General features: G+C 68.8%; 50 protein-coding genes (2 of these 50 running past the window's edge). 24 read left to right on the forward strand and 26 right to left on the reverse strand.

What is annotated here, in order from left to right:
* Together JNUCC0626_RS40825 and JNUCC0626_RS40830 are read right to left on the reverse strand one after the other, a co-directional pair.
* A protein-coding gene (locus JNUCC0626_RS40825; protein ID WP_394615996.1) for a class I mannose-6-phosphate isomerase crosses the window boundary here: on the reverse strand, positions 1-916 show its 5' portion. The gene continues 83 nt to the left of window position 1, outside the view; 916 of the gene's 999 nt are visible here — the first part of the coding sequence; the start codon lies at positions 914-916; its stop codon lies off the left edge, out of view.
* A gap of 29 nt (positions 917-945) precedes the next feature.
* Entirely contained in the window at positions 946-1929 is a 984-nt protein-coding gene (locus JNUCC0626_RS40830) for a LacI family DNA-binding transcriptional regulator (protein ID WP_394615997.1), read from the reverse strand.
* Between the two features lie 629 nt (positions 1930-2558).
* Here JNUCC0626_RS40830 and JNUCC0626_RS40835 point away from each other — a divergent pair.
* The 4 genes from JNUCC0626_RS40835 (at position 2559) to JNUCC0626_RS40850 (ending at position 8933) form a co-directional block, all read left to right on the forward strand.
* On the forward strand, positions 2559-4766 hold the full coding sequence (locus tag JNUCC0626_RS40835; protein WP_394615998.1) for a GH92 family glycosyl hydrolase: 2208 nt from the start codon (positions 2559-2561) through the stop codon (positions 4764-4766).
* 28 nt (positions 4767-4794) lie between these two features.
* Positions 4795-7041, forward strand: coding sequence for a helix-turn-helix transcriptional regulator (locus JNUCC0626_RS40840; RefSeq protein ID WP_394615999.1), 2247 nt, complete (start codon positions 4795-4797; stop codon positions 7039-7041).
* Between the two features lie 107 nt (positions 7042-7148).
* Positions 7149-7943 (forward strand): hypothetical protein, encoded by a 795-nt coding sequence (locus JNUCC0626_RS40845; protein ID WP_394616000.1) that lies wholly within the window; start codon positions 7149-7151, stop codon positions 7941-7943.
* 78 nt (positions 7944-8021) lie between these two features.
* A complete protein-coding gene (locus JNUCC0626_RS40850; protein ID WP_394616001.1) occupies positions 8022-8933 on the forward strand; it encodes an ABC transporter ATP-binding protein in 912 nt (303 codons plus the stop codon).
* Here JNUCC0626_RS40850 and JNUCC0626_RS40855 read toward each other — a convergent pair.
* Complete coding sequence (locus tag JNUCC0626_RS40855; RefSeq protein ID WP_394616002.1) at positions 8902-10143, reverse strand: RNA-guided endonuclease InsQ/TnpB family protein; 1242 nt, start codon at positions 10141-10143, stop codon at positions 8902-8904. The genes JNUCC0626_RS40850 and JNUCC0626_RS40855 overlap by 32 nt on opposite strands.
* Before the next feature lie 101 nt (positions 10144-10244).
* On the opposite strand from JNUCC0626_RS40855, the gene JNUCC0626_RS40860 reads away from it, so the two are divergent.
* On the forward strand, positions 10245-11288 hold the full coding sequence (locus JNUCC0626_RS40860) for an ABC transporter permease (protein WP_394616003.1): 1044 nt from the start codon (positions 10245-10247) through the stop codon (positions 11286-11288).
* A 60-nt stretch (positions 11289-11348) separates the two neighbouring features.
* Positions 11349-11672: a DUF3817 domain-containing protein gene (locus JNUCC0626_RS40865; RefSeq protein ID WP_382444061.1), complete on the forward strand. Its 324-nt coding sequence runs from the start codon at positions 11349-11351 to the stop codon at positions 11670-11672.
* On the opposite strand, the gene JNUCC0626_RS40870 is transcribed toward JNUCC0626_RS40865, so the two are convergent.
* Genes JNUCC0626_RS40870 through JNUCC0626_RS40885 form a run of 4 tightly spaced genes read right to left on the reverse strand, consistent with a single transcriptional unit; the run spans position 11644 to position 15324 of the window.
* Positions 11644-12687, reverse strand: a complete 1044-nt coding sequence (locus JNUCC0626_RS40870) for a phosphotransferase family protein (RefSeq protein WP_394616004.1) — start codon at positions 12685-12687, stop codon at positions 11644-11646. The genes JNUCC0626_RS40865 and JNUCC0626_RS40870 overlap by 29 nt on opposite strands.
* Complete coding sequence (locus JNUCC0626_RS40875) at positions 12684-13724, reverse strand: phosphotransferase family protein (RefSeq protein ID WP_394616005.1); 1041 nt, start codon at positions 13722-13724, stop codon at positions 12684-12686. Before JNUCC0626_RS40875 ends, JNUCC0626_RS40870 begins: the two co-directional genes overlap by 4 nt.
* Positions 13721-14779 (reverse strand): phosphotransferase, encoded by a 1059-nt coding sequence (locus JNUCC0626_RS40880; protein WP_394616006.1) that lies wholly within the window; start codon positions 14777-14779, stop codon positions 13721-13723. Before JNUCC0626_RS40880 ends, JNUCC0626_RS40875 begins: the two co-directional genes overlap by 4 nt.
* A gap of 41 nt (positions 14780-14820) precedes the next feature.
* Positions 14821-15324: a MarR family winged helix-turn-helix transcriptional regulator gene (locus JNUCC0626_RS40885; protein WP_394616007.1), complete on the reverse strand. Its 504-nt coding sequence runs from the start codon at positions 15322-15324 to the stop codon at positions 14821-14823.
* 44 nt (positions 15325-15368) lie between these two features.
* On the opposite strand from JNUCC0626_RS40885, the gene JNUCC0626_RS40890 reads away from it, so the two are divergent.
* The 4 genes from JNUCC0626_RS40890 (at position 15369) to JNUCC0626_RS40905 (ending at position 18208) form a co-directional block, all read left to right on the forward strand.
* Positions 15369-15674, forward strand: a complete 306-nt coding sequence (locus JNUCC0626_RS40890; RefSeq protein ID WP_394622208.1) for an MTH1187 family thiamine-binding protein — start codon at positions 15369-15371, stop codon at positions 15672-15674.
* Between the two features lie 159 nt (positions 15675-15833).
* Positions 15834-16658, forward strand: a complete 825-nt coding sequence (locus JNUCC0626_RS40895) for an SCO6745 family protein (RefSeq protein ID WP_394616008.1) — start codon at positions 15834-15836, stop codon at positions 16656-16658.
* Complete coding sequence (locus JNUCC0626_RS40900) at positions 16655-17623, forward strand: tetratricopeptide repeat protein (protein WP_394616009.1); 969 nt, start codon at positions 16655-16657, stop codon at positions 17621-17623. The genes JNUCC0626_RS40895 and JNUCC0626_RS40900 overlap by 4 nt, the downstream gene beginning before the upstream one ends.
* Before the next feature lie 6 nt (positions 17624-17629).
* A complete protein-coding gene (locus JNUCC0626_RS40905) occupies positions 17630-18208 on the forward strand; it encodes a hypothetical protein (RefSeq protein ID WP_394616010.1) in 579 nt (192 codons plus the stop codon).
* Here the strand turns inward: JNUCC0626_RS40905 and JNUCC0626_RS40910 are convergent.
* Together JNUCC0626_RS40910 and JNUCC0626_RS40915 are read right to left on the reverse strand one after the other, a co-directional pair.
* Positions 18205-18999, reverse strand: coding sequence for a helix-turn-helix domain-containing GNAT family N-acetyltransferase (locus JNUCC0626_RS40910; protein WP_394616011.1), 795 nt, complete (start codon positions 18997-18999; stop codon positions 18205-18207). The two genes, JNUCC0626_RS40905 and JNUCC0626_RS40910, sit on opposite strands and share 4 nt — an antisense overlap.
* 32 nt (positions 19000-19031) lie before the next feature.
* Positions 19032-20474, reverse strand: coding sequence for a neutral zinc metallopeptidase (locus tag JNUCC0626_RS40915; protein WP_394616012.1), 1443 nt, complete (start codon positions 20472-20474; stop codon positions 19032-19034).
* 182 nt (positions 20475-20656) lie between these two features.
* On the opposite strand from JNUCC0626_RS40915, the gene JNUCC0626_RS40920 reads away from it, so the two are divergent.
* From JNUCC0626_RS40920 to JNUCC0626_RS40930, 3 genes are read left to right on the forward strand one after another with little or no spacing between them, the layout of a single operon-like run.
* The gene (locus JNUCC0626_RS40920) at positions 20657-21247 is read left to right on the forward strand and encodes a DUF6230 family protein (protein ID WP_394616013.1); all 591 of its coding nucleotides are present in this window, start codon (positions 20657-20659) and stop codon (positions 21245-21247) included.
* Positions 21238-21693 (forward strand): DUF6114 domain-containing protein, encoded by a 456-nt coding sequence (locus JNUCC0626_RS40925; RefSeq protein WP_394616014.1) that lies wholly within the window; start codon positions 21238-21240, stop codon positions 21691-21693. The genes JNUCC0626_RS40920 and JNUCC0626_RS40925 overlap by 10 nt, the downstream gene beginning before the upstream one ends.
* On the forward strand, positions 21690-22403 hold the full coding sequence (locus tag JNUCC0626_RS40930) for a hypothetical protein (protein ID WP_394616015.1): 714 nt from the start codon (positions 21690-21692) through the stop codon (positions 22401-22403). Before JNUCC0626_RS40925 ends, JNUCC0626_RS40930 begins: the two co-directional genes overlap by 4 nt.
* Before the next feature lie 242 nt (positions 22404-22645).
* On the opposite strand, the gene JNUCC0626_RS40935 is transcribed toward JNUCC0626_RS40930, so the two are convergent.
* Positions 22646-24016 (reverse strand): neutral zinc metallopeptidase, encoded by a 1371-nt coding sequence (locus JNUCC0626_RS40935; protein WP_394616016.1) that lies wholly within the window; start codon positions 24014-24016, stop codon positions 22646-22648.
* Between the two features lie 133 nt (positions 24017-24149).
* On the opposite strand from JNUCC0626_RS40935, the gene JNUCC0626_RS40940 reads away from it, so the two are divergent.
* Positions 24150-24827, forward strand: coding sequence for a hypothetical protein (locus JNUCC0626_RS40940; RefSeq protein WP_394616017.1), 678 nt, complete (start codon positions 24150-24152; stop codon positions 24825-24827).
* Here the strand turns inward: JNUCC0626_RS40940 and glgB are convergent.
* The 4 genes from glgB to JNUCC0626_RS40960 are packed head-to-tail and all read right to left on the reverse strand — an operon-like array spanning position 24747 to position 32060.
* Entirely contained in the window at positions 24747-26924 is a 2178-nt protein-coding gene (glgB, locus tag JNUCC0626_RS40945; RefSeq protein WP_394616018.1) for a 1,4-alpha-glucan branching protein GlgB, read from the reverse strand. The two genes, JNUCC0626_RS40940 and glgB, sit on opposite strands and share 81 nt — an antisense overlap.
* 3 nt (positions 26925-26927) lie before the next feature.
* Positions 26928-28238, reverse strand: a complete 1311-nt coding sequence (locus JNUCC0626_RS40950; RefSeq protein ID WP_394616019.1) for an aminoglycoside phosphotransferase — start codon at positions 28236-28238, stop codon at positions 26928-26930.
* 4 nt (positions 28239-28242) lie between these two features.
* The gene (gene treS, locus JNUCC0626_RS40955; protein WP_394616020.1) at positions 28243-30051 is read right to left on the reverse strand and encodes a maltose alpha-D-glucosyltransferase; all 1809 of its coding nucleotides are present in this window, start codon (positions 30049-30051) and stop codon (positions 28243-28245) included.
* A gap of 32 nt (positions 30052-30083) precedes the next feature.
* Positions 30084-32060 carry an alpha-1,4-glucan--maltose-1-phosphate maltosyltransferase gene (locus JNUCC0626_RS40960; RefSeq protein WP_394616021.1) on the reverse strand — a complete coding sequence of 659 codons (1977 nt, stop codon included), beginning with the start codon at positions 32058-32060 and terminating at the stop codon, positions 30084-30086.
* Between the two features lie 242 nt (positions 32061-32302).
* Between JNUCC0626_RS40960 and JNUCC0626_RS40965 the strand changes: the two genes are divergently transcribed.
* The 4 genes from JNUCC0626_RS40965 (at position 32303) to JNUCC0626_RS40980 (ending at position 38191) form a co-directional block, all read left to right on the forward strand.
* The gene (locus tag JNUCC0626_RS40965) at positions 32303-33883 is read left to right on the forward strand and encodes a serine/threonine-protein kinase (RefSeq protein WP_394616022.1); all 1581 of its coding nucleotides are present in this window, start codon (positions 32303-32305) and stop codon (positions 33881-33883) included.
* Positions 33884-34186: 303 nt separating this feature from the next.
* Positions 34187-36775, forward strand: a complete 2589-nt coding sequence (gene glgP, locus JNUCC0626_RS40970; RefSeq protein ID WP_394616023.1) for an alpha-glucan family phosphorylase — start codon at positions 34187-34189, stop codon at positions 36773-36775.
* Between the two features lie 302 nt (positions 36776-37077).
* Positions 37078-37626: a hypothetical protein gene (locus tag JNUCC0626_RS40975; RefSeq protein WP_394616024.1), complete on the forward strand. Its 549-nt coding sequence runs from the start codon at positions 37078-37080 to the stop codon at positions 37624-37626.
* A gap of 241 nt (positions 37627-37867) precedes the next feature.
* Positions 37868-38191: a hypothetical protein gene (locus JNUCC0626_RS40980; protein WP_285646903.1), complete on the forward strand. Its 324-nt coding sequence runs from the start codon at positions 37868-37870 to the stop codon at positions 38189-38191.
* Positions 38192-38263: 72 nt separating this feature from the next.
* Here JNUCC0626_RS40980 and JNUCC0626_RS40985 read toward each other — a convergent pair whose 3' ends face one another.
* The 4 genes from JNUCC0626_RS40985 to glgX all read right to left on the reverse strand — a co-directional run bounded on the left by JNUCC0626_RS40985 (position 38264) and on the right by glgX (position 42760).
* A complete protein-coding gene (locus JNUCC0626_RS40985; protein WP_394616025.1) occupies positions 38264-39385 on the reverse strand; it encodes a hypothetical protein in 1122 nt (373 codons plus the stop codon).
* Positions 39386-39423: 38 nt separating this feature from the next.
* Positions 39424-39813, reverse strand: coding sequence for a rhodanese-like domain-containing protein (locus JNUCC0626_RS40990; protein ID WP_394616026.1), 390 nt, complete (start codon positions 39811-39813; stop codon positions 39424-39426).
* Entirely contained in the window at positions 39810-40397 is a 588-nt protein-coding gene (locus JNUCC0626_RS40995; protein ID WP_394616027.1) for a cysteine dioxygenase, read from the reverse strand. Before JNUCC0626_RS40995 ends, JNUCC0626_RS40990 begins: the two co-directional genes overlap by 4 nt.
* Before the next feature lie 248 nt (positions 40398-40645).
* Positions 40646-42760 (reverse strand): glycogen debranching protein GlgX, encoded by a 2115-nt coding sequence (gene glgX, locus JNUCC0626_RS41000; protein WP_394616028.1) that lies wholly within the window; start codon positions 42758-42760, stop codon positions 40646-40648.
* Positions 42761-42836: 76 nt separating this feature from the next.
* Between glgX and JNUCC0626_RS41005 the strand changes: the two genes are divergently transcribed.
* The 4 genes from JNUCC0626_RS41005 to JNUCC0626_RS41020 all read left to right on the forward strand — a co-directional run bounded on the left by JNUCC0626_RS41005 (position 42837) and on the right by JNUCC0626_RS41020 (position 46762).
* On the forward strand, positions 42837-43679 hold the full coding sequence (locus JNUCC0626_RS41005) for an ABC transporter ATP-binding protein (RefSeq protein WP_394616029.1): 843 nt from the start codon (positions 42837-42839) through the stop codon (positions 43677-43679).
* A gap of 196 nt (positions 43680-43875) precedes the next feature.
* Entirely contained in the window at positions 43876-44655 is a 780-nt protein-coding gene (locus JNUCC0626_RS41010; protein WP_394616030.1) for an enoyl-CoA hydratase/isomerase family protein, read from the forward strand.
* A complete protein-coding gene (locus tag JNUCC0626_RS41015; RefSeq protein WP_394616031.1) occupies positions 44645-45601 on the forward strand; it encodes a class I SAM-dependent methyltransferase in 957 nt (318 codons plus the stop codon). Before JNUCC0626_RS41010 ends, JNUCC0626_RS41015 begins: the two co-directional genes overlap by 11 nt.
* On the forward strand, positions 45602-46762 hold the full coding sequence (locus JNUCC0626_RS41020; protein ID WP_394616032.1) for a THUMP-like domain-containing protein: 1161 nt from the start codon (positions 45602-45604) through the stop codon (positions 46760-46762). It begins immediately after the preceding gene.
* Here JNUCC0626_RS41020 and JNUCC0626_RS41025 read toward each other — a convergent pair.
* Positions 46721-47308, reverse strand: coding sequence for a TetR/AcrR family transcriptional regulator (locus JNUCC0626_RS41025; RefSeq protein WP_394616033.1), 588 nt, complete (start codon positions 47306-47308; stop codon positions 46721-46723). The genes JNUCC0626_RS41020 and JNUCC0626_RS41025 overlap by 42 nt on opposite strands.
* Positions 47309-47391: 83 nt before the next feature.
* On the opposite strand from JNUCC0626_RS41025, the gene JNUCC0626_RS41030 reads away from it, so the two are divergent.
* Positions 47392-47793, forward strand: a complete 402-nt coding sequence (locus JNUCC0626_RS41030) for a DUF4267 domain-containing protein (RefSeq protein WP_394616034.1) — start codon at positions 47392-47394, stop codon at positions 47791-47793.
* On the opposite strand, the gene JNUCC0626_RS41035 is transcribed toward JNUCC0626_RS41030, so the two are convergent.
* The 5 genes from JNUCC0626_RS41035 to JNUCC0626_RS41055 form a co-directional block, all read right to left on the reverse strand.
* The gene (locus JNUCC0626_RS41035; RefSeq protein WP_394616035.1) at positions 47729-48454 is read right to left on the reverse strand and encodes a nucleotidyltransferase domain-containing protein; all 726 of its coding nucleotides are present in this window, start codon (positions 48452-48454) and stop codon (positions 47729-47731) included. The genes JNUCC0626_RS41030 and JNUCC0626_RS41035 overlap by 65 nt on opposite strands.
* Positions 48455-48478: 24 nt before the next feature.
* Complete coding sequence (locus tag JNUCC0626_RS41040; protein WP_394616036.1) at positions 48479-50311, reverse strand: hypothetical protein; 1833 nt, start codon at positions 50309-50311, stop codon at positions 48479-48481.
* A 62-nt stretch (positions 50312-50373) separates the two neighbouring features.
* The gene (locus JNUCC0626_RS41045; protein WP_394616037.1) at positions 50374-53613 is read right to left on the reverse strand and encodes a GH92 family glycosyl hydrolase; all 3240 of its coding nucleotides are present in this window, start codon (positions 53611-53613) and stop codon (positions 50374-50376) included.
* Between the two features lie 76 nt (positions 53614-53689).
* Positions 53690-54544 carry a nucleoside hydrolase gene (locus tag JNUCC0626_RS41050; RefSeq protein ID WP_394616038.1) on the reverse strand — a complete coding sequence of 285 codons (855 nt, stop codon included), beginning with the start codon at positions 54542-54544 and terminating at the stop codon, positions 53690-53692.
* A gap of 4 nt (positions 54545-54548) precedes the next feature.
* Positions 54549-54818, reverse strand: coding sequence for a hypothetical protein (locus JNUCC0626_RS41055; RefSeq protein ID WP_394616039.1), 270 nt, complete (start codon positions 54816-54818; stop codon positions 54549-54551).
* 57 nt (positions 54819-54875) lie between these two features.
* Between JNUCC0626_RS41055 and JNUCC0626_RS41060 the strand changes: the two genes are divergently transcribed.
* Positions 54876-55628 (forward strand): acyltransferase, encoded by a 753-nt coding sequence (locus JNUCC0626_RS41060; RefSeq protein WP_394616040.1) that lies wholly within the window; start codon positions 54876-54878, stop codon positions 55626-55628.
* On the opposite strand, the gene JNUCC0626_RS41065 is transcribed toward JNUCC0626_RS41060, so the two are convergent.
* Together JNUCC0626_RS41065 and JNUCC0626_RS41070 are read right to left on the reverse strand one after the other, a co-directional pair.
* On the reverse strand, positions 55625-56398 hold the full coding sequence (locus JNUCC0626_RS41065; RefSeq protein WP_394616041.1) for an SGNH/GDSL hydrolase family protein: 774 nt from the start codon (positions 56396-56398) through the stop codon (positions 55625-55627). The two genes, JNUCC0626_RS41060 and JNUCC0626_RS41065, sit on opposite strands and share 4 nt — an antisense overlap.
* 48 nt (positions 56399-56446) lie before the next feature.
* Positions 56447-57671, reverse strand: partial view of a glycosyltransferase family 4 protein gene (locus JNUCC0626_RS41070; RefSeq protein ID WP_394616042.1) — the 3' portion only. It continues 23 nt past the right edge of the window; the window shows 1225 of its 1248 coding nt (coding positions 24-1248); the start codon falls outside the window, past its right edge; it ends in the stop codon at positions 56447-56449.

Consider the following 57671-nt stretch of genomic DNA (forward strand, 5'->3'; position numbering starts at 1 on the left):
CGGCCGCGTGCGGCACGACCACTGTGCTGCCCTTGTGCACTTCCAGCTCTCCGAGCTTGCCCGAACCCTCCAGCACGACCAGCACGGCGAACGACGGCTCCAACGCGAAGGAGCCCTCGACGTGCAGGCGGTCGGCCTGGAAGAACGGGTTGGCGTCGGGGCCGAGCAGATCGACCGACGGCGCCCACTTCTCGGAGGTCTGGCGCACCAGCTCCTCGAGCTTGCCGCTCCAGCCCTGGCGGTCCACGCAGTCCAGAGCGACGTCGTAGCCGAGACCGAGGTGACCGATGTCGGCGTTGGCGAGGAAGCCCTCCCACTCCAGCGTCACCGAGAAGTCGGTGGGCTGCTGGAGTTCGACGATGAACACGCCCTCGCCGATCGCGTGCGGCACCCCGGCGGGCACGAACACCGTGTCACCGGGCCGGACGCACACCGGGTTCAGCGCGTCGAGCATCGCCCTCGTGTTCTGGTTCGCGACCCACTCGGCCACCGTCGCCGCGGGCACGTCGTCGCGGAATCCGATGTAGACGGTCGGGTCCGGCCCCGTCGTGCCGACGACGATCCACGCCTCCGTCTTGCCGTGGCGGCAGTTCAGGTGCGACGCCGCGAAGGCGTTCGACGGGTGGCAGTGCACCGGCAGGCGCTGCCCGGCGTCGAGCAGCTTCACGAGCAACGCCGTGTCGCCGCCGAACTTGGCCGCGTGCTCCTCGCCGAGCCACCCGGTCGGGTCCGCCTTGACCGCGTCCCGCAACAACATGCCGTTTGGCAACGTTGTCAACCCGGCATCGCTGCGCCCGTAGAGCGTCGTCGTGGACGCCACCCAGTCCTCGGGTCCGAAGTCGCCACTCGTCCCGCCGCGCAGCGCGGCGATCGCCTCACCGCCGCGGTAGAACTGCTTCGGCTGGTTGGCGGGCAAGCTGACAGGCTGGTGGAGAACACCAGAACTCACGCGTGGACCTCCCCGGATCCTCGTGGCACCAAGCGCACCGGCAGCACGACGCGGCGCGGTGGTGAGTTGTCGCCGTCCAGTCGGGCGAACAACAAATCGGTGGCCGCCTTGCCGAGCGCGCTCGCGTCGTGCGCGATCACGGTCACCGGCGGCGACAACAGGTCAGCGAGCTCGAAGTCGTCGAATCCCACGAGTGCGGGCCGTTCGGTCGTTCCGGCGAGCGTCCGCAGGATGTGCACGGTGATGCGGTTGTTGCCGGCCACGATCGCCGTGGCGGGCTCACGAATGCTCTGGAGTCTTTGCAGGGTGGTCGCGACGCTGCTCTCGTCGTGCGGCCCCATCGCCACGAGCTCCTCGTGGTACCCGATCCCGGCCCGCACACACCCTTCGCGATACCCGCGCAACCGCTCGTTGGCGGTGAAGATGTCCGGCGCGTCCCCGAGAAACGCGATGCGCCGATGCCCGTGCGCGGCAAGGTGCGTGACCGCCTCGACGGTCCCGCCGATGTTGTCCACCAGCACCGTGTCGGCCACGACATCGCCGGCGGGCCGGTCCAGGAACACCACCGGCGTCCCGGCCCGCATCTCGGGCACCAGGTAGCTGTGCTGCAACCCGGCGGGCACGATCAACAACCCGTCGACTCGCCTGCTGCAGAACTCGAGCGCGAGCTCCCGCTCCCTGCCCGGATCCTCGTCAGACGACCCGGAGATCACCTGTCTGCCGCGCAGTCGGGCGATTTCCTCGACAGCACGCGTCACACCGGAGTAGAACGGGTTGCCGACGTCCTCCAGCACCAGCCCGATCGTGCCGGTGGACGACCCCCGGCGCAGGTTGCGGGCACTCAGGTTCCGCCGGAACCCGAGCTGGTCGATGGCCGCGAGCACGCGCTCGGCGGTGGACGGGTGCACACCCGGCTCGTCGTTGACCACGCGCGAGACGGTCTTGATGCTCACGCCCGCGAGCCGCGCGACGTCGTTCATCGTCGCGCGACGTACCTTGCGCTGACCGGCTACGGGCCCGCTGGGGGACAACGTTGTCATAGTGGCCGTATCTCACCCCGGCTTTACGCCGATGTCAACAGTTCCCGACCGGTAAAGACCCCGGCCATTCCGTTGCGTCATGTCCAGAACTGGACAAGAGCCCGCGCCCCTCTTGACCTTGCCCGTGTGCGCTCCGCAGTCTTCCGGTGACGGACAGCGTTGTCGGAACCGCTGCCGTACGAAGGCCCCCGGGCCGGGGTGCGCATGCGGCGGCGGTTGCACCCCGGCCCGGTCCCTAGGTCAGGCGCGGCGACAGAGCGCTAAGCAGCCGAGAGTTCGGTAGCCAAGAGCTAGGTGACCAATGGCTTGAGGAGAACGAAGCCGAAGGCCAGGCCGACAGAGCGCAAGCATCGCGATGGCGCAGCCGAGTTCACCCAAGAACCAACGGCAATGCCGCAGGCGAGGCGTCCTTAGCTCTTGGCTGAAAGACGACACCCGCCTCACGCAATGGCGAAGCGGCGATGACGCAACCAAAGCTCGTCATGGGTCTGCGCGACCACCACCAAAGGTGACGCAACCACCCAACCGGACCACCTCGTCACCCACCCATCCCAACTAACCTGGACCAGGTGGACGCACTGGACCCCATCGAGTCGGTCAACACCTTCATCGGCACCAAAGACGAGGGCAACACCTTCCCAGGCGCGTCCCTCCCCTTCGGCAAAGCCCACAGCAGCCCCATAGGCTCGCACTACGCCGGCTACCGCTACGACGACCAGCAGATCCGCGGCTTCGGCCACTTCTTCCTGTCCGGCGCGGGCTGCTGGGAACAGGGCGGCCTGGTGTCCATCCTCCCGGTCACCGCCCTCCCGCAATCCTTCGACCACAAGCGGTACGCCACCACCTACTCCCACGACGGAGAAGTCGGCAAACCCGGCTACTACAAGGTGAAGCTGGACCGCGACATCACCGTCGAGTGCACCGCCACCACCAGAACAGGCGTGGAGCGCTACACGTTCCCGGCGACCACAAGGCCAACCCTCCTCATCAACGTGGGCCAGGCCAACGACAAGGAACCGGTCAGCGCCAGCTCCGTCAAGATCCTCGACGACCGCACCATCACGGGAACCGTGGAAACGCAGGCGTTCTGCGGCGGCCGCCCTTACATCACCTACTTCGCAACGAGGTTCGACCGCCCGATAACCCAGTTCGGCACCTGGGGTCCGACAGGACCAAAGCCGGGCCAACGAGAATCCGCCGGAGGCGCCGGCCTCAGGGGAGCCTGGGCGACGTTCGAGCCGGGTCAGATCACCGCCACCACCGCACTCTCCCAAGTGGACGAACAGGGCGCGCTGAACAACCTCGACCAGGAAACGCGAGGCAAGACCTTCGACGACCTCCGCAACGAAGCTCAGGACCGGTGGCGCGAAGAGCTGAGCTGCATCGAGATCGAGACGGACGACTGGGACGAGCGCGCGGTCTTCTACACCGCCCTCTACCACGTGCTGCTCCAACCCCTGACCGGCAGCGACGTGGACGGCCGGTACCGGGGGTTCGACAACCAGATCCACAAAACGGACGGCTGGACCTACTACGAGTACTACTCGCTGTGGGACACCTACCGCGCGCACAACCAACTCCTGGCGCTGATCCGCACCCAGCGCAGCAAGGACATCGCGCGCAGCGTTCTCGCCATCCACGAGCAGGGCGGGTGGCTGCCGCGCTGGGCCTACGCCAACCAGGAGACCAACTGCATGACCGGCGACCCGGTCACGCCGTTCCTGGTCGACCTCTGGCGCTTCGGACACCTCCAGGGCCTGGAAGAACAGGCGTACCAGGCGCTGAAGCACAATGCAGACGGCATTCCGCCGGAAGCAAGCAGATTCCAGGGCAGGTCCGGCAATCCCACGTACCTCGCCAAGGGATTCGTCCAGTACGACAAGCGGTTCCCGAAGAAGGGGCAGGACACCGACCCGCACCACGGCGCGTCGGCCACCCTCGAGTACGCGCTGGCGGACGCGACGCTGGCGATCATGGCCGAGGCGCTCGGCCACCGAGAAGACGCGGAACGCTTCAAAAAACGCGGCCTCAACCACCGCGCGCTGTGGGACAACAGCGTCACGGACCGGGGGTTCACCGGGTTTCCGCGACCGAAGCTGCAGAACGGGTCGTGGCTCACGCCGTTCACGCCGCAGGGGCCGGACGGGTTCCACGAGGGCACGGCCTGGCAGTACCAGTGGCTCTGCCAGCACGACATCGACGGACTGATCACGGCGGTGGGCGGCAGGGCGCAGGCCGAGGCGCGGCTGGACGACTTCTTCGCCTACCAGGACCTGCTGACAGACCCGAAGCGCACGGTGCGGGAAAAGTGGGTCGTCGGGCCGTACGACTACTACAACCAGTTCCGATACAACCCGAACAACGAGCCGGACCTGCATGCGCCGTGGATGTACGCGCTCATCGGCAGGCCCGAGAAGACTTCGGTGGTCGTTCGGGCAGCGCAGACGTTGTTCGTCAACGGGCCGGCGGGCGTCACGGGCAACGACGACCTCGGCACCATGTCCGCCTGGTACGTGTTCAGCGCGCTCGGCATGTATCCGGCGGTGCCGGGCACGGGAGAGTTCGTGCCGCACGCGCCGCGGTTCACGAAAGCCGTGATCCACCTGGAGAACGGCAAGGACGTCGTCATCAAGGCCGAGCAGGCCGACACCGAAGTGACGCAGGTGGTGCAGCGGATCAGCAGCGGCTGGCGGTCCAGGAGCAAGGACAGGATCGAGGTCGCGGAGCTTCAGGCGGGCACCACCCTCGAGGTTGACCTTCACACACTTTCCAACTGAGACGCCGGAACGGTCGTACGCTCGTCCGATGGGGATCTGCGCGAGCTGTGGCACGGGTTTCGCGCCGCTGCCGTCGCGAGCCCGCTACTGCTCGAACGCGTGCCGTCAGCGTGCGTATCGGCAGCGTTCGGCCGGTACGTCCATTGTGGTCGCTGAGCTGCCCGCCTACGACGACGTGTTCGTCGGCAGGGATCGGGAGTTGGGCGAGCTCCTTCCGTTGCTGCGCAAGCACAGGCTGCTCACGCTCGTCGGGTCGGCCGGGGTGGGGAAGACGCGGCTCGCGGCCGAGCTCGCCCGCCGGGCCCGGCGGGCCGAGGTGCGGACGGTCGAGTTGGGGCGGTTGAGCAGGCCCGAGCAGGTCGTGCAGGCCTTCGCGGAAGCCGTTGGGGCGTATCAACACGCGGGTGTCTCCCTCAGCACGACGTTGTTCCAGGAGCTCGCGCACCGGCGGATCCTGCTGCTCGTCGACAACTGCGAGCACCTCGTCGAGGCGTGCTGCGAGGTCGTGGACGAGGTCCTCGCCCGGTGCAAGAACGTGCAGATCCTCGCGACCAGCAGGGAAGCGCTCAGGGCCGTCGGTGAGGTCGTCTACCCGCTGCACGGCATGGCCGCGGACGCGACGAAGCTGTTCGCCGAACGCGCCGGCGCGAAGGGGGACGAAGAGGCCGTCGCGGCCGTCTGCGCACGGCTGGACGGTGTGCCGCTGGCCGTCGAACTGGCCGCGCGAATGAGCCGCGAGGTGCCGCTGGACGAGCTCGCGGACCGCCTCGACCAGCGGCTCGACCTGCTCAGCGACGCGGACACCACGCAACGCCACCAGAGCCTGCGCGCCGCCATCGCCTGGAGTCACGACCTGCTGACCACGGGCGAGCAGGAGCTGTTCCGAAGACTCGCGCTGCTCCCCGGCGGGTTCGGGCTCGACATCGCGCAGGTCGTGCACGGCGCACCGGTGATCGGGCTGCTCACGGCGTTGCAGGCGAAGTCGCTGGTGGTGCGCGAGCTCGACGGGCGGTTCCGGATGCTCGAGTCCGTTCGCCTCTACGCCGAGGAACGGCTGAAGGAGCACGGCGAGCACCACACCACCGCCGAACGCATCCTCGCCTGGCTCTGTGAAAAGGGCGAACCCGGTGTCACGTCGTCGATCCTGCGGCCGGAGCAGGTGCAGGCGCAGCACCAGGAGTACGACAACGTGGCGTACGCGTTCGCCCATCTGGTCGCACCGGACGACGACCGGCGCCTGATGCTCGCCACGATGCTGCTCAGGGTGTGCCTGGACCGCGGCTACTTCGCGCAGGCCGGCGCCGTGCTGAGACAGGTGCTGGACTCCACGCCCGCCGACGCGCGCTACCGCATCCTCGCGCTGGAGTACGCGTCTTGGTTGGCGGGCTACGAGGAGCAGCACGAGGAGGCGCTCGTGCTCGCGCGGGAGGCGGTCGCGGCGGCGGTGGCCGGCGGGCAGGACGTGATCATGTGCCGCCTGTACCGGACGCTGGCGAACGCTCACGACGGGTTGGGGGATCTGACGAACGCCGCAAGCGCGCTGCGCCAATCGATCCAGCACGGCGTGCGCAACGGCAACGACGTCAGCGTCGCCGTCTCCAGCCAGAACCTGGGCTGGCAGCTGCTGATCCAGGGCGACGCCGAGGGTGCCGCGGCACTGGTCGACAGCGCGTTGCCGGTGCTCAGATCCCATGCGCGGCCCGACGTCGTGGCACGAGTGGTGCACACGGCCGGTGCCATCGCCCTGGAACGCGGCGACCTGGCCACGGCGGGAGCGTGGTTCGCCGAGGGCGCGCGCATGACGGCGGACACGCCGAGGGCGTTGCTGGACTCGATCGAGGGACGCGGCCTGGTCGCGATGGCGTCCGGGCGGCACGAGCTCGGCGTGCGGCTTCTGGCTGCCTGCCGACAGATGCGGGCGGCGTGGGTCGTCGCGGCGGAACCGTGGTGGCAGCGGAAGATGGCCGCCGCACTGGACGTCGCGCGGGAAAACCTGTCGCCCGCCGCGATTGGACGAGCGTTCAACTCGGGTGAGGCGATGGACGTACGGCACGTCCTGGAAACCGCCCTGGACAAGGAGATCGTGCAGGACCCGGTGCTGAGCGACCGGCAGCGCACGGTGGTCGAACTCGTGGCCCTGGGAATGACGAACGCGCAGGTCGCGGCCAAGCTCGGCATCTCGCACCGCACCGTGGAATCCCACGTGCACAACGTGAAGACGACGTTGAATCTTTCGACTCGCGCGCAACTCAAGGCGTGGGCCCAAACGCACTGAGGCGCACGCCACGTCCAACTGAGACGTAACGCTGCGGTTCATCCGGATGACTTCCCGCCCCCTGCCGTTCATGGTGAGTACAACACCGGACAAGGGGAGGGGGCGACGTGGAACCGTTCCGCATGCTGCACCCCGACCTCGTGCCCCAGCGGCGCGAGTCGCTGCAGCACGCCGCGTCCATGCTCGTCCAGATGGGCCTGGACGACACGGTGCTTTCGGCGTCGCCCGTGCACCAGCGACTGGCCCGCGTCGTGCTCGCGAGCAGCGGCGTCATCGAGTGGACGCCCGGCTACCGCGTGCAGGAACGTGACCTCGACGAACGCTTCGGCGTCGTCCGGGTGGGCGGCGACCGCGGCGGGATCTTCCTCTCCGGCGTCCTGATCGCCTACCTCGACGTGCTCGAGAACGCCGCGCGCATGCGCACCTCGATCACCGAGGACTCCTGGCGCACCCTGCTCTGGGCCCCGACCGCCCTGTTCGACCACGTGCTGCGCCGGCCGCAGGTCGGCATGACCGTCATGCCTCCCGGCTGCGGCACCGAGAGCCTGCCGCTCGAACGCATCCAGGCAGGCCAGCGCCTCTACCTCGCGCTGATGCAGGCCGTCCGGTTCGCCGTCAGCGGCGTCGTGCGCGCGGAGGACGACCGCACCCTGGTCGAGGACTGCGTGACGCTCGCGACCGCGTGCCTGCGGGCCGCCGCGGTGGCGCTCGCGTTCGCCGCGGACGTGCCGGAGGGTTCGCCGCTGCCGGTCGTCGAGACCGAGGAGCACCGCTTCCTGTGGCAGGTGATCAGCGACGTGCGGGCGGCCGTGCCTAGGGCGCGGTTCGAGCAGTTCTCCGCCGCGCTACGCAGGTTGAACGACGTCTACACCGCATGCCCGTTGCTGGTTGCAGGCGGCTGAATTCGTTCGTCTCGACTTCGCTGCGACTTTGGTCGTTTCGCGACGCGAACCTCCTGACGCTGACTTACCGTTCCGCCCATGACGGAGGAACGGTCGGCGGTCGTCGTGCGGGACGTCCGCAAGAGCTACGGCGAGCTGAAAGCGGTGGACGGCGTCTCGTTCACCGTGGCCGAGGGGGAGTTCTTCGGCATCCTGGGGCCGAACGGTGCCGGCAAGACCACCACGCTGGAGATCGTCGAGGGACTGCGCGAGCCGGACAGCGGCGAGGTGCGGCTGCTGGGTGAGAGCCCCTGGCCGCGCAACGTGAAGTTGTTGCCGCGCATCGGGGTTCAGCTCCAGGCGTCGTCGTTCTTCGAGAAGCTCACCGCGAAGGAGCAGCTTCAGACGTTCGGCGCGCTCTACGGCGTGAGCGCCGGGACGGCCGCGGACATGCTGGAACTCGTCGGCCTCGCGGACAAGGCGAACGAGCAGGAGAACAAGCTCTCCGGCGGGCAGCGCCAACGGCTTTCGATCGCGTGCGCGCTCGTGCACGACCCGGACATCGTGTTCCTCGACGAACCGACCGCGGCGCTCGACCCGCAGGCCCGCCGCAACCTCTGGGACGTGCTGCGCGCGATCCAGGAACGCGGCAAGACCATCGTCTACACCACGCACTACCTGGACGAGGCCGAGATCCTCTGCGACCGGGTGGCCATCATGGACACCGGCAAGATCCTCGCCTTGGACGCGCCCGCCGTGCTGGTGCGCGGTCTCGACGCGCCGACGCACGTGACGTTGCAGAAGGGCGTTCTGTCCGTTGTGGACGCTGAGGCGCTCGCCGGCGTGGACGAGGCCCGTGAGGACGAGGTGTCGCTGACGATCTCCACGCGCAGCCCCGCTCCCGTGCTGTCGGCGCTGGCCGAACGCGGCGCGCTCGACGGCCTGCAGGTGCGCACGGCCACCCTCGAAGACGTTTTCCTCAACCTGACCGGTCGGGAGTACCGAGCTTGACTTCCATTCCTTCACGAAGAAGGGATTCCTGCGGCTCGCACCGCAGGGGTTTCTGCTTCGTCACCGACTGCCCTCCCGGAGTGTTCCGTTGAGGTCTTACACCGGTTCCACAGACCGTCACCGCCAGCCCGGCGGCCAGGATGTTGCGTGCCGCGTTCACGTCCCGATCATGGGTCGTGCCGCAGCCACACGTCCACACACGCAGGTGCAACGGCATCGCTGCGGCGAGTGTGCCGCAGACGGAGCACAGCTTCGACGACGGGAACCAGCGATTCACGACGATCACGTCCCGTCCGTACCACCGCGCTTTGTACTCCAGTTGCTGTCGGAACTGCCGCCAGCCCGCGTCGTTGATCGCTCGGGCCAAGCGGTGGTTGCGGGCCAAGTTCGACACCGCGAGATCCTCGATGACGAGCGTTTGGGTGTCACGCACGAGCCGAGTAGTGATCTTGTGCAGGTGGTCGGTGCGCCGGTCGGTGATCCTGGCGTGCACACGCGCTACCTTGATACGGGCCTTGGCCCGGTTGCTGCTGCCTTTTTGCTTGCGACACAACGCCCGCTGCGCTCGCGCCAGCGCAGTCCGATCCCGGCGCTCGTGCCGGGGATTGCCGATCTTCTCTCCGGTCGAGAGCACCAGGAGGTGATCGAGGCCGACATCTATCCCGACCGCCGAATCTCTGGCGGGCAACGGCGTAACACCGGGGTCCTCGCACAGAAGAGATACGAACCAGCGTCCCGCCGAGTCCCGCGACACGGTCACCGTCGACGGCGTTGCCTCGTCGGGCAGAGGGCGCGACCATCGAATGTCCAGCGGCTCGGCCATCTTTGCCAACGTCAACCTGCCGTCACGCCAGCGGAACGCCGACCGCGTGTACTCAGCGCTGGAGCGCGACTTCTTCCGCGACTTGAACCGCGGATACCGCGCACGCTTGGCGAAGAAGTTCGTGAACCCGGTTTGCAGATGCCGCAACGACTGCTGCAGCGGCACCGACGACACCTCACACAGAAACGCCAGCTCCTCGGTGCGCTTCCACGTGGTCAGCAACGTCGAAGTGGCCGCGTACCCAATCCGTTCCCCGCTCTGAGCCCACGCTTCGGTGCGTGCCTGCAACGCGAGGTTGTACACCTTGCGGACACACCCGAACGTGCGCGACAGCTCCACCGCCTGCGCCTCGCTCGGATAGAAGCGGTATCGGAACGCCCGCTTCACCTGATCGTTCACCGTTCACTAGGTACCAACCCGTTGTTCCTGCTTCGCAGGAGTCCACTTCCTGCCCGCCTTGAAGGATGGGTGTCTTCGGAGGACTTCGCATGACCGCGTTCAAGACGCTCTCGGTGGCGATGCTCAAGGGTTTCGTCCGCGACAAGGTGACCCTGTTCTTCACGTTCCTCTTCCCGCTCATGTTCCTGGTGATCTTCGGCCTGATCCTGCGCGACGTCGGCGCCGACAAGACGAAGATCGCGCTGGTCGGGGACGGCCCGATCGTGTCCGCGCTGCGCGAGAGCGGCGCGCTGGAGCTGGAGTCGTTCAACGACGAGGCCGCCGCCGTGCAGAAGGTGAAGGACGGCGACCTGCCCGCCGCGCTGATCATCAAGGGGCAGCAGCTCGACGTCCGGTTCGCGCAGAGCGACCAGGTCAAGTCCGCCACCGTCGTCGGGATCGTCAACGGCTTCGTGGACAAGGCGAACCTCGCCGCGACCGGGCAGCCGCCGACGTTCACGTTCGTCGCGGAGAAGGTCGAGGACGCCTCGCTCAAGCCGATCCAGTACCTGACGCCGGGCATCCTGTCGTGGGGTGTGGCGGTGTCGGCGGTCTTCGGTTCGGCGCTGACTCTCGTGTCGTGGCGCCGCAAGCAGGTGCTGCGGCGCATCCGGCTGGCCCCGGTGTCGACCACTTCCGTGCTGTCGTCCCGAATCCTGGTCAGCGCGGGCGTCGCGCTGGTGCAGGGCGCGACCTTCGTCGGCATCGCGTCGCTGCCGGTGTTCGGGTTGCAGTTGTCCGGGCAGTGGTGGCTCGCGATTCCGTTGCTGCTGCTGGGAACCATCGCGTTCTTCGCGCTCGGCATGCTGGTCGGCGCGTTCGCCAAGACCGAGGAGGCGGCGTCGGCGGCGGCGAACATCGTGGTGCTGCCGATGGCGTTCCTGTCCGGCACGTTCTTCCCCGTCGACCAGGCGCCCGTGTGGTTGCAGACCGTCTCGAAGATCTTCCCGTTGCGGCACATGAACGACGGCATGCTCGACGTGCTGGTGCGCGGCAAGGGGATCGAGGCCCTGGTGGTCCCGTCGGCGATCTTGGTGGGCTTCTCGCTGGTGGTCGGGTTCATCGCCTCCCGCGTCTTCAAGTGGGAGGAATAGGACATACCAGGACAGACCCGGTGGTCGTGTGCTCCCCGTCACGGTTCATGATGGGGAGCCATGACGTTCTCCAGCGTGGTCGGACGGTTCCGCATCCTCGCCCTGGCCGAGGCCCTGTCCTGGGCCGGGCTGCTGCTCGGGATGTTCTTCAAGTACGTCGTCGTGCAGAACGAGATCGGCGTGAAGGTCTTCGGCCCGATCCACGGCATCATCTTCGTGGGCTACGTGCTGGTGACGCTGATGGCCGTCGCGCCGCTCAAGTGGGACGCGCGCACGACGATCCTCGCGCTGCTCGCGAGCATCCCGCCGTTCGGCACCATCCTGTTCGAGCGCTGGGCGTCGAAGACCGGCCGCCTCACCGAGCCGGCCGCAGAGCAGCTCTGAGCTCCCCTTCGGGGTCGCCCGCGTGGTAGATCCGCTCGGACTCCTCGACGTTGTCCAGGAACTGCTGGTACTTCACCGCGTTGTGCAGGTGTGAGGCCCGGCGGGCGACGTCGAGGGCTTCGAGCGGGCGCGCGTCCGGGCGGTGCGCCAGCCACGCCTCGCTCCACACCCGCCTGATCAGGTCGTGGTGTTCGGGCGCGCTGAACTCCATCACCCGGCACGCGTCGAGCGCGGGGTGCCCCCAGACGGCGTCGGACCAGTCGATGATCCGGCCCGTCGTGCGCCAGTTGCCGGGGTGGAAGTCGCCGTGGGTGAGCGTGTCCGGCAGCCCGAAGTCCGGCATCGGCACGGCGGTCGGACGGATCCGCGGCGGGCCCGCCAGCGCGTGCTGGACGGCGACCCAGCGCGGCACGACCGCCCTGATGTCGGCGGGCGTGACGTTCCAGCAGTTGTCGCCAGGTTCGTCGCCCAGCAGGATCCGTTGCGGTGCCCGGGCGATCACCTGCGGGACCAGGTCGGGGTCCTGCGCCGCCACCATCCTGATCACCGCGCCCTCGTCGGCGCAGAACGGCGGGACGGCCTTGAGCCACACCGGCCCGTGCGTGGTGGGCAGCCGGTGCACGGTCGAGAGGTTCCAGGTGCGGACCTGGACCGACGGCCCGGTGCGGTCGACGTGCCCGTCGGCCCACGCGACGAGCTCGGCGGGCCCGCCGAGTTTCGCGTACGGGAGCCGGAACTCGGCTTCGTGCGAGGGTTCTTCGGCCGGGCTCAGCTTCGTGCGGTCCGGTTCGCCGAGCGCTTCGACGTGGTAGGTGACCAGGCCTCCGCGCGGGGTGTCACCGCCGACCGCGCTGATCAGCCGCAGGACGTGCGTCGGCACGCCCAGGAGTGCTTCGAGGGCCTCGTTGACCGGCTCCACGTGGTACCAGTCGAGCGTCGGGACGGGCAGGACGCCGGTGCGGCCCGCGAACCCGCCGGGTGCGCTGACCAGGGCGATGAACGTCCGGTCCGTCATGCGAGCCGCAGCGCCTTGCGGAGCTCGGTCGCCGGATCGCCCTCGTGGTAGATCCGCTCGGACTCCTCGATGTTGTCGAGGAACTGCTGGTACTGCACGGCGAGCAGCAGGTGCGCGGCCCGGCGGGCGGTGTCGAGGGCTTCGAGCGGACGGCTGTCCGGCCGGTGCTTCAGCCACGCCTCGCTCCACACCTGCCTGATCAGGTCGCCGAGTTCGGGACGGCAGAACTCGATGAGCCGGCCCGCGTCCAGCGCCGGGTGGCCCCACACGACGTCGGACCAGTCGATCACCACGCCGCTGTCGAACCAGTTGCCGGGGTGGAAGTCGCCGTGCACCAACGTGTCCGGCAGACCGAAGTCCGGCATCGGCACCGGGCACCGGCGCACTCGGGGCTCACCCGCGAGCGCGTTCTGCACGGCGACCCAGCGCGGCACGATCTCCTCGACGTGCTCGGGCTTGGTGTCCCAGCAGGCCGCGCCGTCCGCCTGGCCGAGCAGGACGCGCAACGGCGCCGCGGCGAGCACCTCGGGCACCAGGCCGGGGTCGTGGGCGGCGACCATCGCGATCACCTCGCCCTCGTTCGCGAAGAACGGCGGGACGGCCTTGAGCCACGCCGGTCCGTTCGCGGTGGGCAGGCGGTGCACGCTCGACAGGTTCCACGACTTCACCTGCACGGCGGGCCCTGTGCGGTCGACGTGGGCGTCGGCCCAGGTCAGCAGCTCGGCCGGACCGCCGAGGCGGGCCCACGGCAACCGGTGCGGCGCGTCTGCGGCGGGCTCGTCGGCGGGTTCGAGATGGGTGCGGTCGGGCTCGCCGCGCGTCTCGACGTGGTAGGTGACCAGGCCGCCGCCGGGTGCCGTCCCGCCCTCGACGGAGACGATGCGGAGCACGTCGGTCTCGACGCCCAGCAGGCGTTCCAGGGCCTCGTTGACGGGCTCGGTGTCGGGCCACCAGCGCGACCCGACCTCGATCACGTCCGTGCGCCCCGCGAACCCGCTCGGCGTGCTGACCAGGGCGATGAACGACCGCTCGCTCACCCCTGCACCAGCTTCAGCACCTCGCGCAGCTCGACCTGCGGGTCGCCCTCGTGGTAGATCCGCTCGGACTCCTCGATGTTGTCGAGGAACTGCTGGTACCGCACGGCGTTGTGCAGCCGGGACGCGCGCGGCGCGATCTCCAGCGCGGCCCACGGATCGCTGTCCGGGCGGTGCTTCAGCCACGCCTCGCTCCACACGCGACGGATCAGGTCGTGCAGTTCGGGCGCGGCGACCTCCATGAGCCGGCACACGTCGAACGACGGGTGGCCCCAGACGGCGTCGGACCAGTCGATGACCACACCGCTGGTGCGCCAGTTGCCGGGGTGGAAGTCGCCGTGCACGAGCGTGTCGGGCAGACCGAACGACGGCATCGGCGCGGCGGACGGCTTGAGTCGCGGTTCGCCCGCCAGCGCGTGCTGGACGGCGACCCAGCGCGGCAGGACGAGTTCGACCTGCTCGGCGGTGACCTTCCAGCAGTTGCCGCCCTCGACGTGACTCAGCAGCACCCGGTTCGGCCCGCTCGCGAGCACCTCGGGCACGAGCGTCGGGTCGTGGGCGGCGACCGTCCTGATCACCTCGCCCTCGTCCGCGAAGAACGGCGGCACGGCCTTGAGCCACACCGGCCCGTTCGCGGTCGGCAGCTGGTGCACGCTGGACAGGTTCCAGGTCCGGCCCTGGACCGCCGGGCCGGTGCGGGTGATCACGGTGTCGGCCCACGCCACCAGTTCGCGCGGTCCGCCGAGCCGTGCCCACGACGCGCGGTGCTCGGCTTCCGGTTCGGGTGCTTCGGCGGGTTCGAGAAGGCCGTGGTCAGGCTCCTCGTGCGCCTCGACGTGATAGGTGACGACCCCGCCGAACGGCACCTTGCCGCCCTCGGCCTGCACCAGCCGCAGCACGCTCGTCTCCACGCCCAGCAACGCGTACAGGGCGGTGTTGACCGGTTCGACGTGGTTCCAGTTGGGCGTCTCGACCGGGAACGCTCTGGTGCGTCCGGTGAAGCCGCTCGGGGTGGTGACGAGCGCGACTGCCGAACGGTCCGGCCGATCCCAGATCATGGGTCCATCAGGCCACAGACCGGCCTGACCGCCCAACCGATTTAATCCTCGAAGTCGCCGCTCGCCCGGCGCACCTTCGCGAGCAGGTCGGTGAGCTGCTCGGTCTGCCGGTCCGTGAGGCCCTTGAGCCCGAGGTTCACGTCGACCACGGCCGCGGTCGCGCTCTCACGCCGCTGCAACCCGGCGTCGGTGATCTCGACCAGCGTCGTGCGGCGGTCCGTCGGGTGCGGCGTGCGGCGCACGAGGCCGTCGCTCTCCAGCCGGTCGACGATGTTCGTCACGCTCGTCGGGTGCAGCTGGAGGCGTTCGCCCATGACCCGCATCGGCAGCGCGCCCTTGCGGGAGAAGTAGAGGAGCACCAACGCCTCGTAGCGCGCGAACGTGAGTCCGTGCGGTTTGAGGGCTGCGTCCACGGCGGACTGGATGATTTGCTGGACCCGCATGACGCTCGTGACGGCGGCCATCGACGTCGACGAACCCACCCGGTCGTCCCACAGTTCGGCCGCGCGGGCGATCGGATCGAACGGCAGCGGTGTCATGGGCATCGAAGCTACCAGTCAGTACACCCGTGGATCACCAGGAGGTGCACGTGCTCGTCGCGTTCAGTGTTGCTCCGTCCGGTTCGGACGAATCCGGAAGCGTGGCCAAGGCCGTCGCCGAGGCCGTGCGGATCGTGCGGGAATCCGGCCTGCCCAACGAGACCAACGCGATGTTCACCCTGGTCGAGGGGGAGTGGGACGAGGTGATGGACGTCGTCAAGCGGGCGACGGAAGCCGTGCAGGCCAGTGCCTCCAGGGTGTCCCTCGTGCTCAAGGCGGACATCCGTCCCGGGTACTCCGGGCAGCTGAAGGCCAAGGTCGACCGGATCGAGGAACACCTCTCGGACACCCCCTGACAGCCGACGTTCCAAGATCATCCGGGGCGCCTGCCCAGCCGTCCAGTATGTGGGACGACGGCGGGTCGCGGCCGTGTCGTCCACGGATGGCGGAACGGCTCTACGCCGCCCCGGTGAGCGGACCCGTGCGGCGCTCGTCACTGGGTTAGCGTGTCGGGCGTGGACGCGAGACAGCTGTGGTTGAGGTTCGAGCCCTACCACGACGTCACGTACTTCACGCCCGAGTCCAGGGCGGCGACCGACGCGCTGGGCTGCAAGGGCGGCTGGATGGGCTACTTCGGCCTGCGGGCCGCTCCACTCGGGGCGGCGTCGCCGGAACTGGTGGAGGCGGTCTTCTACAACTTCGCGCCGCGCATGGTCCGCCGTGCGCTGCCGGACGCGTGGGCGGTCGCGGCACCCGAGGAGTTCCTGCGGGTGCGGCTGGAGGGCGTGGACGGGGCGTTGCGGCGCCTGCTCGGCCCGGTGGACACACCGGAGATCGAGGAGGCGGCGGTGCTCGCCCGGGAGGCGGCCCTGGCGGCACCTCTCGGTGGTCGCCCGCTGGCGGCGGCGAACCGCGCGTTGCCGTGGCCAGAGCAGCCTCACCTGGCACTCTGGCACGCCTGCACGATCTTGCGCGAGGCTCGGGGCGACGGTCACGTCGCCGCGCTGGTGGCCGCCGGCATCGGACCTTGCCAAGCGCTTGCGCTTTACGCGCGTGAGCATTCCCTCGACCCGGCATACATGCGCGCCGCGCGTGGTTGGACTGTCGAGGAGTGGGAAGAGGTGGCGGACCTGCCCGGCGACCTCCCCGCGGTGGAAGCGGCGACCGATGCGGCCGCCGCGGCACCGTGGGAAGCGCTGGGTGAGACCGGCACCGCGCGGTTCGTCGAACTGATGACACCGCTCGCTCTACGCATCGCCGAGGCCAACGAGGCGATGCGCGTCAACCCGATGGCCCTGGACCCGGTCCGGGAACTAGCCGTGCCAGGATGGAACACGTGACAAGGCCTGATCCTCGCAAGACCGCCGCACTGTCCGCCGCGCTCTCGGGCGCCGTCGACCTGGGCGCACTGAAGGCACGGGCCGACGCGGCCCGCACCGCCTCCGCGGCTCCCGCAACCGCTGCCGCCCCCGCCGCCGACAACGGGTCCGCGCCGTGGATCGTGGACGTCACCGAGGCCTCCTTCCAGGCCGTGGTCGAGCAGTCCCTGCAGGTGCCCGTCGTGGTGCTGCTGGGGGCCTCCTACAGCCCGGAGTCGCAGCAGCTGGCGGCGTCGCTCACCCGCTACGCCCAGGCGTCCGGCGGCTCGTGGATCCTCGCCCGCGTGGACCTGGAGTCCGCGCCGCGCATCGGCCAGGCGTTCGGCGTGCAGTCCGTGCCGACGACCGTCGCCGTCGCCGCCGGCCAGCCCATCGACGCGTTCGCGGGCCCGATCGCGGACGCCGAGCTGTCGCAGTGGATCGCCCGCCTGCTGGACGCCCTGCGCGAACGCCTGCCGGGCATCCGCGCGGGAGAGGCCCGCGCCGGAGGCCCCGTGGAGCCGGAGGAGATCCCCGAGGACCCGCGCATCGTCGCGGCCGAGGAGGCCTTCGAACGCGGCGACTACGTTGCCGCCCAAGGCTTCTACTCGGAGATCCTGGCCTCCGACCCCGGCCACGAGTTCGCCAAGGAGGGCCTCGCCCAGGCGAAGTTCGCCGAACGGGCCGAGAGCGTCGACCCGGCCGTGATCGCCAAGGCCGACGGCGCACCGGAAGACATCGACGCGCAGCTGGCCGCCGCCGACGCGCAGGTCGCGGGGCAGTTGGTGGAGGAGGCGTTCAAGCGCCTCGTCGACACCGTCCGCCGGGTGTACGGGGACGACCGGGACCGCGTCCGGCAGCACCTGGTGGGGCTGTTCGAGCTGTTCCCGGCGGACGACCCGCGCGTGGCCGCCGCCCGCCGCAACCTGGCGTCGGCGCTGTACTGATTTTCCGTGACGGTGACCGCTGACGATCTCGACGCCGCTGTCTCCTGCCTGGCCGCCGCACTCAGCCCCGCGGTCGGCCAGGACTGGGCGGCCACGCCAGGCACAGGGGAGTGGACCGGCCGGGCCACCGCCGAACACGTGGGCGACTGCCTGCTCTCCTACGCGGCGCAGCTGGTCGCCCAGCCGAATGCACGGTACGTGCGTTTCATGGCCGTCGCGGACGAGGACGCGAGCCCTGTCGAGATGCTCGAATTCGCTGTGACCGGCGGCAGGATCCTCGCCTCGGTGGCAAGAACGACGGCGCCGTCCGCACGCGCCTACCACCCCACCGGCATGGCAGGTCCCGCGCACTTCGCCGGCATGGGTTGCGTCGAAGTGCTGGTGCACGGCGAGGACATGGCCCGCGGCCTCGGCCTGGAGCTCGACCCGCCCCGGGACGTCTGCGCGCGAGTGCTCGCGGCGATGTTCCCCCACGACGACCTCGACGTGGATCCCTGGACCGGCCTGCTCTGGGCGACCGACCGCGTCAGCCTGCCCGGCCGTGAACGGCAGACCGGCTGGCGTTGGCGCGGCGACACGCTCTAGCCGCGGCGCCGTTCCAAGAGGACGGTGTCGCGCCACTCCCCGTGGTGCTGCGCGATTCGCTCCCGCAGACCCACGGTGCGGAACCCCGCCTTGTGGTGCAACGCGATGCTCGCCCGGTTCTCCGGGAAGACGACGGCCTGCAACGTCCACAGCCCGTCCGCGTCCGCCGCCGCAACCTGGTGGTGCAGCAGGGTTTTGCCGACACCCCTGCCCTGCGAGGCGTCGGCCACGTAGATCGACGTCTCGGCCACGCCCGAGTAGCACTCGCGCGGCGAGACCGGGGCCGCCGACGCCCACCCGGCCACCGACCCGTCCAGCAGTGCGATCCAGCGGTGGTCCGGCAGCCACTTCGACTCGAGCGTCCGGCGCGACGGGACCTCGGTCTCGAACGTCGCGTTGCCCGAGGCGATGCCCTCGCCGTAGATGCGGCGGACCTCGGGCCAGTCGGCGGCGGTCATGGCACGGATCGTCACGCCGTCGACCGGCCGGACCGTGCCGGACGCCAGCGCCCCCATCACGGCGTCCGCCGCGTGCGGCAGGCCCGTGCAGCAGGCCGGGTTGACCGTGACCAGAGTCGTGGTGCCCTCGCGCTGGACGTGCAGGAAGCCGACCTCCGCCAGCTTGCGGACGTGGTGCGAGCAGGTGGACTGGCTCACGCCCAGCAGGGTGGTCAGTTCGCCGACGGTGACCGGGACCGGCGACGAGGCCACGTGGTGCAGCAGCCGCACCCTCGTCGCGTCGGACAGCGTCGAGAACCACGAGGCGTACGTCGCGGCTTCATCGGTTAGCACTCAGCAAGTATCGATCCGGGTCGATGGAAGAATCAAACCGAATACTTCTTCACGCAGAACGACAAGCCGCGGAAGAAACCGTCGCCGAACGCCTCCACGCGCGCGAAGCCCGACGGCACGGCCTTGCCGTTCACGTCCGCCGCGATGAGGCTGTCGTCGGCCAGCAGTTCCGCCACGGCCTCGTCCAGGTCGCCGGGGGACAGGCGCAGGCCCGCGGCGGCGTCCGGGCGGTTCGTGAGGCCCGCCCACGCTCCCGTCAGGCACGCGGTGCGCTGGCCCGCCGCGTCGTCGTCCAGCTTGAAGCCCGTGGCGTGCTGGATCGAGAGCGAGAAGCGGGAGGCGATGACCGCGAACGCCGCGAAGTCGCCGATGCCGCCCTTCGACCCGCGCTTCGGGGGCGTGCCGATCTTCACCAGCGCGGGCAGGTCGAGCTGGAGCTGGTTCACGGCGGGGCAGTAGGTCGCGGGTGACGTCGTCTGCGCGTCCGGGCAGGGTTTGACGCCCGTCCGGTCGATCGCGGGGAAGGCCGCGCCGCTCGACTTGTAGGCGTCGCGCAGGGACTCCTCCAGTGCCCGCTGGTACTTGTCCTCGTCGATCTTGGCGTTGCCGCGGCCCTGCCCCTCGTCGACGTCGTCGAGGGCGAACGGCCGTTCGGTGATGCGCTTGGAGATCTCGGCCTCGTTGATCTCGGCGCACCGGGCCGCACCGCGGGTGAAGCCGAACTGGAACGCGGACACGCGGTCGAACGCGCTGCCGTGCGCGCCCTGCTTCTCGAACGACGTCCCGGCGCTGTCGCGGATGAAGAACATCGTCTGCATGATCTGGTTGAGGCCTTCGCCGGTGGAGAGCTCGAAGTGCTTCGACTTGTTCTCCGCCACCCAGCGCATGAACACGCCGGTGTAGCAGTCGGCCTGCTGCTCCTTGACGATCGACGGCGTGTTCGGGCCGATGTTCGACGCGGGGCCGAGCTTGTACTGGACCGCGTGGCCCATCTCGTGCGCCAGGACCGTCACCACGGCCATCGGGCCGAACGAGTCCTTGAGCATCGGCAGGAGTTCGCCGCGGTCCCACGTGATGCTGTCGTCGAGCGCGCAGTAGAACGCGTTGGCGATGCCCGTCGTGTTGAGCTTGCAGACCTCGACGCCCTTGCCGTTCGAGTCGTACGACAGGAACCGCTTGACCGGCTCGAACGTCTTGCCGCCGAACGAGCGCGGCAGCTCTTCCTTCCAGAACTCCTGCACGTCGGCGAGGGTGTTGATGGCCAGCCGGTCCATCTCGCCGCCGTCGCCGTTCTCCACGCTCAGGTCGGCGTCGGGCACGCCCTGCTTGGGGCCGGACGGGCCGTTGGAGATCTCGAGGCCCGCGACCTTCGTGGGGTCGGGGCGCTCGCCCTTCGGTTCGCCCTCGACCACGGTGGCGCACGCGGTCAAGGCTGCGGTCACGACCAGCGCGACGGCGATTCGTCCGAATCCCATGAGGTCAGACCCTACTAAGTGCCTTCCGCGGTCGTTCGGCCAAGTACCTGCGGCCGAACGTGAAACTGTCTCACCCTCCGGGGTGATTTCAAGACTGCACGGGCTCGTTTTCGTTGTCCCGCCGATGTTTCGAAGAGCACAGTCCGTCCCGCAAGCCTTCAGTGTGGAAGGAGTTCGGCGGTATGGGTAGAACGCGCTGGGCACGGTTCGTCGGAGTGCTCGGTATCGGTGTCGTCGGCGCCGGTGCCCTCCTCTTCGGCATGTCCCAGGGAGCGCTGGCCGCCTCGTTCGCGGTGTCCGGCACCAACTTCAAGGTGTCCGCCGACAACTTGACGGGCCAGGGATTCGTCCAGTTCGGCGGGGTCGACGCGGGTGCGGGCAAGGTGCACGTCGTCGCGGTCAGCGGTTTCAAGACAGCGAGGCTCGACAAGTTCTGCCAGTCGGTGTTCGTGCCCGGCATGCCGATCGTCGGTGACGTCACGATGCGCATCACCGCGGACAGCGTGGGTGGCATGTCGGCCGACAACCTGGTCGTCAACCTCACGGACCTCAACGGTGACCTGGTCCTCGGCAACCCCGAGATCGGCATCGACGCCAGCAAGGTGACCAAGGGCCCGGAGAACCTCAGGGGCCTCCCGGGTTCGTTCGGCCTGCAGGCCGACACGGCCAACATCACCTCGTTGCAGCAGACCGCCTGGGCCACCACGGCCCAGACCATCAGGTTCAAGGGCATGAGCCTGACGATCCGCCAGGGGAAGCAAGAGTGCTTCTGAGGGCCTGGCGCGGCTTCACCGCGTGGCGACGTGGCCGGCCCTTCTGGGCCGGTCTCTTCGTGGCGGGCGGAGCACTGATCATCCTGTTCCCGCCCTTCGTGGGCGTGAAGCTCGGCGACATGGTCATCTCGATCCAGACGCTCGGTGGCGTGTCAGCGCTGCTGATCGGCGCGTTGCTGGCGATCTGCGCGGCCACGCTGTGGCTGCAACCCAAGTTCCGCCTGGCAGCGGGCATCGTGACGGTCCTGCTGTCGCTCGTGGCGCTGGTCGTGACCAACCTGGGCGGCTTCCTGGTCGGCACGATCCTCTCCCTGCTGGGCGGCGCACTGGCCGTGGCCTGGACCGACGAGCCCAAGAAGCCGAAGGAGGCGAAGGGGTCGGAGCAGGCACAGGACGAGAACGAGCACCACGAGCCGGAAACGACCCAAAGGGTTCACCCCACATGATGCGAACACAGCCGCTGGCGGCCGTGGCGATGGTCGCGGTCCTGGCGCTGCAACCGCCGTCGAGCACAGAACCAGAACCGACCTCGACGCCCAGCTCATCGGCCCCGACGACAACAACAACCACCACAACAACTCCACCGTCGTCGGAGCCACCCGCCAGCAGCACCCCACCGCCGGCGTCGTCGTCCGCGCCGTCCACACCGCCCACCGCGGAGCCGCCCACGACACCGGCACCCCCGCCACCGGCCCCTGCCCCGGTGGCGGCGGGAGGCAGGGAGTGGACCCTGACCGCCTCCCGCCTGGACCTGGGAGGCCTCAACTTCGTGGGCGTGGTCGACGCCCTGGTGAACGGCCAGGTCCTCAAGGTCCTGAAGTTCACCGCCTCGGACATGAAGATCAAGGACCTGGTCCAGACAGCCGAGGTCTCGCCCGGCGTCAAACTGATCACGGCGGCACGCCCCGGCAGCACCTCGACGGTCTCACCGGGCCGGATCGAGCTGTACACCGTCCAGCTCAAGGGCAATCTGGACATCCTCGGGATCAAGATCCCGGTGGACTACACGGCGGCCCATCCGCCGCCGCTGAACGTGCCGTTCGTGACGTTCACCGAGGTCACGGTGCGCAACACGGACCTGATCGGAGGCACGCTGAAGATCCCGGGCGCGAGGATCTCCGTGGTCTCGGACCAGGCTCCGGTCTCCCGACGCTGAAGCCCGCACCTGGCCAGAGCCGGTGCGGGCTTCCGCTCAAGCAAGCGCAGTAGCCGCACGCAGTCGCGAACGCAAGCCGACCGCCGTCTTGGCCTGGCGCGTGGTGTCAACCGGACAGCGGAAGGCGTACGCCAACCACCTACGAATCCTGGCGTGGCGAAGCCGCTGGAACAGGAACCCGCCAGCAAAAGCCAACCCCGCTGGAACAGGAACCAGGCCCAAGCAACCCGACCCGTCAGAGCTCAGAGCCCACACTTCTTGGGACCCTCGAACACGCCCTCGCGGAACCGAGCCACCCGAGCGAACCCAGGATCAACCGGATCCCGCCCCTTGGCGTCCCGAGCCGCGTAGTCGAACTGCAACAACACAGTCACAGCCTCGTCGAAGTCCCCAGGCGACAACCCGAACCCGTCCTGCCGCTGGAACACCGCCCCGGTATAGGCCCCAGCCAGGCAAAGCGCGGCAGCGGACGCACCTTCCCCCTCAGTGCCCTTCCCCTGCACCGCCAACTCGGCCATCGCATACCGAGTGGCGATCAACGTCCCAGTCGCATAATCCCCAAGCTCCTTATGCAACGCAGGCAACTCATCCTTGGTGTCGATCTGGATCGACTTGGAATCAGGGCAGTAGGCAACCGGCCCCTGATCCCCGGAACAGGTCGGCTCGGACTGAGCAGCCTCGGCCCGAATCGTCGGCCACTGCTTCCCCGCCGCCGTCGCCAGCCCCTTGAAGTAGGTGTCCAGGTCGGGAGTCACGTTCTCCAACATGTCCGAGAACGGCAGGTTCCCGCCGTTGGCCCGGTCCTTGACACTGGTGAACGCCCGCTGCGTGAACTGCCGGTTCTGCACAGTCATGGCCCCGCAGAACTTGTTGCCCTGCTCGTACCCGTCCTGAAAAGCGGCGACGCGGTCGAAAGCAGATCCGTGCGCCTGCTCGTCCTCGGGCGAGGTGCCCACCGGGTCGCGGAACGTGATCAGCGCGTTCAGGGCCTTGTCCAACGCGTCGGCGTTGATGTCCAACCGAGGCGACTTGCCGTCGCTCACGTACCGCACGAACGAGCCGGCGAAGCAGTCGGCCTGCGCCTCGGTCAGGATCGTCGGGTACTTGTCGGGCTCGCGGCGTTCCGCCTCGGGCGTGATGCCCATGCGGTTCTGCACCGCGTGCCCGATCTCGTGCGCCAGCACGACGACCACGGCCGCGTCACCGAAGCGGTCCTGCAGGACAGGCAACAAAGAAGCCCGGTCCCAGGCGATGGCGTCCGCGGCCGGGCAGTAGAAGGCGTTGCCCTCGACGTCGGCGGCCTTCTGAGTGCACGGTGGCGGCTTCGCGGTCGAGTCCGCGGTGTCGACGGAGAAGTAGCCGCCGCTCAGGGGCTTCCACGGCTTGTTGAACGTCTGCTGGAAGGAGTCCGTCCAGAACTCCTCGATGTCCGTCAACGCGGTGGCGGCGAGCTTGTCGATCGGGCCGTTGTCCGAGCCGCGCACCTGGATGGTGGCGCTCGAGGCGTCCTTCTTCACCACCTTGGCCGCGCGCGGGCGCCCAGGGATCTCGGCGGTGCAACCCACCGCGAGCAGGGCGGTGGCGACGATCAACGCGATGCTCCGGTGCCGCATGAACCCATTGTGCCTGCCGTCCGGGCGCGCGGGCGTGCTACTCGTCCAACTCAGGCGCATACAAAGCTCAACGTGCCGCGGCCTGATCAGGTTCACCGGGCCGTAGTCGCCCGATCGACTTACATTTCCCATCGTGCGCGAACTGCTGTGCGCGGCGGTGCTGCTCCTCGGCCCTCCCACCGGGGCGGATCCGGGGATGCCCGGCTGCACGGGAGGCGTTGCCCCGGAACCCCGCGCCGGTGTGCTCTTCGGCCCCGGCATCAGCCAGACCACCCTCGAAGCGGTTCCCGGCGGCGTCTACGACCTGTCGGTCTGGGCCGCCAGCCGCAGGCCAGGACCGGCGACCACCACCGGGCTCCAGTTCCTCGACGACACCGGCACCCCGCGAACGACCTACAGCCTCAAGCCCGAAAGACAGCTCAGGAGACTGAACAGCTACGGCATGATCGCCCCGCCCGGCACGACCACCGCGCGCTTCTTCGCCACCACGACCACCGAGATCCACTGGGACTGCGTCTACCTGAGGGTGTCCGCCTACACCGCCAAAGCCGCAGCAGGCCAGGTCACGATCACCAACACCGGCAGCGAACCCCTGACGAACCTCACCCTGACCAACTGCGGCACCGAAACACCGTTCGACCTGAAAGACCAGGTCACCCGGACGTGCGAAGGCACCGGCCCCATCACGGTGACCGGTGCCCTCTACTGGAACGGCGCTCTACCCGACCAGTCAGTCCTCGGCGCCCAACACCCCGGGCTCCTCCGGAACGAGCCACAGCACCCCGGACGGCGGCAGCTGCAAGATCGCTGAGTACGGCCGGCCGTGCCACGGCTTGGCCTCCGCCTCGACACCCCCGAGGTTCCCGACACCGGACCCGCCGTAGTGCAGCGCGTCGGTGTTCACGAGCTCCTTCCACCGCCCGGCGGAAGGCAGCCCGACCCGGTAGTCGTGGTGCGGCGAGCCGGAGAAGTTCGCCACGCACGTCAGCACGGACCCGTCCTCACCGATCCGCAGGAACGACAGCACGTTGCCGCCCGAGTCGTTCGCGTCGATCCACTGGAACCCCTCCGGCGTCACGTCGTGCGAGAACAACGCCGCAGCCCCGCGGTAAACCGAGTTCAGGTCCCGCATCAACGACTGGATGCCCTGGTGCAGCGGCTCCTGCTCGACCAGGTGCCAGTCGAGCGACCGCGACTCCGACCACTCCTGACGCTGCCCGAACTCACCACCCATGAACAGCAGCTGCTTGCCCGGATGCGCCCACATGAACGCCAGCAGCGAGCGCACGCCCGCGGCCTTGTTCCAGTCGTCGCCCGGCATCCGCTGCCACAGCGAGCCCTTGCCGTGCACCACCTCGTCGTGCGACAGCGGCAGCACGAAGTTCTCGCTCCACGCGTACACCAGCGAGAACGTCATCTCGTTGTGGTGGAACGAACGGTGCACCGGCTCACGCGACAGGTAGTGCAGCGTGTCGTGCATCCAGCCCATGTTCCACTTGAAGCCGAACCCGAGTCCGCCCAGGTGCGTCGGCCGCGTCACGCCCGGCCACGCCGTCGACTCCTCGGCGATCATCACCACGCCGGGGTGCCGCCGGTAGACGGTCGCGTTCAGCTCCTGCAGGAACCGCACCGCGTCGAGGTTCTCGCGCCCGCCGAACTCGTTGGGCAGCCACTGCCCCTCGGGCCGCGAGTAGTCGAGGTAGAGCATCGACGCGACGGCGTCCACGCGCAGCCCGTCGAGGTGGAACTCCTCGATCCAGTACAGCGCGTTCGCCACGAGGAAGTTGCGGACCTCGTTGCGCCCGAAGTCGAAGACGTACGTGCCCCAGTCGAGCTGCTCGCCGCGGCGCGGGTCGGCGTGCTCGTACAACGGCGTGCCGTCGAACTTCGCGAGCGCCCAGGCGTCCTTCGGGAAGTGCGCGGGCACCCAGTCGACCAGCACGCCGATGCCGCGCTGGTGCAGCGTGTCCACGAAGTACCGGAAGTCGTCCGGCGACCCGAACCGCGAGGTCGGCGCGTAGTACGAGGTGACCTGGTAGCCCCACGACCCGCCGAACGGGTGCTCGGCCACCGGCAGCATCTCGATGTGCGTGAAGCCCATGTCCTCGCAGTAGTCCGCGAGCTCGACGGCCAGTTCGCGGTAGCCGAGACCGGGCTTCCACGAGCCGAGGTGCACCTCGTAGGTCGACATCGGCGCGTTCGCCCAGTTCGTGGCCTCGCGCCGGGCCTCCCACTCCGCGTCCTGCCACTGGTACTCGGACCGCGTGACGACCGACGCCGTCTGCGGCGGCACCTCGGTGGCGAACGCCATCGGGTCGGCCTTCTCGTGCCAGATGCCGTCGGAACCGAGGATGCGGAACTTGTACCGCGACCCCACCACGACGTTCGGCAGGAACACTTCCCACACACCGCTGGAACCCATGGAGCGCAACGGGTTCGCGCGCCCGTCCCAGCCGTCGAAGTCACCCGTCACGCGCACGCCCCGCGCGTTCGGCGCCCACACCGCGAACGAAACGCCGGTGACGTCACCGGAAGCCGTTTCGTACGAACGCACATGGGCACCGAGCACGTCCCACAGCCGTTCGTGCCGGCCCTCGCCGATCAGGTGCAGGTCGAGCTCACCGACGGTCGGCAGCCAGCGGTACGGGTCGTCGACCTCGACCGCCGGGCCGCCGTTGTACTTGACCAGTAGCCGGTAGTCGCCGGGCGCCTCGGGCAGTTCGCCCTCGAACAACGCGTCGGCGATGCGCGTCAGTTCGATCTGCTTGTCACCCCACGCCACCGCGACCGACGTCGCGCCGGGACGCAGCGCCCGCGCGATCACCTGGTCGCCGACGGAGTGCACACCCAGCACCGAGTGCGGGTCGTGGTGCGCACCTGACAGGAGTCGGTCCAGGTCGGCCTTCACGGCTTAGTCTCCTCCAGAAGTCATCCGGGCGATCGACGACAGCGGAACCGTCAACCACTCCGGCCTGTTGGCGTGCTCGTAAGCGACCTCGTAGACCGCCTTGTCCAGCTCGAACGCGCGCAGCAGCACGGCGTTGTCCCGCGGGTCGGCCGCCACCTCGGCGTAGCCGTCGCAGAACGCCGCCCGGTTGCGCTTCGTCCACTCCATCGCGCGGTAGGCGAGCTGGTCGTCGTCGGGCTGGCCGACGAGCAGCTGCCGGGCCGCGTAGTCGAACGACCTCAGCATCCCCGCCACGTCCCGCAACGGCGACCGCAGCGCCAGCCGGTCCTCGACCTTCGCCGCCGGCTCGCCCTCGAAGTCGATCAGCAGCCAGCCGTGCACGGTCCGCAGCACCTGACCGAGGTGCAGGTCGCCGTGGATGTGCTGGATCGGCAACGCGCCGATGTGCGCACGGGCCTCCTCGAACGCCACCCGCAGCGGGTCCTCGTAGCGGCCGAGTTCCGGCACCGCCTCCAGCACGACGCCGAGACGTCGTTGCATGCCCGCGATGGCGAGGGAGATCGCGTCCTCGTCGGCGATCCGCGTGCCCAGCGCCTCGGCGAGGTCCGCGTGCACCTTCGCCACGGCGTGGCCGAGTCGTTGCGCCTCACCGGCGAAGTCGCCGCCCACCTCGAACGCGTGCAGGTCTGCCTCGGCCATCAGGTCGCGCACCGAGGTCTTGGCCATGTCCCAGCCCTCGACGGCGTCCGGCAGGAACTCCTGCAGCATCGCCAGCGTCACCGTCTGACCGTCGACGACCGTGGAGATCGCGCCGAGCGGCTGGGCGATGTGCTCGCAGCCGACCGAACGCAACGCGCGGTGCATCGTCAGGTCCCGGTTCTCGCCGTGCGCGAGCTTGCGGAAGATCTTGAGGATGTACTGCTGGCCGTAGATCAGCGACGTGTTGGACTGCTCGACGCCGATCGGTCGCCCGCGCAGGCCCGAGCGCAGTTCCGTGCCCGGTTCGTGCGCGAACGTGATGCCCTCGACGCCCTCGCCCGAGGCGATCCGGTCGAGCAGCACGCCGTTGTGCTCGGGGTCGAGCAGGACGTCCCACGCGCCGGTGCTCAGGCTCAGCGCACCCTGGTAGCTCTCGACGCGGCCTGGCTGCTCCACCTCGAAGATCACGTGCACCAGGTCGCCGTCCACCACGGTCGTCCGAAGTGGACGGACGGCCGTGATGGGCTTGTCCTTGCCGCCGAACCACCGTGCGGCTGGGAGCAGATCGGGCAGTGAGGCGACCAGCTTCTCGACCAACTCGTGTGGGTCAGTCACGCTTTCACCTCATCTCGCTGTCGTCGCCCGCCTCTACCAGCTGGAACCAGTAGAAACCGTGACCCGGGAGGGTCAGCAGGTACGGGAGTTCCCCGATCGCGGGGAATTTGACACCTCCGGTGAGTTCCAGCGGCGTGTGATCACGGTGCTCGGAGAGGTCCAGCTCGACGGGCTGCGGGAACCGGGACAGGTTGTTCACGCAGAGCACGATGTCCTCGCGGCCGTCCGGGCGCTTCCACTGCCGCTTGTAGGCGAGCACGCTCGGGTTCGAGCCGCCGAGCTCGGTGAAGTCGCCCTCGGCGAACGCGTGGTGCTGCTTGCGCACCTCGATCATGTGCCGCGTCCAGTTGAGCAGCGACGTCGAGCTGTTGAGCTGCGCCTCGACGTTGAGACCCTGGTAGCCGTAGACCGGGTCCATGATCACCGGCAGGTAGATCCGGCCCGGGTCGCACGACGAGAAGCCCGCGTTGCGGTCGGGGGTCCACTGCATCGGCGTGCGCACGGCGTCGCGGTCCTGCAACCAGATGTTGTCGCCCATGCCGATCTCGTCGCCGTAGTAGAGAACGGGCGAGCCGGGCAGGGACAGCAACAGGGCGGTGAACAGCTCGTGCTGGTTGCGGTCGTTCTCCAGCAACGGGGCGAGCCGCCGGCGGATGCCGATGTTCGCCTTCATCCGCGGGTCCTTGGCGTACTCGGAGTACATGTAGTCGCGTTCTTCGTCGCTGACCATCTCGAGCGTGAGCTCGTCGTGGTTGCGCAGGAAGATGCCCCACTGGGCGTTCTCCGGGATCGACGGCGTCTGCGCCAGGATCTCCGAGATCGGGAACCGCGACTCGCGCCGCACCGCCATGAAGATGCGCGGCATCAACGGGAAGTGGAACGCCATGTGGCACTCGTCGCCACCGACCTCCGGGTCACCGAAGTACTCGACGACGTCCGACGGCCACTGGTTCGCCTCGGCGAGCAGCACGCGGCCGGGGAACTCGTCGTCGACGACCTTGCGGCACTTCTTCAGGAACTCGTGCGTGCGCGGCAGGTTCTCGCAGTTCGTGCCCTCCTCTTCGAAGAGGTACGGCACGGCGTCGAGGCGGAAGCCGTCGATGCCGAGGTTCAGCCAGAAGCGCAGGGTGTCGAGCATCGCCTCCTGCACGTCCGGGTTCTCGAAGTTGAGATCCGGCTGGTGGCTGAAGAAGCGGTGCCAGAAGAACTGACCGCGCACCGGGTCGTACGTCCAGTTCGACGACTCGGTGTCGACGAAGATGATCCGCGCGTCGCTGTAGCGCGAGTCGTCGTCGCTCCACACGTAGTAGTCGCCGTACGGGCCCGTCGGGTCCTGGCGCGACTCCTGGAACCACGGGTGCGCGTCCGAGGTGTGGTTGAGCACCAGGTCCGTGATCACCCGGATCCCGCGCCGGTGTGCCTCGTCCAGCAGGTACACGAAGTCCTCGACGGTGCCGAACTCCGGCAGCACCGCGCGGAAGTCGCTGATGTCGTACCCGCCGTCGCGCAACGGCGAGGCGTAGAACGGCGGCAGCCAGAGGCAGTCGACGCCCAGCCACTCCAGGTAGTCGAGGCGCGAGGCGAGACCCCTGAGGTCGCCCGTGCCGTCGCCGTTGGAGTCGCTGAACGCGCGGACCAGCACCTCGTAGAAGACGGCGCCCTTGAACCAGTCGGGGTTCGCGGAAGCCGGTTTGGCGGATTTGAAGTCCTCCGCCTGCGGCTCGATCAGCATGCCGTCGTCGTTGACGGCTTCTCCGGTGTGCGGAACACCTTCCAACCCGATCGCAGCGTCGGGACGGGAGTCGTCGGCCATGGTTCCCACCTCGTCGGGGGTTGTGCGGTTGATCAGCTGAAGCGTCGCTGGAGGCTCACGACGTGCGCGGTGGCACGCCAGGGCTCAAGCCGGATGTAGTTGGCCTGACCCCAGTCCCAGGTCTCGCCGGTGACCTCGTCGTGCGCGATCACGCGTTCGTGCCAGTCGAACCCGAGCTCCGGCAGGTCGAGGTACAGCGTCCCCTCCTGCGCGTTGTGCGGGTCGAGGCTGACCACCACGAGCACCGTGTCGCCGGTCTCCGGGTCGCGCTTGGAGAAGGCGACCACCGCGTCGTTGTCCACGTTCTGGAACTTCAGCGTGCGCATCTGCTGGAGCGCCGGGTGCGCCTTGCGGATGTGGTTCAGCTTGCGCAGCCACGGTTCGAGGCTGCGCCCGTCCGCCAGTGCGCGGGCGTAGTCACGCGGCCGCAGCTGGTACTTCTCGGAGTTGAGGTACTCCTCGCTGCCCGGCTTCACGGCCTCGTGCTCGAACAGCTCGTAGCCGCTGTACACGCCCCACGTGGGGGAGAGCGTGGCCGCGAGTGCCGCGCGCAACCCGAACATCGCCGGGCCGCCGTGCTGCAACGACTCGTGCAGGATGTCCGGCGTGTTCACGAAGAGGTTCGGACGCGCCTCGTCCCAGTGGTCGCGGACGTCCTCGCCGAACTCGATCAGCTCCTGCTTGCCGGTCCGCCACGTGAAGTACGTGTAGGACTGCGTGAAACCGAGCTTCGCGAGGCCGTAGAGGCGCGCGGGCCTGGTGAAAGCCTCCGCCAGGAACAGCGTGTCCGGGTAGGCCTCCTTGACCTTCCAGATCAGCCACTGCCAGAAGTCCGGCGGCTTGGTGTGCGGGTTGTCGACCCGGAAGATCCGCACCCCGTGCTCGGCCCAGAAGAGCACGACCCTGAGCACCTCGTGGTAGAGGCCCTGCGGGTCGAGGTCGAAGTTGATCGGGTAGATGTCCTGGTACTTCTTCGGCGGGTTCTCCGCGTACGCGATCGTGCCGTCGGGCAGCTGCGTGAACCAATCCGGGTGCTTGAGCACCCACGGGTGGTCAGGCGCGCACTGCAGCGCGAAGTCGAGCGCGACCTCGAGGCCGAGCTCGTTCGCGCGTTCGACGAGGGCGTCGAAGTCCTCGATCGTGCCGAGCTGCGGGTGGATCGCGTCGTGCCCGCCCTCGTCCGCGCCGATCGCCCACGGTGAGCCCGTGTCGTCCTGGGTCGCGACGAGCGTGTTGTTGGGGCCCTTGCGGTTGACCCGGCCGATGGGGTGGATCGGCGGGAAGTAGACGACGTCGAAGCCCATCGACGCGACCCGGTCGAGTTCCTTGGTCGCCGTGGCGAACGTGCCGTGCACGGCCTGGCCGGTCTCGTCGATCCCGCCGGTGCTGCGCGGGAAGAACTCGTACCAGGAGCCGAACGCCGCCTTCTTGCGGTCGCACCAGATCTTGTGCGTCTTGCCCTTGGTGATCAGCTCGCGCACGGGGTGTTCGAACATGATCTTCTGGACGTCGGCGGCGAGCGCCGGCGCGACCCGTTCGGTCAGCGGCCGGTCCTCGTCCCGCAGCGCTGCCGCGGCAGACGTGAGAAGTGCTCGCTCTTGTCGCCGATCGGGTCGCTTTCCCACCCGATCGAGTAGCCGGGCACCCAGTTCAAGATCGTTTGCGAGATCACCGGGGCCTTGGCCGGCCGCGATCTTCACCTCAACGGCGTGGTTCCAGGTGCCCCAGGGGTCACTCCACGCATCGATCCGGAACGTCCAAGCGCCTTCTTGGTCCGGAACCACCACCGCGCCCCACTGGTCGAGGCCGATGCCGACCTCGTGCATGCGGGTCTGCCGAGCGACTCGGTCGTTCGGTCCGCGCCAGCTGACTGTCGCCGCGAGTTTGTCGTGACCCTCGCGCCAGACCGTGGCCTGGACCGGAATGTGTTCTCCCACAACGGCTTTGGCTGGATATCTGCCAGCCGACACCACCGGGGATACGTCGTCGATACCGAGCCGTCCGCTCATCGGCAGCGCCCTTCCGCCGTGTCGCTTCGCGTTGATGCTTCAAATCCTGCCTTGCTCGATCAAGCCGTGTGACAGCGGGTTACCCCATCTAGATCCGTACCCCGACACCGTCGATCGCACACCTCGAACGCGGATCGTGTCCAGGGGCTTCCGTCCACGTTCCTGGCATTCGGTGTCTTCTTCATTGGACTCTTCGCGTCCAACTCACCGTGTTAAGAGGGCGCTACAGGTACCGTGCGCGCGTGAACAAGCTTGGAGGTCGCTACGTCCTGCTCGACCAGCTCGGCGCCGGAGCCATGGGCGTCGTGTGGCGTGCACGCGACGAGTTCCTGCACCGTGATGTAGCGGTCAAGCAGCTGCTTCTCAACGACGTCGAGTCGAACGAGTTCCACGAGGCCGTGCAGCGCGCCATGCGTGAAGGCCGGATCGCGGCCCGTTTGCAGCACCCGAACGCGATCGCCGTGTACGACGTGGTGGTCGAGGACGACGGCAAGCCCTGTCTTGTCATGGAGTATTTGCCGTCCCGCAACCTGTCTTCGATCCTGGAACGCGGCCCGATGCCCGCCCAGGAGGCCGCGCGCATCGGTTCGCTGGCCGCCGGAGCACTGGCCGCCGCCCACGCCGCCGGCATCGTGCACCGCGACATCAAGCCGGGCAACGTCCTCATTGGACGCGACGGCACCGTCAAGATCACCGACTTCGGCATTTCGCGCGCTTTGGGCGACGTGGCCGTGACGAAGACCGGGATGCTCGCCGGTACGCCCGCGTACCTGGCCCCGGAACTGGCCCGCGGCGCCGAGCCCGCACCGCCGTCCGACGTGTTCTCGCTGGGCGCGACGATCTACGCGATGACCGAGGGCGAACCGCCGTTCGGCAAGAGCACGAACGACCTGGGCCTGCTCTACAAGGTGGCGCGCGGCGAAACCCGCCCGCCGATCCGCTCGGGCCCGCTCACCGGCCTCCTGGTTCGCCTCCTCGCGAACGAGCCCTCGCAACGCCCCACCGCGGCCCAGGCCGCCGAGGAGCTGAAGGCGATCGCCGCGGGCCAGCCCGTCCCGACGACCCGCGTGATCCCGCCGCGCCCGATGACCCCGCCCGCCGGCACCGCCGTGATGGGCGCCGGCGCGATGGGCAACCCCGGCACCCAGCGCCCGATGCCCCCGCCGCCGCGCACCCATCCGCCGGCCCCGTTGCCGTCGAACTACGACGATGACTACGACGACTACGACGACCGCCCCGAGCCCGAACCCCGCAAGAACCGAGGCCTCGCGATCGCCGCGGCCGTTCTGGGCGTCCTGCTGATCTCCGGCATCGCCTACGGGATCATCACGTCGGGCAAGGACGACAACAACACGGGCGCCGGCCCCAGCACCACGCAGAAGACCTCGGAGGCCGTCGTCCCCACCTCCGACAAGCCGTCTCCCCAGCCGCCGACCCAGACCACCGAGAAGCAGACCCCGTCCCAGACCAAGCCGAGCACGCCCTCCTCCACGAAGCCGCCCGTGACGTTCACCCCGGCCCAGGTCGCCACCTTCGTGAGGCAGCACTACGCCAAGCTCCCGTCGAACGTCGACGCGGCCCGCAACGACTGGGCCCCCGATCAGGCGCCTGACCTGGGACGCGAGCGGGAGTTCTGGGGCAAGTACAGCAAGGTGGAGCTCATCGGCGACCCGCTGGTGGACGCTGATGACGACGGCAACTTCTCGGTGACGACGGCGCTGAAGCTGACCGAGAAGGAGGGGGACAAGGCCTCCACGGTCGAGCACCAGCTGGCCATCTCGGGCAAGGGGGACAAGCTGCGGATCATCGGGGAGAACCGGTAGGGCTCGCCTCGGCCTGAGCGGGTACGCCTGACTGTTCTCGGTTGGGGTGCGAACGGACTGTTCGCACCCCAAGCCGCTACCCCGCCGTCGCCCTTGAGCGTCCCGACTGGACCGTTCACCTCGAACTCGCCACCCGCGAGCGCCGTCACCGGACCGGGTGCGAACCGAACACCGCAAACCCGGCATCCGGGCCGTCTGACCAGCTCACACCCCCTGCCCCGTCTTGACCGGTTCTGCAAGTCGTTGCAGGTGTGACCGGGAACGTTGTCAGCCCCTCAGGGGTGGCAGGTAAGTTGCCTCGTCATGCGAGCACTTCGCCGGTTCACCGTCCGAGCCAGCCTGCCGGAGCCCCTGTCCGCACTGAGCACGCTCGCCACCAACCTGCGGTGGACGTGGCACCCGCCCACGCAGGAACTCTTCTCCTCGATCGACCCCCGCGTGTGGTCCGAGGTCGGTGGCGACCCGTTGCGCCTGCTCTCCGTCGTCGACGCGGGGAAGCTGGAGTCGTTGGCGAGAGACGAGCAGTTCCTGCTCAAGGTCCACGCGCTCGCCACAGATCTGGAGCGGTACGTCGGAGGGCCGCGCTGGTATCAGCGCCGGCAGGACGAGATCGCCCAGCGGCGTGAGCACGGCAGCACCAAGGACACGCCGTTGCCCACGAGCGTCGCGTACTTCTCGATGGAGTTCGGGGTGCACGAGGCGCTGCCGAACTACTCGGGCGGCCTCGGCATCCTCGCGGGCGACCACCTCAAGGCCGCCAGCGACCTCGGCGTGCCGCTCATCGCCGTCGGCCTGCTGTACAGGTCGGGGTACTTCCGGCAGTCGCTGTCGCTCGACGGCTGGCAGATCGAGCACTACCCGGTGCTGGACCCGCGCGGGCTGCCGCTCGAGTTGCTGACCGAGCCGTCCGGGCTGCCGCTGCTCGTGCACGTGGCGATGCCGGGGGACCGGATGTTGCGCGCCAAGATCTGGAAGGCGCAGGTCGGGCGGATTCCGCTGCTGCTGCTCGACTCCGACGTGGAGCAGAACGACGAGGACCTGCGCGGCGTCACGGACCGGCTGTACGGCGGCGACCAGAACCACCGGATCCGCCAGGAGATCCTCGCGGGCATCGGTGGCGTGCGGGCCGTCCGGACCTTCTGCGAGCTCACCGGGCACGCGCAGCCCGAGGTGTTCCACACCAACGAAGGCCACGCCGGGTTCCTCGGGCTCGAGCGGATCCGCGAGTACATCACCAACGACGGCCTCGACTTCGACCAGGCGCTCACGGCCGCGCGCGCCGGTGCGGTGTTCACGACGCACACGCCGGTGCCCGCCGGCATCGACCGGTTCCCGGTCGACCTCGTGCAGCACTACTTCGGTGCCGAGAACCTCGTGCCCGGCGTGAACACCCAGCGCATCCTCGCGCTCGGGGCCGAGGACAACCCCGGCATGTTCAACATGGCCCACATGGGCCTGCGGCTCGCCCAGCGCGCCAACGGTGTGTCCAAACTGCACGGTGAGGTCAGCCGGGACATGTTCCGCGGGCTGTGGCCGGGCTTCGACACCACCGAGGTGCCGATCGGGTCGGTCACCAACGGCGTGCACGGGCCGACGTGGGCCGCCGCCGAGATGAGCAAGCTGCTCGGTGCGTCCGAAGCGGACAACCACACGTCCGGGTTCGGCATCGGGGCGTTCGAGCCGGTCACCGACGCCGGGCTGTGGGAGATCCGGTCGACGTTGCGCGGCCGCCTCGTGGACGAGGTGCGGCGCAGGCTGCGGGAGTCGTGGTTGCAGCGCGGCGCGTCGGCGCTGGAGCTGGGCTGGACGGACGGCGTGTTCGACCCGAACGTGCTGACCGTGGGCTTCGCACGGCGCGTGCCGACGTACAAGCGCCTCACGCTCATGTTGCGCGACCCCGAACGGCTGCGGAACCTCCTCCTGCACCCCGAACGGCCCGTGCAGCTCGTTGTCGCGGGCAAGTCGCATCCGGCCGATGACGGTGGCAAGGCGCTCATCCAGCAGATCGTGCGCTACGCCGACGAGGCGGGCGTACGGCACAGGATCGTGTTCCTGCCGGACTACGACATGTCCATGGCCCGGTACCTGTACTGGGGTTGTGACGTGTGGCTGAACAACCCGATGCGTCCCCTCGAGGCGTGCGGCACGTCCGGCATGAAGAGCGCGTTGAACGGTGGCCTCAACCTGTCCATCCGGGACGGCTGGTGGGACGAGCTGTACGACGGCTCGAACGGCTGGGCCATCCCGACGGCGGACGGCGTGAACGACCCGGTGCGCCGCGACGACCTGGAGGCCAACGCCCTCTACGAGCTGCTCGGCCAGCAGGTCGCGCCGCTGTTCTACGACCGCGGCGAGGACGACGTGCCGACCCGCTGGATGTCGATGGTCCGGCACACGCTGGCCTCGCTCGGGCCGGTCGTGCAGGCCTCGCGCATGGTCCGCGAGTACGTCGAGACGTACTACGCGCCGGCCGCCGCGTCCGCGCACACCGTCGTCGGCGAGGGCTACCGGGGCGCCAAGGAGCTCTCCGCGTACCGGCACCGGCTGCGCGCCTCGTGGACGCGGGTGCGGGTGCTCGACAGCGACCTGGTGCTCGGCGGTTCGTCGGTGCCGGTGCTCGGGTCGCCGGTCATCGTGCGGGCCCGCGTCGAACTGGCAGGGCTGGAACCGTCCGAAGTGGACGTCCAGGTCGTGCTCGGCAAGGTGTCGCACGACTCCGACGAGCTGAAGGACATCGTGTCCGCGCCGATGAACTACGCGGGCAACGGCAACTACGAGGCCGAGGTGCCCCTGCCGCACGCCGGAGCGCTCGGCTACACCGTGCGCGTGCTGCCGAGGCACGGCCTGCTGGCCACGTCGGCGGAACTCGGCAGGGTCGTACTGGCTAGTTGACCCTTTTACGAGATCAACACAGGGCATCCGGTTCGCTGGCCCACAGCGAGCTGGATGCCCTGATCTGTTCGTCTTCCTTGTTGCCTGTTCACTGCTCGTAACGAGCGCCACGCGTGTGCCCCGCGATACCCATCGCTCAAACGAATGACCCCTTTTTCGAGTGGGTGAATTCGCGATCTCCGCTGGTAGGGGGCGAGATGCAGGCTTACGCTCGTCGGCATGGAATGAACCGCTTCGGAATTAGCTGAAAGCATTTCCAGGGGCGGCTCCAAGTGAATTGCGCATTGAGGAAGAAGGTAGCCGTGAAGAAAACGATTACCGCACTCTCGCTCGTCGCAGCACTGTTCACCGCCTCGACCATCCCGGCTGCCAGCGCGGCACCAGCCGCTCCTGAACTACCGGCGGCCTGCGCCGGTATCGTCACCGACCTCGCCGGAAAGCTCACGAAAACCGTCAGCAGTCTGCTGCCTCTGCCCAACGTGGGCGCCGTCACACCGTTGATCGGCGACATGCTCGGTCTGGTGACAGCGTTGCAGAGCTCTGGCTGTCTACCGGCGTTGCCGACCAGTGGGCTGCCGGTACCGGTCCCCGTGAAGGAGGGCGTCGAGTACGCCGGGCCGGTCGACCAGTGCCTGCCGGTCGTGCTGAACCTCGTGTCGACGATCGCCGGACTGGGCGGCACGGTGCTGGGCGCGGCCGGAGGCGCCCTTCCTGACGTCGGCAAACTCACCGGCTTGCTGACCACCTTGCTCAAGACCGTCACCGACCTGCTGAGCAAGTGCGGCCTCCCGGCACCTCCCGGTGGCCTGCCCGCGCTGCCCGGTCTGCCGCTGCCGATCCAGAACAGCTAGTTCTCCACGCGGGGTGGAAAAGGGCCCGTCACCGATCCCGGTGACGGGCCCTTTGCCGTGTGCGGAGAGTAGTATTCCGTTTGGATCGGAATAACCTGGACGAGCTGCGACGTCACCCATTTGTCGCAGTTCAAGGGTTTTTGCGTAAAGCACACAATGGTGCGACTGATTCGTAATTCGAGCGCGAGTGTGGTTAACCTGAATTTGCTCGATCCGCTGCTCGAAGAACGGAAAACTGCAGATGATCAAGAAAGCAATCGTCCTTGGTGCCGCTATCGCAGGCATGGGACTGTTCGCGTCGACCGCGCACGCCGCTCCGACCCAGAGCCGTGACGTGCTGGACACGCAGCTGGTTGGTCCCATCTCGATCACCGCGCTGTCGCACAACCCGTGGACTCCCGGCAACGGCAACGTGACCGGATCGGGCAACATCGGAGGCAACGGGAACAACGTCGGAAACAACAACAACGGCGGTAACGGGAACAGCAACGGCGGTGGCGGCAACAACGTCGGTGCCGGCAACTCGGGTGGGAACGGCAACAATTCGCCCGGTTTCCCCGGCTGATCCGGGACCGGAGGATTCGTCTGGCATCTCAGCTGGTGCCTCACCGGCTCTCCACCGGTCGGCTTCCCCAGGTCAGCTGATCTCCAGGCGGGCGCGGGTCGCCGCCACCCGCGGACTCCAGCCCGCGAGCTCGTGCGCTTCGGCCACGAGCTCGCGGGCTTTCGCGTTGTCGCCGTCCGCCATCCACGCCCGCGCGATCGTGATCAGGTCGTCGGCCCGCCCCACGGCGTTCTCGCTGGCCTCGGCCGAGTATCCGGCGAGCTGCCGGGCCGTCGCGGTGTCGCCCTCGACCAGGGCCATGATCGCGAGCGTCCCGTTCGCCCGGTGCTTCGGGTATCCGGCCTGGTAGGCGTTGCCGAACATGCTGCGCGCGGTGTCCAGCCCGACCTCGGCGGGGAACTGCCCGGCCTCGACCGCCAGCACCGCGACCCCGGCCGTGGTGGCCATGACGAACGCCAGATCGCGCGTGCTCAGGTCCTGGCGCGTGGTCAGCCCGATCACCGTCTGCATCGCCTCGAGGTACTTCGCGCGGGCGCACGACGTGACGATCTTGAGCCCCACGACGGTGAGCAGCTCGGGGTGTTCCTGGACCAGTTCCGCGTAGATCCGCTCGGCCTCGTCGACGTCGCCGCGCTGGTAGGCGTCCATGCCGGCGACCACGCGCGGCCGTGCCTCCAGCTCACCGAGCGGCCGCCCGGTCATCCGCGGCAGCGTGAAGACGTACCAGCCGAGGCTCGTGTGGCCGGGCTTCTCGAACGGCGCGAGCTGCAGCAGGAAGCAGGCCGTGGTCGCGAGCGCCATGCCCTTGCCGAACGACGACCCGACGGCGAGCCACGTCAGCCCGGCGACGACCGCGCTGAACACGATCGCGAACACTCCGTTGAGGACGGTCCGCCGCCGCACGCCCGGCTTCAGCCCGCTGATCCCCACGGTCGCCAGGACCGGGATCTTGCGCAGCACCAGCCGCTGGTGGGTCCACGTCCACGACCTGAGCTCGCCGCCCAGTCCGATGATCAGGTGCGTGATCCGGAGTCCGAAGAGGACGGCGCCGAGCGCCAGCCCCGCCTGCACCGCCATCAGTTCGAGCACGAGCCCAACCAGCGCGCCGGCCAGCCCGAGGTAGAACTCCGAGAGGGTCCAGGCGATCGTTCCGGCCACGACCAGGGCCGTCACGACCCAGCGCACAACAGTCACGGTCAGCAGACGCTACCGGCGCGACCGGGGTTCCGAGCTCAGACCACCGGCTGCGAGCCGCCCTCGCGGATCGGCAGCCCGGCCGCCCGCCAGCCGCGGAACCCGCCGACCAGGTCCGTCGCGTGCGGCAGCCCGACGCGTTGCAGGTCGCGGGCCGCGAGCGACGACGAGTACCCCTCGTTGCAGACCACGACGACGGTGGTGTCCGCGGTGAACCCCGGCAGCCGGAAGTCGCCCTCCGGGTCGAGCCGCCACTCCAGCACGATCCGCTCGACCACGACGGAGTTCTCGATCTCGCCCTCGGCCAGCCGGTTGTGCGCGGGCCGGATGTCCACGACCAGCACGTCTTCCAGCGCCAGCACCTCCTGCGGCTCCAGCCGCTTCAGGTGCGACCGGGCCTCGTCGAGGATGGTGTCGAGCTTGCTCACGGGCCCTCCAGGTCGGCCAGCTGACGGAGTTCCGCGAGCGGCAGGCGTTGTGCGGGCAGCGGCGGGATCGAGTCGGGGATGTCGAGCAACGACGCGTACTCGCGCGTCGGCACCAGCGGCGGCGAGTAGGCGTGCACGGTCGCGGCCGGCACGTCGAACGTGTTCAGCACCTGGTGCGCCCGTCCGGAACCGAAGCCCAGCGCGTCGCCGGTGTTGCGGACGGCGGACCTGATCGGCCCGGCGGGATACCGGTACTCCTCCCGCACCGCGCCCTTGAGCACCGTGAACGACCCGGCGGACCCGCCGTGGTCGTGCGGTTCGGTGCTCTGCCCCGGCAGCCACGACAGCAGCCACAGCTCGACGCCCTCGGTCAGCCCGAGGCGCGCCCACCAGCGGTGATCGGTCGAGTAGTCGAGGATCTGGAGCAGCCCGGTGGTGAGTTCGCTCGCCACGAACGACGTCAGGTCGCGCAGCTCGCGGGGCGTCCACAGGTCACGCGACGGGTGGATCACGTCGCGCAGCAACCTGCTGTCCAGCGCCGGGTGGAGGTCGAATTGATCTTGATCTGCATACGTCGAAGTCACGCACTCGCTCCTGAAGGCCGCGTCGTCTTTGGGGTAGCGACTCAGACGCGACGCAGGGCGCTTTTTGTCAGCGCGTGCGTCGCGTCGGCCTACACGCGCACGACGCCACGAGTACGAAGTCGATCGTGCGGTCTGTCCAGCAGTAGACGACCACGAGCGTGATGGTGCCAGACGCACTCAGAGTGTGGCTAGAGCGTCCATTTGGCGGAAGAACGTCTGACACAGAGCCAAATGGGCGCAAAGCCTTCTCAGCGCGGGATGCGGAGCAGCAGCAACGACCGCGCCGCCACCGTCAACGTCCCACGTGGAGCGAGAGAACCGGGATTCGCGGGGGAACCGTCCACCGTCGTCGTGTCGAGGAACGGTTCGTACGACGGCCCGTAGCGCTCGTGCGGAAGCGTCACGCTGATGGCGTCCGCACCGGCGTGCATCAGCATCAGCCACGAGTCGTCGGACACGAGCTCACCGTCCCGCGTGCGCGACAGGCAGTTCGAGCCGTCGATGAACATGCCGAGCGTGCGGCGCCCCTCGTCGAACCAGTCGGTCTCGGCCATCTCGTGCCCGTCCGGCCGGAACCACACCAGGTCGGGGTTGCCGCTCGGCGTCGTGCGGCCCTCGAAGAACTCGGGCTGCCGCAGCGCCGGCGACGACGCGCGCAGGTCGATCAGCCGCTGGGTGAAGCCGAGCAACGCCTCACCGGCGTCGCTGGTCGTCCAGTCCACCCACGACACGGGGTTGTCGAGGCAGTACGGGTTGTTGTTGCCGCCCTGGGTGCGCCACATCTCGTCGCCCGCCGTCATCATCGGCGTGCCCGTCGACAGCAGCAGCGTCGCGAGCAGGTTCCGCGCCTGCTTCGCCCGCAGCACGAGGACTTCCTGGTCGTCGGTCTCACCCTCGGCGCCGCAGTTCCACGACCTGTTGTCGTTGGTGCCGTCGCGGTTCTGCTCGCCGTTCTCCTCGTTGTGCTTGTCGTTGTACGACACCAGGTCCCGCAGTGTGAAGCCGTCGTGCGCGGTGATGAAGTTGATCGACTGCCAGGGCCGGCGCAGGTCGTCCGCGTAGAGGTCGGACGAGCCGGACAGCCGGTACGCGAGGTCGCGCACGGACGTGTGGCCGCGCCAGAAATCCCGGACGGTGTCGCGATAACGGCCGTTCCACTCCGCCCACTGCACGCCGAAGTCGCCGACCCGGTACCCGTCACCCGTCGCGTCCCACGGCTCCGCGATCAGCTTCGACCGGCACAGCACCGGGTCCGTCGTGATCGCGGTCAGCAGCGCCGAGTCGCGGTCGAAGAACCCGCCGCCCGGCCGGCCCATGGTCGAGGCGAGGTCGAACCGGAACCCGTCGACGCCCATCTCCTCCGCCCAGTACCGCAACGAGTCGGTGACCAGCCGCACGACCTGAGGCGACCCGGCGTCCAGCGTGTTGCCGCAGCCCGTGATGTCGACCGTGCTGCCGCCGCCCGCGTGCAGGTAGTAGCCCGGCGCGTCGTAGCCGCGGAAGCAGATCGTCGGCCCGTCCGGACCGCCCTCGCAGGTGTGGTTGTAGACGACGTCGATCAGCACCTCGATGTTCGCCGCGTGCATCGCCGCGACCATCGTGCGGAACTCCTGGATCTCGTTGCCCGGCTCGCTCGCGTACGCGGCGTGCGGCGCGCAGTAGCCCAACGGCGAGTAGCCCCAGTAGTTGCTCGCGCCGCGGCTGATGAGCGACGGCTCGTCCTGGAACGCCTGCACAGGCAGCAGTTCGACGGACGTGACGCCCAGCCGGGCCAGGTGCTCGATCGCGGCCGGGTGCGCGAGGCCGAGGTACGTGCCGCGCAACTTCTCCGGGATCTCCGGGTGGTTCTTCGTGAACCCCTTGACGTGCATCTCGTAGATCACGGCCTCTTCGAACGGCACCTCGGGCTTCACGCCCGTGTCCGCGCCACCCGGCGAGCTCACGACGGAGAGCGGCACGGAGCCGAGCGAGTCGATCGCCGACGGCGGGCCGTGCATCGGGTCGCCGACGTACCCGAGCGACGCCTCGAGGTTCGTGATCCGCCCCTCGATCTGCCGCGCGTACGGGTCGACCAGCAACTTGGCCGGGTTGCAGCGCAGCCCGCGGCCCGCGTCGTACGGCCCGTGCACCCGGAAGCCGTACCGCTGGCCGGGCGTGACGCCGGGCACCAGACCGTGCCAGACGCCGAACGTCCGTTCGGTCAGCTCGACCCGTTTCTCGGTGCCGTCGTCGTCCACGAGGCACACCTCGACCGCGTCGGCGACGTGCGAGGTCACCGCGAAGCGGACACCGCCTGCCTCGGCGTGTGCCCCCAGCGGGAACGGTCGGCCTGCCAGCACCTCGGACTCGGGTCGAGTAGCCATGCTCCGATCTTGGCATCCGGAACCGACAAAAAACTTGAGAGTTCACACAGGCGGCGCAGCGGCGAGGGACACCCCGATGAGTGGTCGCCCAGGGGCCGTTCGGAAGAATGGGGGTGTGGCGGACGTCGACGTGACAGATCTGGTCGTGCACATGGCGGGCGTGTCGGTCCGCCGAGGCAAGAACACGCTGGTCGGAAACATCGACTGGAGCGTGGAACTGGACGAGCGCTGGGTGGTGCTGGGCCCGAACGGGGCCGGCAAGACCACCCTGCTACGGCTCTCCAGCGCCGACCTGCACCCGACCAAGGGCAAGGTCCACCTCCTGGGTGAACGCCTGGGCAAAACGGACGTGCAGGAGCTCAAGCCCCGAATCGGACTCTGCTCGGCCGCGCTCGGTGGCCGCATCCCGCCCGACGAGACGGTCGTCGACCTCGTTGTGTCCGCGGGCTACGCGGTGCTCGGCCGGTGGCGCGAGGAGTACGGCAAGCAGGACACGGACCGCGCCCGCGAGCTGCTCGGCACCCTCGGCATGGAGCACCTCGCCGACCGCCTCTACGGCACGCTCAGCGAGGGCGAGCGCAAGCGCACGCTGATCGCCCGCGCGTTGATGACCGACCCGGAGATGCTGCTGCTCGACGAGCCGGCCGCCGGGCTGGACCTGGGTGGCCGCGAGGACCTGGTCGAGAAGCTCTCCGAGCTCGCACTCGACCCGGACGCGCCCGCGATGGTGCTGGTCACGCACCACGTGGAGGAGATCCCGCCGGGCTTCACGCACGCTCTGCTGCTGCGTGAGGGCTCGATCGTGGCGCAGGGTCTGCTGGACGACGTGCTGACCGAGGAGAACCTCTCGAAGACGTTCGGGCAGGACCTGGAGCTGCAGAAGGCAGGGGACCGCTTCTTCGCCCGCCGGAAGGTCTGACAAGCTACTGCGTTTTTGGCCGCTGCTCCGCAGACGGCGGCGAGTTCGCCGGGAAGTCGGTCGTCCGGCCAATCGCCGGCACCGAATTGGGCTTCGCCGAATCCGGCACCGGCGGTTGACCGGACGACCGACGCGAACTCGCAACTACTGACGGGTAACGTACGGTCAGCTGTTACTCATCGAGGAGGCGCCCTTAATGGCTGAGTTCGTGAGGCTCGACGTCGAGGACGGGATCGGCACGATCCGCCTGGAGCGGCCGCCGATGAACGCCCTGAACCGGCAGGTGCAGACCGAGCTCCAGGCCGCCGCCAAGGAGGCCTCCGAGCGTTCCGACGTCTACGCGGTGATCGTGTACGGCGGCGAGAAGGTGTTCGCGGCCGGTGCGGACGTCAAGGAGTTCGCGCAGATCTCCCACGCCGAGATGACGTTGCGGGCCAAGGGCCTGTCCGACGCCCTCGGCGCGCTGGCCTCGGTGCCGAAGCCGACGGTCGCCGCGATCACGGGCTACGCGCTCGGCGGCGGGTTCGAGGTCGCGCTCGGCTGCGATCGTCGGATCGCCGGTGACAACGCGAAGGTCGGCCAGCCCGAGATCCTGCTCGGCCTGATCCCCGGCGGTGGCGGCACGCAGCGCCTCGCCCGGTTGATCGGTCCGTCCAAGACCAAGGACCTGCTCTACACCGGCCGGTTCGTCGGCGCCCAGGAGGCGTTGGAGCTCGGCATGGTCGACGAGGTCGTGGCGCCGGACGACGTGTACGCGGCGGCTGTGCGCTGGGCGAAGCAGTTCGTGAACGGGCCGGTGCTCGCGCTGGCCGCGACGAAGGCCGCCGTCGACGGCGGCCTCGACACCGACCTCGAGTCGGGTCTCAAGCTGGAGAGCCACCTCTTCGCGGCGTTGTTCGCGACCGAGGACAAGAAGGCGGGCGTGGAGTCGTTCATCGAGAACGGTCCCGGAAAGGCGAAGTTCAGTGGCAACTGACCCGGCACCCAACCCCCACGCGACCGCCGAAGAGGTCGAGGCGGCGTACAAGGACACCAAGCTCGCCCAGGTGCTCTACCACGACTGGGAAGCGGGCACGTACGACGAGAAGTGGTCGATCTCCTACGACGACCGCTGCATCACTTACGCCACGGACCGGTTCCGTGCCGCCGCGGGTGACGTCGGCCCGTACGAGCACGCGCTGGAACTGGGCTGTGGCACCGGCTTCTTCCTGCTGAACCTGATGCAGGGCGACGTGATCAAGAAGGGCTCGGTCACCGACCTGTCGCCCGGCATGGTCGAGGTCGCGCTGCGCAACGCCTCGCACCTCGGGCTCGACGTGGACGGCCGGGTGGCCGACGCCGAGCGGATCCCGTACGAGGACAACACGTTCGACCTCGTCGTCGGGCACGCGGTGCTGCACCACATCCCGGACGTCGAGTCGGCGATGCGCGAGGTGCTGCGGGTGCTCAAGCCCGGCGGCAAGTTCGTGTTCGCCGGTGACCCGACGAACATCGGCAACTTCTACGCGCGCAAGCTCGGCCAGGCGACCTGGTGGCTGACGACCAACGTCACCAAGGCCCTGCCGGCGCTGGGTTCCTGGCGGCGTCCGCAGGAGGAGCTGGACGAGTCGTCCCGCGCCGCCGCGCTGGAGGCCGTGGTCGACCTGCACACGTTCGACCCGGACCAGCTGGAGGCGACGGCTCGTCGTGCCGGTGCGGTCGAGGTCCACGCGGTGACGGACGAGCTGTCTGCCGCGTTGTTCGGGTGGCCGGTGCGGACGTTCGAGGCCGCGGTGCCGCGCGAGAAGCTCGGGTTCGGGTGGGCGATGTTCGCCTACCGCACCTGGCAGAACCTCTCGTGGGTCGACCAGAACGTGCTCTCGAAGGTGCTGCCGCGCGAGGTGTTCTACAACGTGTCGATCACCGGTAGGAAGTCTTCGTAAGTGGGGTACGCGTTCACCGCGGAGGACGTGGCGTTCCTGCGCTCTTCCGCCGGGATCTCCGCGTTGGCCGCGGTGAACTCGTTGTCCTTTTCGGACTCCTCGCGGGTGCGGGACGTCGAGCACGCCCGCCGGTTGCTGGGGCCGTCGTTCGCGCCAGTCGTGGAAACGGTGCTGCTGCGGCGTCGTGCCGTGTCCAAACTGGACTCGGCTGGGTCGTGGCTCTTCACCGACGACGCTCTGCAGCAGGCGACGGCATCGGCGGTTGCCCGGCATCGCGCTCTGCGGTTCGCCGGCCGGTCCGTGCACGACGTGACGTGTTCCGTTGGTGCGGACCTTTTCGCGTTGAGTTCGGTGGCTTCGGTGTGCGTCGGCTCGGATCTTGATCCGGTGCGGGTTGCCATGGCGCGCAACAACGTTCCGGGTGCGCCGGTGCTGATCGCCGATGCGTTGCGGCCGGTCTCGCGTGCTTCGGCGGTGACGGCTGATCCGGCTCGGCGTGACTCGTCCGGCCGCCGGAAGTGGAATCCTTCGGACTTCGTGCCGCCGTTGGACGAGTTGTCCGAGGTGTACGCCGGGGTGGATCTCGCGGTGAAGTGCGCGCCCGGCATCGACTTCGCGGTGGCGCCGTGGGCTGACGAGATCGAGGTCGTGTCGCTGGACGGCGCGGTGCGCGAGGCGTGTCTGTGGACGCGTGGACTGGCCACGCCTGGGGTTTCGCGGCGTGCCTCGGTGCTGCACGGGTCGTCGTCGTGGACGCTGACCGACGCCGAGCCCGACGACTGTTCCGTTGCGGCGCCGGGTGCGTGGTTGATCGACCCCGACGGTGCGGTCGTGCGGGCCGGGCTGGTGCGGCATTACGCGGCGCGGCACGGGTTGTGGCAGCTCGACGAGCGGATCGCCTATCTGAGCGGCGATGTGCCGCCGCCGGGCATCCGGGCGTTCCGCGTGCTCGAACACGGGCACTACGCGGAGAAGTCGCTCAAGTCGTTGCTGAAGGCGCGGGGGATCGGGGTGCTGGAGATCCTGGTGCGCGGGCTGGACGTCGACCCGAACACCCTGCGCAAGCGCCTCAAGCTCGCCGGTTCTGCTTCTGCGACAGTGGTTCTGACGCGCGTCGGCTCAAAGCCCGTGTTCGTCCTTTGTCAGGCTGAGCGCACCTAGCAGCAGGTCGAGGCGGGTGTCGTCGTACCGCGGGCGCAGCCTGGCGCCCTGCCCGAGCGTCGCGATGCCGTGCAACGAGGTCCAGAAGACCTCCGTCAACGCCTCCAGGTGTCGATCGCCCCTGATCGGCTCGACCGCGGCGACGAGCTCGCCGAACGCGTCGAGCAGTTCCTGCGGCACCTCGTCTGTGCCCCACGGGATGTCGGACTGCTGCACGAACATCGCGTCGTAGAGCGCGGGCCTCTCTCTCGCGAACCGCAGGTACGCCTCCGCCGCCGCCCTCAGCCGTGACTCGCCTCGTGATGGACGGGCTTTCCTGAGTTCCCGTGCCAGGTCGCCGCAGCCCTGGATCGCCACCGCCCGGACGATCGCGTCCTTGCCCTTGAAGTGGCTGTACAGCACCGGCTGGCTGTACTCGACCTTCTCGGCGAGCTTGCGCGTCGTGACCGCGTCCCATCCTTCTTTCTCGGCCAGGTCCCGAGCCGCGTCGATGATCAGCTGGTGCCGTTCGGCCCGCTCGCGCTCCCGCCGGTTCTGAATGCTCACGCTCGAAAATCTAGCACTGCTAGACATGCGAGCGGGCTAGTGTTAGCGTCGCTCGTGTCGCTAGCAGTGCTAGATTTCAGTCAGTGGAGGAAGAGATGCGCTTCAACACGGTGATGGCAGCCCTGGTGGTCGTCGCGGGCTTCTGGTTCGGCCTCGGCTACCTGCTCAACGGCGACGGCGCGGCGGCGGGCTTCGGCATCGTCGACCCGGCCGGCTACTACGTCGTGAAGGGCGTGCGCGACATCGCGTACGGCCTGACCGCCCTGATCCTGCTGCTCCTGGGCCACCGCAGGGCGTTGGGCTGGGTGATCCTCGCCGACGCGATCATCCCGATCGGCGACTGCCTGGCCGTGATCACGCACGGCGGCACGGTGGGCTACGCGCTCATGGTGCACGGCAGCGCGGCCGTGCTGGTCCTGCTCACGGCCGGACTGCTCCTGCGCGAGACAGCGCCTGCACGGCTTCCCGCACCTCAGGCTCAGTGATCTCCTCGGCCAGCAGCCCGGTCAGCACCTGGAACGCCCGCCGCAGCTCGTCCGGATGCGTGGACAGCACCAGGGTCCCGTCGAACGCCCGTGTGTCGCGCAGCTCGTGCAGCCCGCGCCCCTGCACCGCGTTCACACCCTCGCGCAGGCACCACAGGGACATCACGTTGTCCCGCATCCCGTTGAGCATGTGCACGGCCTGCCACACCCGTCCGCGCGCGATCGCCGACCGCACGTGCAACGCGTACAACCACGCCATGCCAACGAGTCCGTCCCGGCCGGGCTGCCGCGCGTGCGGAATCTCGTTGGCCTCGCCGAACAACAGCTTGAACGTCGGCCCGGTCGCCCCGAACTCGCCCGACGGCCAGAAGGCCACGTCGACCTGCAACGTCGACTGCATCAGGAACACCCGGAACAACACGGTCCCGCGCCGCACGTCGAGGTGACTGACAGCCCCGCACGCGTACATCAGCGCGGTCCAGTCGTCCACCACGGCATCGAGATCACGTTCGACCGACAGCGCGAAGTCGATGTCGGACCACCGGTCCTCCTCGCCCACCGCGGCCGACCCGGTCAACGCGGCCCCGACCACCCGCGGATCGGTGTCGGCGGCGTTGACGAGGTCACGACGCAACTGATCGCGCTCCGAAACGGTGAACACCACACAACCCTATAAGCCGTCACTTCAGCCCGGCTTGCGCACCAGGTTCGTGTACCCGGCCAACGCGAGCGTCGCCAACCCCCACACGGCGATCTGCACCAACCAGATAGCCGCCGTGAACGCTTGGCCCTTCTTGGAAGCGGTGTCGAGGTCGCAGCGAGCCCGCATCCCGGTCATCGCCAACGGCAACCCGCGATCCAGCCCGAGTCCAACCAGTTCCACAGTTGAGCACGGCGTCCCGGCTCCCACGGGCGCCGTCGCAACCCGTTCCGCCACAAGGTGTCCAGGTCGCGTGGAAACCTGCCCGGCCCACCAGCCCAACGCCCCGGCCACCACGAGCACCAGCAGCAACGCCGCCGCCGTCCGCCGCGCCCGGTACCCGTATCCGGCCAGCGCACCCCACAACCAGTGGAACCACCTCGTCAGCCGCCCGCCCAGCGACTCGGGGCTGCGCCGCCGCAGATCCGTCTGCTGCGCCATCAGGATCTGCCGAACGGTCCCGTCGTGCCCGGCAGCCCGTTCCACCGCAGCGAACCGTTGGTAGGCGGAGGCGTGATAAGTGGCCGTGTGACAGCGGATGACGTGCAGCCACTCTTCCCAGTACCACATCGACGAGAGCGATGAGTAGGTGAAGTCGCTGAGACGCACACGAGCTTTGCCCTCACACGTGCTGCCACGTCCTCTGTCGGGACATAGGCCCGTGTGCGGCAACCACACCACGCCCCCGACCGTCATGCCCCGCAGGTTCATCGACTCCGACGCCGCCTCCAGCGCGACCGACTCGCCGCACCCGAACCAGCCGTCGACCCGGACGTTGCTCAGGCTCAGCGCGCAGCCGTCCCCGCCGGCGACGAGCCGAGTGCGCCCGAACACGGCCATCGAGCCGCCGATCTGCGTGCGGTCGAGGGTCACGGCGATGTCGTCGCTGTTCGTGACGGTCGCGTCGACGATCTCGACGATCCCTCCGACCCGGCCGTCGAGCATCACCAGCGCGCCGGCGGCGTGCCGTCCCGTGATGACCGTCCCGTGCTTCAGGTGCAAGGAACCGGCCAGCTGGACGTCGGAAGCGTCCAGCCCCATCCCGTTCGCGCTGCTGATCTCCGTGTCGGACAGCTGCACCTGCCCCGCCACGTGGATTCCGCGCAGCAGAAGCGCTTCCGTCGCACCACCCGCGGTGAGCCGGTTGCCCTCCTCCAGCCGGAGGTGGCCGCCGACGGTGGCGGACGAGAGCGACAACGCCGGCCCGGCGTCGTTCGTGATCTTCGTGGCCTTCACGACCAGGTTCGAGGCGAGCTGCGCGCCGATGAGCGACAGCGCGGCGCGGTCGCTGTGCCCGACGAGCGTCGCGCCTTCCACGGTGAGCTGACCGCCGACCCTGAGGTTGTCCGCGTTCACCGCGGAGCCGGTGGTGTTGGTGATCTCCGCGCCGCTGAGGTCGAAGTCGCCGCCGACCTGGCCGCCCACCAGTCTGATCGTGCCGCGCAGGCCGTCGCCGGTGAGGCGGACCCCGTTGCGCAGCAGGAGATCCCCGTTGACCTGGAGACCGTCCGCGTGGATCCCGGCGCACCGGCCGCCGATGAACACGAGGTCGGGCAGGCTCGCGTACCTGGCCTCGATCGGCTTCTCGATCGTGCAGTCCCGGAACACCAGTCCGACGGCGGGCTTCGTCCGGTCGAGGTCGAGGACGCCCTCGATCCGGGCACCCTTCAGCTGGATTCCGGTGGGGTCGAGCTCACCGTGGCGACCCAGCAGGAGGTCCCTGATGAGCGCGGCCGGGACCGGGTCGTCGTGCTCGTCGCACTCCAGCATCATGCCGTCGCGGGCCGCCGTGACGAGCTGCTGCTCGATGTCGCTCACCCACGGATCATCCCTGCAAGAGGCGGCTCCGTTAACAAGAACGGAGCCGCCTCAAACAAGAACTACCCGAGTGCCACGGCGAAGACGTGCATGTTCACGTCGTCCGGCAGCACGACGCTCGCCAGCGTCTTGCCTTCCGGCGCCACGTACGTCTTCGTCGCGAAGATGTGCGTGGCGACCTTCTCGTTGCCGCCGCCCAGCGTGTTGCGGTACGGCGTGTTGGCGACGATCACGTTGCCGAAGCTCGGTGTCGCACCACCACCGCCCAGCGTCCAGTCGCTGAACCCGATCTCGACCTGCGCGGTGGTGCCGTCGGTGAACGTCACCGTGGCCGCCTTGGCGCGGGCGCCGTTGGCCGCGGAACCCACGAAGGCGAGCTTGGTGCCGGACAGGGCAAGCGTTTGCTTCTGGGCCGTCGCGTTGTCGGGGCGGCCGGGAGGCGAGGACGGCCAGGTGAACGTGAGGCCGTCGACGGTCGCGGTGCCACCCGGCGGGAGTCCGGCCGTGGCCAGAGCCTCGCGCGAGTAGCTGTAGCCGCCGCCGTCGAAGTCGCCCTCGCCGTCGGCGTCGGCGGACGCACCGACGTTGTTGACGGCGGCGAGCATGCTGCCCGCCGGAGCGACCTTCACCGTCTGCGGCAGCACGACCGGCTTCGCGGCGCCTTCGACGGTCACCGTCACGGTGATGTCGTAGAACCCTTGTGGTGTACCGGCATCGGCCGCGACCGTGAACTCCGCGGGCACGGCGCCCGAGTTCGGCGTGAACGTCAGTCCGGCCGGTCCGGCGATCGTGAACGTCGCCTTCGGGTCGCCGTCGTAGAGCTTGACGGAGTTGACCTTGCCGGTGACCGACTTGCCGGGCTCCACGACGAGCTGCCGCGGTTCGACGGTCAGGAAGTACGGCTGGTCGTGCTTGATCGGCTTCTCGCCGTCGCGGAACGACGGCGGGGCGTCGGAGCTGCCCGTGCCCCACGACGAGGCCGTCTTGCCCAGCACGAAGTCGAGCTTGCCGCCGCGTTCCACGAACGACTCGGGCAGCCAGGTCTTCGTGGCGGACTTGCCGTTGACCTTCAACGACTGCACGTACTTCGTCGCGGTGTTGGCCTGCGGAGCGGTGATCGTGATGTCCTTGCCGCCACCGCGGTTGATCTTCACCGAGGTGAACAGCGGCGCGCTCAGCACGAGTTCCGCGCGCGACGGCACCTGCGGGTAGATGCCCATCGCGGTGAACACGAACCACGACGACATGGCGCCGAGGTCGTCGTTGCCGGGAATGCCGCCGGGGGCGTTCTTCCACAGCGTGTTGATGGTCTCGCGCAACGTCTCCTGCGCCTTGGCCGGTGCGCCCGTGTAGTTGTAGAGCCACGGCACGTTCACGGACGGCTCGTTGTCCAGTTCGGACTTCGCGCCGCCCTTGCCCGTCAACGCCCAGCTGCCGTCGGCGTTGTGGAAGAAGTCGTCGAGCCGCTTGTTGGCGCGGTCCTTGCCGCCCAGCGAGGCGACGAGCCCGGCCACGTTGTGCGTGACCATCCACGTGTACTGGGCGCTGCTGCCCTCGACGAACCCGTTGCCGGTGTCGGGCGTGAAGTCCTTGACCCACGTGCCGTCGGCGTTGCGGTTGCGGATGTAGCCACCCGTGGCGTCCGCGACCGGGTCGAAGTTGTTCTGCCACCACTGGGCGCGTTCGGCGAACGTCTTCGCGGTCTTCTTGTCGCCGGTCCGTTCGGCGAGCTGGCTGATCGCGAAGTCCGCCGCGGAGATCTCCAGGGTCTCCGCCGCGCCACCCCAGGCGTTCGACACGGCCGGCATGTACTTGTTCTGCAGGTACTTGTCGAGCGACGGCCGCTGCCCGACCGACATGACGGCCCAGCCGTCCTTGCTCAGGTCCAGTGCCGTCGGCACGGTCGCGGCCTTGACCAGGGACTTCAAGGACGACTTGATGTCGTAGCCCTCGCCGCCGAACGCCGAGATGGCGGCCAGCGCGATCGGCGCCGGGTCGCCGTTCATGACGTGCGTGCCACCGCCGTTGTGCGTCCAGCGGTCCCACACGCCGTTGTTCTGGTCGGCCTGGTTGAGCAGCGACTGCGCGATGTCCGAGCCGACCTGCGGTTCGAGCATGGTGAGCAGTTGCAGCTGCGAGCGGTAGATGTCCCAGCCGGAGAACGTGCCGTACTGGGCCTTCTGCCTTCTCTTGTCGATCTTGTGGGTCTTGCCGTCGAACCCGGCGTACTCGCCGTTGACGTCGCTGAACAGGTTGGGGTGCAACAGCGAGTGGTACAGCGCGGTGTAGAACTTCGTCCGCTCGTCATCGGAGCCGCCGCCGACCTCGATGCGCTTGAGCTGCTTCTGCCACGCGATGTACGCGTTGTCCCTCATGTCCTCAATGGACTGACCCTTGTTCTCGGCCTTGAGGTTCTGCTTGGCGTTCTCCAGGCTCACGTAGGAGATGCCGACCTTCATGCCGACCTGCGCGCCTGGTTCGAAGCCGAGGTACGCGCCGGAACCCTTGCCCAGCACCGGCCAGCCGTTGGTCCCGTACGTCGTGCCGCCCTTGCTGCTCGTGCCGCCGGGCGTGACAACGTTGTCCTGGTACGTGCCGACCTCGGTGAACGCCTGGTCGAACTCCGCCACGAAGTGCAGCGTGTAGTAGCTGCGGCGGCCGACCTGGTTGATGTAGCCGCAGAAGTTGCCCGACGTGACGCTGCCGGTGATCGTCCGCTTGTCCTTGTCGATCACGGTCTGCGCATCGCTGCTGCCGACCTGCGACTTGGACGTGTTGACCAGCACCGTCGCCGGCTTGTCGGCGGGGAAGCTGAACCGCGCCGCACCGGTGCGTTCGGTGGCGGACAGCTCGGCCTTCGCCCCCGACTTGAGCGTCACGTCGTAGCGGCCGGGCTTGGCCACCTCGTCGGCGTGCGCGAAGTCGCTCGCGTAGACCGCGTCCGTCGCGTCGGTCGTCGGACTCGTCGTGACCGTCCCGACGTGCGGGAAGATCGGGATGTCACCGCTGCCGCCCGCACACCCCGTGCCGGACATGTGCGTCAGGCTGAAGCCGCGGATCTTCGTGGCGTCGTACCGGTAACCACCGGGAGCCGCGGCGCGCAGGGTGTTGCCGCGACTGGCTTCCGGGCTGAAGGAGAACATGCCGAACGGCACGACCGCGCCGGGAAAGGTGTTCCCGAGGTTGGTCGTGCCGATGAACGGGTTCACGTGCGCTGCCGGATCCGGCACCACCATGATCTGGGGCTGAGCGGAGGCAGGGACCACTCCGAACGTCATGGCCGCCACTACCGCAGCTGTCATCAGGACTCTTCGCTGCATGGTCGCGGACCCTACTTACCGTGCCCGCGTAACCCCAGAGAGCGACGTGAAGTTGTCGTCAAACGGACAAGCGCTGCTCCATGAAGGCCCTCAACGCGGGCCAATCGCAGTCTTCCGCGACCTCTACCTGGTGCTTTCCTTCCACGAGCGCACCCTCGTCGTCGATGTCGAGGCCGTGGATGCGCGTCTTGAGCGTGCCGGGCACGATCGCCTCGGCCACCGCGACCGCGTCGTGCACGAGGATGCCCTCCGGCCGGTCGGAGTGGTTCTGGTCCGGGTTCGCCCTGAGGTACTCGCGGTAGGTGCCGGTGAGGTTGCTGAGCACGGGATCCACGTTCGCGAGGAACTCGACGTCCGCGATGCACCGCTGGGTGAGGTTGAGCGGCACGATCAGCGGATTGCCCTTGCGGATCACCGTCCGCGCGGCCTTCGCGTCCGCCCAGAAGTTGAACTCGGCGCGCAGCGTCATGTTGCCGATGCCGAGCCCGCCACCCATGACGACCAGCCGCGGGAACTCGACCCCGGCGTCGAGCGCCTTCGCGATGTTCGTGAGCGGTCCGATCGCGGCGACCACGGTGTCCTTGCCGACGTTGTCCGCGAAGAACTGGACGACGTCGTCGCTTCTGATCGGTTCGGGGTTCTCCGGCAACGTGTGGGCCTGCCCGCCGAGCCCGTCCTCCCCGTGCACGTCAGCGGCCCCACCCGGCCCGCCGAACCCCTTCACCACGGGCACGTCGGTGCGCTTGAGGTGCGCGAGCAACCGCAACGCGTTCGCCGTCGTGAGCTCCAGCCCGACGTTGCCGAACACCGTGGTCAACGCCCTGAGGTCGACCTCGGGACTGCGGGCAGCGAGCGCGATCGCGAACGCGTCGTCGACACCGGGGTCGGTGTCGATGATGAGAGGAGTCGCCATGCCTCTAGGGTGCCTCAGCCCCGACCTCGGCCACGTCCCACACCACGCACCGCACGCCGGGCCGTTCCGTGGCGCCCTGGTCGATCATGTCCTGGTGGTACCGGCGAGCATCCGCCTCGTTGTCGAAGACCTGCACCATGTGCCCGTCGAGCGTCCACGTGCCGTGCACGAACCCCGGTCGCCCGACCTTGCTCGACGCCATCAGCGGCACCTGCGCCCGCAGTTCGTCGATCACCTCGGGAGCGATGTCCCACACGCCGATGACGGCCCACATGGGGCCACTGTAGAACCGTTTCGGCTGGTTCGTCCGCCTGAAGTTAAGGTGCCGTCCATGACTTCGATGTGGGGTGCACCGGTCTGGACGCGCTGGCGCAGGTCGCGCCGAGACCCGATGCAGGCGCGCTTCCTCACGATGGCCTCCCTGCGCTGGGTCCTGCGCCACCGCGCCTACACCCCGTGGTACCTGGTCAGGTACTGGCGGCTGCTCAAGTTCCGCCTGCTCAACCCGCACGTCGTGCTGCGCGGCATGGTGTTCTTCGGCAAGCGCGTCGAGGTCATGGCCCGCCCCGGCTTCGGCCGCCTCGAGATCGGCCGCTGGGTCCACATCGGCGACGGCAACGCCATCCGCTGCCACGAGGGGTCGCTGCGCATCGGCGACAAGGTGGTGTTCGGCAAGGACAACACCGTCAACTGCTACCTCGACATCGAGATCGGCGCGTCGTCACTCGTCGCGGACTGGGTGTACATCTGCGACTTCGACCACAAGGTCGAGGACATCACCCTGCCGATCAAGGATCAGGGCATCGTGAAGACGCCGGTGCGCATCGGCCCCGACTGCTGGCTCGGCGCGAAGGTGACGGTGCTGCGCGGCACCCGTGTCGGCCGCGGGTGCGTGCTCGGCGCGCACGCGATCGTGCGCGGCGACATCCCGGACTACAAGATCGCGGTCGGGATGCCGGCGCGGGTGGTGCGGGACCGGCGGGCGGACTACGAGGCGGACGCGCAGCGGCGTGCGGACATCGCGGACATGGCCCGCAAGGCCAAGGAGGCGCTGGCCAAGCGGTCGGAGGACGCGTCGGCCTAGCGCGCCATCTGCCTTGAGGTGAGCGGAGAGAGCTGCGGGCGCTTGGGCACGAAACCGTCGCCCGGCTGCCGTCCGATCAGCTTGTTGCGGGTCCGCGTGTACGCCACGGGCAGCACCTGGTCGCGCAACCACCGCCAGTGGTCCAGCACCGAGGCGGACGCGGCCGTGCCGTCGAGCGGCGTCAGCCAGGCCGGGTCGAACGGGATGCCGAGCGTCGACAGCACGTGTCCCGCCAACCGCCTGTGCCCCAACGAGGACAGGTGCAGCCGGTCCGGACCGAAGTAGCGCGAGTCGTGCACGCACTCGTCGTCCTCGACGTCGATCAGGATCGCGCCGTAACGCGACGCAGCACCCCGCACGGCCGTGTTCAGGGCATCGATGCGTGGCCGCATGCGCCAGCCGAACGGCATGCGGTGCGAGATGTCGCTCAACGTGAAGACGGCGACGGTCGGCGCGAACGACGTCACGGCGCGCACCATCGCGTCTGCGCGCGCTGCGATCTGTTCCAGGGTCGCGTTGGACATGACGTCGTTGCCGCCGCCGAACAGCACCACCAGATCGGGTTCCAACGCGCGCGCGGACGGGACCTGCTCCACCAGCATCTGGTCGAGGCGTCGGCCGCGCACGCCGAGGTTGGCGTAGCGGAAGCCCGGCGCGTCCAGGGCGGACGCGACGCGGTCGGCCCAGCCCCGGTAGCGGCCGTCGGGCAGCAGGTCGTCCAGGCCCTCGGTGCAGCTGTCCCCGAGCGCCACGAAGCGTTGGTATTTCATTCAGTCCTCGGTCACCTGTTGTTAACGGGACCGGCGACTGTAGCGGACTCAGGTGAACAGATTGCCCGTCGCGATCTTGGGGCGGCCGAGGACCCGTGGTTCGCGCACAACCGCTGAGGCGTAAACGGATGCGGTGTCGGTGGCGATCGTGGCCCAGTTGAAGTCCGTCACCAGACGGGCCTTCGCGGCCCGCGCACGAGACGCCGCGGACGTGGGATCGGACAGCACGTCGCGCACGGCGCGGGTGAGTCCGTCCACGTCACCGGGGGCGAACGACAGTCCGGTGACGCCGTCCAGCACCACCTCGCCGAGCCCGCCCGCGGTCGACGCGACCAGAGGCGTTCCGGCCGCTGCGGCTTCCAACGCCACGATCCCGAACGGCTCGTAGCGCGACGGCAGCACCACCGCGTTCGCTGCTGTGAGCAACGCCGCCAAAGTCCTGTCGGACAGGTGGCCGACGAACTCCACGGCCCGCAGCACGCGGTGCTTGCGCGCCTGGTCCCGAAGCCACTCGGTCTGCGACCCGCCGCCGGCGACGACCGCGCGCGTGCCGCGGTGGAAGCGGCGGATGCGGGGGAGCGCGGCGATCAGGTCCTGGATGCCCTTCTCCCACTCGATGCGGCCGAAGAAGAGGAGCAGCGGATCACCGTGCGGCGAGTACGTGCGACGGGCCGCGCCGACGTCCTTCGCCCGCACCTTCCAGCCGCCCGGCTCGATGCCGTTGTGCAGCACGGAAACGTCGGCGGTGTCCACTTCGAACAGATGCCCGACCTCGCCGCGCATCGCCGACGAGCACGTGATCAGCGAGTCGGAGCGGTTGGCCAGCCACCACTCGACGGAGTGCACCTGCTGGTTCAGCGGGTGCGACAGCCAGCCGGAGTGCCGGCCGGCCTCGGTCGCGTGGATCGTCGCCACCAGCGGCACTTCGAAGGCCTCGGCCAAAGCGACCGCGGGGTGCGCGACGAGCCAGTCGTGCGCGTGCACGACGTCCGGCCGCCACGAGCCAAGAGCCAGACCGGCGCGCGTCATGGCGTGGCCCATCGCGAGCGTCCAGGCCAGCAGGTCCTTCTCGAACACGAAGTGCGCGGGGTCCTCGGCGACGCGGATCAACCGCACGCCCTCGCTCACCAGATCGGACGTCGGGTGCGTGATCGCGTCGGTGCCGGACGGCTGGCGGCACAGCACGACGACGTCGTGCCCCTGCGCGGCCAGTTGTGTCGCGAGCGCGTGGACGTGCCTGCCCAGCCCGCCGACGACCACCGGCGGGTACTCC

The organism is Lentzea sp. JNUCC 0626 (assembly GCF_043632865.1).
In the GTDB taxonomy this organism is placed as follows: domain Bacteria; phylum Actinomycetota; class Actinomycetes; order Mycobacteriales; family Pseudonocardiaceae; genus Lentzea.

What these genes read in the sequence shown, in the direction of transcription:
- JNUCC0626_RS40830 (WP_394615997.1), bottom strand. Translation starts at nt 1,929, where the DNA reads ATGAACGACGTCGCGCGGCTCGCGGGCGTGAGCATCAAGACCGTCTCG.
- JNUCC0626_RS40840 (WP_394615999.1), top strand. Translation starts at nt 4,795, where the DNA reads ATGGGGATCTGCGCGAGCTGTGGCACGGGTTTCGCGCCGCTGCCGTCG.
- JNUCC0626_RS40850 (WP_394616001.1), top strand. Translation starts at nt 8,022, where the DNA reads ATGACGGAGGAACGGTCGGCGGTCGTCGTGCGGGACGTCCGCAAGAGC.
- JNUCC0626_RS40860 (WP_394616003.1), top strand. Translation starts at nt 10,245, where the DNA reads ATGACCGCGTTCAAGACGCTCTCGGTGGCGATGCTCAAGGGTTTCGTC.
- JNUCC0626_RS40865 (WP_382444061.1), top strand. Translation starts at nt 11,349, where the DNA reads ATGACGTTCTCCAGCGTGGTCGGACGGTTCCGCATCCTCGCCCTGGCC.
- JNUCC0626_RS40870 (WP_394616004.1), bottom strand. Translation starts at nt 12,687, where the DNA reads ATGACGGACCGGACGTTCATCGCCCTGGTCAGCGCACCCGGCGGGTTC.
- JNUCC0626_RS40880 (WP_394616006.1), bottom strand. Translation starts at nt 14,779, where the DNA reads ATGATCTGGGATCGGCCGGACCGTTCGGCAGTCGCGCTCGTCACCACC.
- JNUCC0626_RS40885 (WP_394616007.1), bottom strand. Translation starts at nt 15,324, where the DNA reads ATGCCCATGACACCGCTGCCGTTCGATCCGATCGCCCGCGCGGCCGAA.
- JNUCC0626_RS40915 (WP_394616012.1), bottom strand. Translation starts at nt 20,474, where the DNA reads ATGGGATTCGGACGAATCGCCGTCGCGCTGGTCGTGACCGCAGCCTTG.
- JNUCC0626_RS40920 (WP_394616013.1), top strand. Translation starts at nt 20,657, where the DNA reads ATGGGTAGAACGCGCTGGGCACGGTTCGTCGGAGTGCTCGGTATCGGT.
- JNUCC0626_RS40930 (WP_394616015.1), top strand. Translation starts at nt 21,690, where the DNA reads ATGATGCGAACACAGCCGCTGGCGGCCGTGGCGATGGTCGCGGTCCTG.
- JNUCC0626_RS40935 (WP_394616016.1), bottom strand. Translation starts at nt 24,016, where the DNA reads ATGCGGCACCGGAGCATCGCGTTGATCGTCGCCACCGCCCTGCTCGCG.
- treS (WP_394616020.1), bottom strand. Translation starts at nt 30,051, where the DNA reads ATGGCCGACGACTCCCGTCCCGACGCTGCGATCGGGTTGGAAGGTGTT.
- JNUCC0626_RS40960 (WP_394616021.1), bottom strand. Translation starts at nt 32,060, where the DNA reads ATGAGCGGACGGCTCGGTATCGACGACGTATCCCCGGTGGTGTCGGCT.
- glgP (WP_394616023.1), top strand. Translation starts at nt 34,187, where the DNA reads ATGCGAGCACTTCGCCGGTTCACCGTCCGAGCCAGCCTGCCGGAGCCC.
- JNUCC0626_RS40980 (WP_285646903.1), top strand. Translation starts at nt 37,868, where the DNA reads ATGATCAAGAAAGCAATCGTCCTTGGTGCCGCTATCGCAGGCATGGGA.
- glgX (WP_394616028.1), bottom strand. Translation starts at nt 42,760, where the DNA reads ATGGCTACTCGACCCGAGTCCGAGGTGCTGGCAGGCCGACCGTTCCCG.
- JNUCC0626_RS41005 (WP_394616029.1), top strand. Translation starts at nt 42,837, where the DNA reads ATGAGTGGTCGCCCAGGGGCCGTTCGGAAGAATGGGGGTGTGGCGGAC.
- JNUCC0626_RS41010 (WP_394616030.1), top strand. Translation starts at nt 43,876, where the DNA reads ATGGCTGAGTTCGTGAGGCTCGACGTCGAGGACGGGATCGGCACGATC.
- JNUCC0626_RS41045 (WP_394616037.1), bottom strand. Translation starts at nt 53,613, where the DNA reads ATGACAGCTGCGGTAGTGGCGGCCATGACGTTCGGAGTGGTCCCTGCC.
- JNUCC0626_RS41050 (WP_394616038.1), bottom strand. Translation starts at nt 54,544, where the DNA reads ATGGCGACTCCTCTCATCATCGACACCGACCCCGGTGTCGACGACGCG.
- JNUCC0626_RS41055 (WP_394616039.1), bottom strand. Translation starts at nt 54,818, where the DNA reads ATGTGGGCCGTCATCGGCGTGTGGGACATCGCTCCCGAGGTGATCGAC.
- JNUCC0626_RS41060 (WP_394616040.1), top strand. Translation starts at nt 54,876, where the DNA reads ATGACTTCGATGTGGGGTGCACCGGTCTGGACGCGCTGGCGCAGGTCG.
- JNUCC0626_RS41065 (WP_394616041.1), bottom strand. Translation starts at nt 56,398, where the DNA reads ATGAAATACCAACGCTTCGTGGCGCTCGGGGACAGCTGCACCGAGGGC.